At 44.3% G+C, this 57,671-nt stretch carries 35 protein-coding genes and 1 pseudogene (2 of these 36 only partly in view); 31 read left to right on the top strand and 5 right to left on the bottom strand.

Features of this window, described 5'->3' with window-relative positions; translation table 11 throughout:
• Together INP83_RS10810 and INP83_RS10815 are read left to right on the top strand one after the other, a co-directional pair.
• Positions 1-1,002, top strand: the 3' portion of a protein-coding gene (locus tag INP83_RS10810; protein WP_219127486.1) for an IS630 family transposase. Its footprint begins 462 nt before the window's first position; the window shows 1,002 of its 1,464 coding nt (coding positions 463-1,464); its start codon lies off the left edge, out of view; its stop codon occupies positions 1,000-1,002.
• A 55-nt stretch (positions 1,003-1,057) separates the two neighbouring features.
• Positions 1,058-1,291, top strand: coding sequence for a hypothetical protein (locus tag INP83_RS10815; RefSeq protein WP_219127488.1), 234 nt, complete (start codon positions 1,058-1,060; stop codon positions 1,289-1,291).
• A gap of 185 nt (positions 1,292-1,476) precedes the next feature.
• Here the strand turns inward: INP83_RS10815 and INP83_RS10820 are convergent, their stop codons facing one another.
• Positions 1,477-2,070, bottom strand: coding sequence for a hypothetical protein (locus INP83_RS10820; RefSeq protein WP_219127490.1), 594 nt, complete (start codon positions 2,068-2,070; stop codon positions 1,477-1,479).
• A gap of 95 nt (positions 2,071-2,165) precedes the next feature.
• Here INP83_RS10820 and INP83_RS10825 point away from each other — a divergent pair, with 95 nt between their 5' ends.
• Positions 2,166-2,516: a hypothetical protein gene (locus tag INP83_RS10825; protein WP_219127492.1), complete on the top strand. Its 351-nt coding sequence runs from the start codon at positions 2,166-2,168 to the stop codon at positions 2,514-2,516.
• Positions 2,517-2,699: 183 nt separating this feature from the next.
• On the opposite strand, the gene INP83_RS10830 is transcribed toward INP83_RS10825, so the two are convergent.
• Positions 2,700-3,296: a hypothetical protein gene (locus INP83_RS10830; protein WP_219127494.1), complete on the bottom strand. Its 597-nt coding sequence runs from the start codon at positions 3,294-3,296 to the stop codon at positions 2,700-2,702.
• 831 nt (positions 3,297-4,127) lie between these two features.
• Between INP83_RS10830 and INP83_RS10835 the strand changes: the two genes are divergently transcribed.
• Complete coding sequence (locus INP83_RS10835; protein ID WP_219127496.1) at positions 4,128-5,753, top strand: ATP-binding protein; 1,626 nt, start codon at positions 4,128-4,130, stop codon at positions 5,751-5,753.
• 11 nt (positions 5,754-5,764) lie between these two features.
• Entirely contained in the window at positions 5,765-6,421 is a 657-nt protein-coding gene (locus INP83_RS10840) for a response regulator (protein ID WP_219127498.1), read from the top strand.
• Between the two features lie 142 nt (positions 6,422-6,563).
• Here the strand turns inward: INP83_RS10840 and INP83_RS10845 are convergent, their stop codons facing one another.
• Positions 6,564-6,815, bottom strand: a complete 252-nt coding sequence (locus tag INP83_RS10845; RefSeq protein ID WP_219127500.1) for an RNA-binding protein — start codon at positions 6,813-6,815, stop codon at positions 6,564-6,566.
• 106 nt (positions 6,816-6,921) lie between these two features.
• Here INP83_RS10845 and INP83_RS10850 point away from each other — a divergent pair, with 106 nt between their 5' ends.
• The 7 genes from INP83_RS10850 (at position 6,922) to INP83_RS10880 (ending at position 17,229) form a co-directional block, all read left to right on the top strand.
• Positions 6,922-7,158, top strand: coding sequence for a hypothetical protein (locus INP83_RS10850; RefSeq protein WP_219127502.1), 237 nt, complete (start codon positions 6,922-6,924; stop codon positions 7,156-7,158).
• Positions 7,158-7,457, top strand: a complete 300-nt coding sequence (gene yidD, locus INP83_RS10855; RefSeq protein ID WP_219123906.1) for a membrane protein insertion efficiency factor YidD — start codon at positions 7,158-7,160, stop codon at positions 7,455-7,457. Before INP83_RS10850 ends, yidD begins: the two co-directional genes overlap by 1 nt.
• 566 nt (positions 7,458-8,023) lie before the next feature.
• Complete coding sequence (locus INP83_RS10860; RefSeq protein ID WP_219123908.1) at positions 8,024-9,004, top strand: hypothetical protein; 981 nt, start codon at positions 8,024-8,026, stop codon at positions 9,002-9,004.
• Positions 9,005-9,391: 387 nt separating this feature from the next.
• The gene (locus INP83_RS10865; RefSeq protein ID WP_219123909.1) at positions 9,392-10,867 is read left to right on the top strand and encodes a tubulin-like doman-containing protein; all 1,476 of its coding nucleotides are present in this window, start codon (positions 9,392-9,394) and stop codon (positions 10,865-10,867) included.
• A 201-nt stretch (positions 10,868-11,068) separates the two neighbouring features.
• Positions 11,069-14,509: a hypothetical protein gene (locus tag INP83_RS10870; protein WP_219123911.1), complete on the top strand. Its 3,441-nt coding sequence runs from the start codon at positions 11,069-11,071 to the stop codon at positions 14,507-14,509.
• Positions 14,510-15,745, top strand: a complete 1,236-nt coding sequence (locus INP83_RS10875; protein ID WP_219123912.1) for a hypothetical protein — start codon at positions 14,510-14,512, stop codon at positions 15,743-15,745.
• Entirely contained in the window at positions 15,745-17,229 is a 1,485-nt protein-coding gene (locus INP83_RS10880) for a hypothetical protein (RefSeq protein ID WP_219123914.1), read from the top strand. Before INP83_RS10875 ends, INP83_RS10880 begins: the two co-directional genes overlap by 1 nt.
• Positions 17,230-17,487: 258 nt before the next feature.
• On the opposite strand, the gene INP83_RS10885 is transcribed toward INP83_RS10880, so the two are convergent.
• Positions 17,488-17,922: a hypothetical protein gene (locus INP83_RS10885; RefSeq protein WP_219123916.1), complete on the bottom strand. Its 435-nt coding sequence runs from the start codon at positions 17,920-17,922 to the stop codon at positions 17,488-17,490.
• Between the two features lie 179 nt (positions 17,923-18,101).
• On the opposite strand from INP83_RS10885, the gene INP83_RS10890 reads away from it, so the two are divergent.
• The 10 genes and pseudogenes from INP83_RS10890 (at position 18,102) to INP83_RS10940 (ending at position 27,227) form a co-directional block, all read left to right on the top strand.
• Complete coding sequence (locus tag INP83_RS10890) at positions 18,102-18,377, top strand: DUF3892 domain-containing protein (RefSeq protein WP_219123917.1); 276 nt, start codon at positions 18,102-18,104, stop codon at positions 18,375-18,377.
• Between the two features lie 132 nt (positions 18,378-18,509).
• Positions 18,510-19,589: a type I restriction endonuclease gene (locus INP83_RS10895; protein WP_219123919.1), complete on the top strand. Its 1,080-nt coding sequence runs from the start codon at positions 18,510-18,512 to the stop codon at positions 19,587-19,589.
• 17 nt (positions 19,590-19,606) lie between these two features.
• Entirely contained in the window at positions 19,607-19,747 is a 141-nt protein-coding gene (locus INP83_RS10900; RefSeq protein ID WP_219127781.1) for a hypothetical protein, read from the top strand.
• 82 nt (positions 19,748-19,829) lie between these two features.
• Complete coding sequence (locus tag INP83_RS10905; protein WP_219123921.1) at positions 19,830-20,165, top strand: hypothetical protein; 336 nt, start codon at positions 19,830-19,832, stop codon at positions 20,163-20,165.
• Positions 20,128-21,345 (top strand): PfkB family carbohydrate kinase, encoded by a 1,218-nt coding sequence (locus INP83_RS10910; protein ID WP_219123923.1) that lies wholly within the window; start codon positions 20,128-20,130, stop codon positions 21,343-21,345. The genes INP83_RS10905 and INP83_RS10910 overlap by 38 nt, the downstream gene beginning before the upstream one ends.
• Entirely contained in the window at positions 21,339-22,484 is a 1,146-nt protein-coding gene (locus INP83_RS10915; RefSeq protein WP_219123924.1) for an adenylosuccinate synthetase, read from the top strand. Before INP83_RS10910 ends, INP83_RS10915 begins: the two co-directional genes overlap by 7 nt.
• A gap of 294 nt (positions 22,485-22,778) precedes the next feature.
• Positions 22,779-23,426: a hypothetical protein gene (locus tag INP83_RS10920; RefSeq protein ID WP_219123926.1), complete on the top strand. Its 648-nt coding sequence runs from the start codon at positions 22,779-22,781 to the stop codon at positions 23,424-23,426.
• 310 nt (positions 23,427-23,736) lie between these two features.
• Positions 23,737-24,522 (top strand): annotated as a pseudogene (locus tag INP83_RS21355) (thiopeptide-type bacteriocin biosynthesis protein).
• A gap of 123 nt (positions 24,523-24,645) precedes the next feature.
• Positions 24,646-26,088, top strand: a complete 1,443-nt coding sequence (locus INP83_RS10935) for a hypothetical protein (protein ID WP_219123931.1) — start codon at positions 24,646-24,648, stop codon at positions 26,086-26,088.
• 71 nt (positions 26,089-26,159) lie between these two features.
• Positions 26,160-27,227: a type IX secretion system membrane protein PorP/SprF gene (locus INP83_RS10940; RefSeq protein WP_219123932.1), complete on the top strand. Its 1,068-nt coding sequence runs from the start codon at positions 26,160-26,162 to the stop codon at positions 27,225-27,227.
• Positions 27,228-27,229: 2 nt separating this feature from the next.
• Here the strand turns inward: INP83_RS10940 and INP83_RS10945 are convergent, their stop codons facing one another.
• A complete protein-coding gene (locus INP83_RS10945) occupies positions 27,230-30,598 on the bottom strand; it encodes a PKD domain-containing protein (RefSeq protein WP_219123934.1) in 3,369 nt (1,122 codons plus the stop codon).
• Positions 30,599-31,015: 417 nt separating this feature from the next.
• Between INP83_RS10945 and INP83_RS10950 the strand changes: the two genes are divergently transcribed.
• From INP83_RS10950 to INP83_RS10990, 9 genes are all read left to right on the top strand, one after another.
• Positions 31,016-33,970 carry a hypothetical protein gene (locus INP83_RS10950; RefSeq protein WP_219123936.1) on the top strand — a complete coding sequence of 985 codons (2,955 nt, stop codon included), beginning with the start codon at positions 31,016-31,018 and terminating at the stop codon, positions 33,968-33,970.
• Between the two features lie 35 nt (positions 33,971-34,005).
• Positions 34,006-35,055, top strand: a complete 1,050-nt coding sequence (locus INP83_RS10955; RefSeq protein ID WP_219123938.1) for a DUF928 domain-containing protein — start codon at positions 34,006-34,008, stop codon at positions 35,053-35,055.
• The gene (locus INP83_RS10960; RefSeq protein ID WP_219123940.1) at positions 35,052-35,492 is read left to right on the top strand and encodes a hypothetical protein; all 441 of its coding nucleotides are present in this window, start codon (positions 35,052-35,054) and stop codon (positions 35,490-35,492) included. The genes INP83_RS10955 and INP83_RS10960 overlap by 4 nt, the downstream gene beginning before the upstream one ends.
• 1 nt (position 35,493) lies before the next feature.
• Positions 35,494-42,201, top strand: a complete 6,708-nt coding sequence (locus INP83_RS10965; RefSeq protein WP_219123941.1) for a hypothetical protein — start codon at positions 35,494-35,496, stop codon at positions 42,199-42,201.
• Complete coding sequence (locus INP83_RS10970; RefSeq protein ID WP_219123943.1) at positions 42,201-42,980, top strand: hypothetical protein; 780 nt, start codon at positions 42,201-42,203, stop codon at positions 42,978-42,980. Before INP83_RS10965 ends, INP83_RS10970 begins: the two co-directional genes overlap by 1 nt.
• Positions 42,981-42,995: 15 nt before the next feature.
• Positions 42,996-51,812: an RHS repeat-associated core domain-containing protein gene (locus tag INP83_RS10975; protein WP_219123944.1), complete on the top strand. Its 8,817-nt coding sequence runs from the start codon at positions 42,996-42,998 to the stop codon at positions 51,810-51,812.
• A gap of 5 nt (positions 51,813-51,817) precedes the next feature.
• Positions 51,818-52,411: an SMI1/KNR4 family protein gene (locus INP83_RS10980; protein WP_219123946.1), complete on the top strand. Its 594-nt coding sequence runs from the start codon at positions 51,818-51,820 to the stop codon at positions 52,409-52,411.
• Positions 52,412-52,767: 356 nt separating this feature from the next.
• Positions 52,768-57,432, top strand: coding sequence for an FG-GAP-like repeat-containing protein (locus INP83_RS10985; RefSeq protein WP_255563310.1), 4,665 nt, complete (start codon positions 52,768-52,770; stop codon positions 57,430-57,432).
• On the top strand, positions 57,432-57,671 hold the beginning of the coding sequence (locus INP83_RS10990) for a hypothetical protein (RefSeq protein ID WP_219123949.1). 273 nt of this gene lie beyond the right edge of the window; 240 of the gene's 513 nt are visible here — the first part of the coding sequence; the start codon lies at positions 57,432-57,434; its stop codon lies off the right edge, out of view. Before INP83_RS10985 ends, INP83_RS10990 begins: the two co-directional genes overlap by 1 nt.

The following is a 57,671-nucleotide window of genomic DNA, read 5'->3' on the forward strand; positions in this document are numbered from 1 at the left end:
TGCAATTTTCCTTCAGTCGCAAAATGGATCAATATTTACAAAACCAAAGGGCTGGACGGATTTAAAATTCCACATTATTATTGGCCGGCCAAGAGAGATAAAATAAATATAATCAAGGGTAAGCTCACAAAGCTTATTGGAGAACTTCCAAAAGCACACGGCATTAATCGGACGAGTTGGACTGGCACTCATCTATGGATTGCGTACAACAACCTCTATCCAGATACTCCCTGCAGTGTGGGTCAGATTCGAACATACATGAAGCAAATGGGCTATAAGCGAAGAATCTCAAAGCAAATGCTTACTTCTCAGGACCCTGATTATCGGGCAAAACTTGATAAGATACATGCTATTTTGAGAAAGCTAAAGACGAAAGAGAAATTCTTTTCAATCGATGAATACGGGCCTGTAGGAATAAAAATAAAAGGTGGTAAAACATGGCGACATAAATCTGACAGCCCAGCAGCCGTTCCCCAGATGCAGACGATTAAAGGATGTGTGATATGCACCGCTGCTTTGGAACTTTCTACTAATCAAATAACCTATTTTTTTTCAAGCCACAAGAACACTTTTGAGATGATAAAGCTTGTTGACGTGCTACGTGAAAAATATGCTGATCAAAGTAAACTTTATTTGTCTTGGGACGGAGCATCCTGGCATAGCTCAAAATTGCTGAAAAAACATGTTGAGGCCGTTAATAAAACGGGCAAACCTAAAATCTTCTTTGCTCCTTTGCCAAATACTACTCAATGGATGAATGTAATAGAAGCAGTTTTCGGTGGTTTGGCGCGGGCTGTTATTCACAATAGTGATTACAAAAGTGTCGACGAATGTAAAACAGCGATTGATCTTTACTTTAAAGACCGCAATGAGCACTTTAGACTTAATCCTAAAAAAGCGGGTGATAGAATTTGGGGCCTGGAGACAACCAAAGCAGTGTTCTCCGAAGCTCACGTTACCCGGCATAGCAGTCATATGCGGGGGTATAATGGAAAGGATTAAATAAAACATTATCGGGAGATACCGAGTTAAATATCAAACCCTTAAAATATCAATGATGAAAAAGATCTTTTCACTGGCTGTAGCTCTTATGCTGGGAGTTTCAAGCTTAACATTTGCCGGAACTTATCAAGACAGTACAAAACTGACTAAGAGCGGTAAACTTGACCGCCGTTATAATGCTAACAAGCATTTAAAGAAAGACGGCACCATGGATATGCGCTATAAGTCAAGCAAAAGCGCTGCTAAAAAGACAACAACGACAACGACAGTTACTAAGAAGAAACAATAACATTAACGCCCGGCAGTAGCCGGGCGTTTTAATTCATACGTGCGGAATGCTATGTATTGAGATTTTAGAAGAGGAACAAGTTCATTCAGACCAACTCCGGAAAGGCAGGAAACATTGTTAGGGGAAAAGATAAGGGGCGCCCAGCCTTTTCATAAGGCTGCTTTCTGCAAAAAGCGATAAGGCTGCTAACTGAGTTGCTGAAGTAAACTGCTTCTGACAATGTGCATGTCATCTGCCATCTTCTTGACAATGGCTTCGTAGTGGTCGCATAGGTCTTTTATCGCCTTTTCATATAGTTCATAGAGATCGCCTTTTGATTCGGCAAGCGCATGTTTAATGGCATCTGTCAGATCTAAAACCGTAAGATAAAGTTCTTTCGATTTCAAATTAGATGCTATAACCGCTTCCGTAGATAGCGAGACGTCAAAGTAAAGGCTGATCAGGTTGTATTTCCAGTTGTCCTTATCTAAATCATCCATGTAAGCTTTCATATTTTTCAACTCCTGATTGAGGAAGTCCAAACTCTTTTCGCTTCGGGCATTATGATAGTTCTTCCAGTATTCAATGTTCTTTTTGACGATGGCCATCTTTTCACCGTTGACAAAGTAGAAATTTTCCGCGATCTCGATCTTTTTGTCCCGGTATGTTTTTTTAAGCTCACTGTTGGACTTTCTTTTGTCCGAAAGATACGATAACATCCCTGTCATACCTTGCGTGAGCAATGCACCGATCAAACCTGAAAAGGCACTTACCTGAATCAATAAACTTTCATTTGCCATGACGACTTTCGATTGGTATCCAATATCAAATTTAAAAAAAAATTTGTAATTGCTAAAAATATTAGCATAAATTTGTAGTGCTTAATCTTACAAACATGAGTGACTACAAGGTGCAATTATCAGCAGAAGGAACTACCGTAGAGAACTTCAGCAGACCGTTTAAGATGAGGGTGAGAAAGGATGTGAAGTTAACGGAGGATTGCAGCACAGCCGTACTTGAAGCTTCTGTATATAAGGAAGATGGTACTTTTGTGCAAACCTGTAGTTACCTGTTTGAAGCACTGGACAATCAGGACAAGCCCGTTTCAGAAGTCAGCTTGGAAGAATTCAACAATGCTATTGACTTCTTCTTCACCTCATTGCTTGATACCGAACTTTACGTTAAACGTATACCTCGTGCATCCAGCCTCTGCAACCCGGCAATGAAAGCTTTTAAGTTTGATTGATACTATTATAGCTAAGAAGTGTAATTCGGGTAAGTGTTTATCATCTGCCAGGATAGCCAAATCACCGGTCAATGGCTGAGCATCCCGATAACGAGCGCTGTAAAATCAGTAAGCACCTAAGGCAGAGGTTAATCATGCAAATTTGCATCAGATGATAATCCGTTATTATTGAAAGCCCGCTTTTCAATGAGCAGTGAGGATGGCAGACTTGCTGTTGTCAGATACTGATGTATCTCCCGTCAGATATCTGCTCTGCATGTAGTGCGATAACGGTTTAAGTCTGCGGTTTGTCCATACAGGGTGCATGCCACTATCGGTGAAAAGTTCCAGGCGATGGTTTACTTTAAAATACCATAATTTCCCAACGGATGCCTTGGTTACCGTATCGGGCCGCAGAACTTTTTTAAACCGGGAAAGCTTTCGCTCGTCCATAGCGTATAACGTATGACCAGGCGTTTCGATATTGCAGGATGCCACTTGGTATTCACTGCCATTCCAGTACATACATTGTTGCCAGGAACGGTAGGTCAACCAAATACCTGCGGTGAGTACGACGAATGCTGCCGAGGCAATAAAAAACTCCTTTTTCTTGGCCTTTACAAAAAATAGGATTTTTTTGATGGCCGGCGTTTTGGCCGGCCCGATAATGCCCTCCTCATCTTCAACAACTAACCTTTCAGGGCCTAACATCCAAGAGAGAAGCTCGTAATGTTTGTCTTCCGGTTGAAATGCCTTTCCCCTCAACAAGTCTACTGTAGGACGGAATTTGTCCCGATCCATATCTAAGACGTCTACATCGAAGTTACCTGTACAGTTCCTTTTAAAAAATCCCTTTAGTACATGGTTACTTTCAGGTCGTATACCTGCGCAGAAAAGTTTTTCGCACTCATCCCGCAGGCCGGACGGTACCGGCTTGTTGAGATTCGCGGGAAGCTTTCCTACCGCTTTTCTTCTTTTGTATTCCGTTAACAGTTCGTTTCGCTCTCCGGCTGTCATGATGTAAAATTCGGTCCTTTAATCCGGAGGATTTTGCGGGAATCCGCAAATAGCTCACGATTTATAAGCGGAATACGGCGGAATCCGCTTGTAATGAGCTGTTTAATGACCATACCTTTGTTTCGAAATCAAAAGATCCACGTCGGCCGGCGGGGACTTGTGCACAAGATGATCTCAACAGGAACAAAACCTGTGGTGGCTGCGACACGGTTCGGGAAACGGTAAGCTGACACTGCAGGAAATGTTCCATTTCCCGAAAAAACTGCAGGGGACGTGCTCCCGCAGGGTTTGCGGCTGCTTGCCGGATAGTCCGGCAACAGGCTGCCATTGATTAACCTTTAATTTTTTCGAACATGATTGAATTGATCATCGCGCTTTGTTTAGCGCTTGGAACACCTGCGCCCGGATCTAACGGGGGCGTTACAACACAAGATACAGGGGGACAAACTGGACAGACCCCGCCACCACCACCGCCACCACCACATGGTTAAATAGATGCAGGGCAGAAGAGATTCTGCCCTGTTTGTTTTATAGCAAAGGATGTTTTAGCTTAGTAGGGTGAACCTGACCCAAAGATCGATAGCGCAAATTTTACTATGGCTTTTTGCAATAGCGATGTCTGGTTGCCGCGAAAAAAATGTCAAGGTTTCATCCGGCTCCGGCAATATCGCTTACACCAAAGCCTGGTCTTTTTATCAGCAGCACAAACAGGACAGTGCCTACCGTTATTACGCCAAGGCCGCTGCTGAAACGAAGGATAGCGCGCAATTAGGTGGCATATTCGTCAGCATGGCGATTATTCAAAGCGATCAGGGAGATTATTACGGAAGTGATGAAATGGCAATCCGCTCATTGCGCTATTTTCCTGCAAATGATACTTATCTGCCCTCAGTTTACAATGCTATTGCTATCAATAAATACAAGTTAAAGGACTTCGAAGGTGCTGCTGATTGGTACGAACGTGCAATGTCCATGAAAACTGATAGCATTAACCATCTCGTTTACGTCAATAACCTGGGGGTCGCTTATGCCGAGCTTAGCCGGTACTCCAAGGCTATTGCGTTATTCAAAAATTTACTGACCGATAAATTGCTGAGAGCGGATACTGAAAAATACGCACGATCACTGGACAATTACCATTGGGTCAGATGGAAGATCAATCCGGCGTATGATGCATTATCGGGATATTTTTCGGCATTGCGGTTGCGACAGAAGATAGGCGACGTTTGGGGGGTGAATGCCAGCTATGCACACATTGCAGATTTTTACGGCCGAACCAATCGTGATTCGGCTTTCAAATATGCGGATTTGATGTATTCGACCGCCCGGCAGTTGAAGAGCCCCGATGATCAACTTGAAGGCTTACAAAAGCTTGCCCGGTTTGGACCGGTAGCGGCGGCGGGGCGTTATTTCGAACGGTATGCCTTCCTGCAGGACAGTCTGCTTGCTGCCCGCAATGCAGCCGGTAGCCGGTTTGCTGTCATCCGGTATGAAACGGAAAAAGCCAAGGCAGATAATCTGACGCTGCAGAAAGACAATACGGATCAAAGGTATCGCTTGCTACGTCAGCAATTCCTTCTTTACTGTTTGTTGGTGGTTGTTGCAGTTGCTGCAGTGCTGGTGATCGGTTTCATCCGGCGTCGTCAAGCGCGGTTAAGGCGGGAAGCAGCGGAGCGTCTGCGTGCCCAGCAATTGAGAACGGCAAAAAGGGTACACGATGTACTGGCTAATGACCTTTACAGGATCATGTCTGACCTGGATAACGGTACAGCAGGCAGTACCTCCGCATTGGCTGACCGGCTTGAGATCGTTTACCAGCGTGCGCGTGACCTGAGTTATGAGGATGAACCGGTACCGCTTGAAAACTTCGAAGTGCACCTTTCGGTCATGCTGAATGCCTTTGGCACTGAGACCACAAAGGTACTGCCGGATGGCTGTACAGCGGATTTTTGGAAGGGTACAACTGACATCGTCAAACAGGAACTGTCGCTTGTCCTGCAGGAACTGATGGTTAATATGCGCAAACATAGCCGCGCCACGCTGGTAACGTTGGCTTTTCGGCGGGTAGCCAAGCAATGTGAGATCATCTATACCGATAATGGCGTTGGCATGCCCGGTTTTCGACCGGGCAATGGCATCACTCATACGGAAAACCGCATGTCTGCTATTGGCGGGACTATTAACTTTGTGACCGGCCGTGATAGTGGGTTGCAAGTGCATATATCCTTCCCGTCGGCTTAATCTTTGATCCTATGATAGAAAAAGTCCTTATCGCTGAAGATCATGAATCTGCGAATATTTCTGTACGCAAGACCATGGATGACCTTGGCCTGCGTTATGTACATGCTTATTATTGTGATGATGCGTTGAATATGATCCGTAGGGCTAAGGATGAGGCACCGTTCAGTTTGCTGATCACGGACCTTTCTTTTGAGGACGACGGTACGGCTCAGCAGCTGAAAAATGGGGAGCAGCTCATTCTGGCCGCAAGGGAGATCCAGCCGGGATTGAAGGTGCTTGTTTTTTCAGGGGAGCAGCGTCCGGCGGTGATCGGACGTTTGTTCAGTGAGTTACAGATCGATGGTTATGTGAGAAAGGCGCGTCACGATGCTGAGCATCTCCGTTCAGCTATCGCCATGATCGGTCAGCATCGGAGATATCTGCCGGATGGTTACCGTCAGTCGATACAGCAGGCAGCGGTAGCGTTGACAGATTACGAGCGCGCCATCATCAGGCAGCTGGCAGGGGGGATGTTACAAAAGCAATTGCCGGATTGGCTGATATCGCAGGGAATGGCCAACGCAAGCCTGCGCAGCGTTGAAAAAGCTTTAAACAGAGCGCGTGCCCTGCTGGAAGTTTCGAACAATGAACAATTGGTTGCCTACTGCAAGGATGCGGGTTTGATCTAAGGAAAACAAGACTTTACAATCTGGATTTTCTCGGTCTTTTTGGCTTTTCAATCTCCGCTTTAACGATCCTGGGGCTTATCCTAACCTCTTCCGCCTGTTCCACAGGCCGCGAATCACTTACCGGTAATTCATGCGTAGCTTTTTATTCAGCCGTTTCCGGGTTGATATTTACGGTCAATTCCCTGTCTTTGATTCTGAAACCATCAAGTTCTCCGGCTGCCCTTAACGCTCCTTCAGCCGTTGCCATTTCGACGAAAGCATAACCTTTACATTTTCCGGTCTTTTTATCACGCACGATCTTAATGGTATCAATATCGCCATGCGGTGCGACCAGGACAGCAAGTTCCATTTCAGAGATATCGAGCGGAAAGCCGCTGATAAAAAGTTTTCTCATTACCCCCGCAATTTACAAAAATTTAGGCTGTGCGGATTCCCGCATAATCAGCCCATCTGACTACGGTATCTTTGAAACATAGTTCACCTAAACCTTATCACAATTTATGGAATATAAAGTATTATCGTTCACAGCGACTCTTGATCAGAAAAAGGAAACAACGGCGGTAGTTGCCCAAAAGTTGGATGCGCTGATCAGCAGGCATGCCGTAGACAGATGGGAATATGTCAGGTTGGAAAGCGTTTCGACATTTGTCCAACCGGATACGGGCTGTTTTGGTATCGGCGCGAAGCCAGGTTATATGGCCAATTACCAGATGGTCGTTTTCGGCAAGAGATCGTAATGGCTCAACTGCTCATGTTAGCCATCCGGTTATACTGGGTTTTGGTACCGGCCAGTAAAAGAGGGCACTGCTTATTTAAGGTCACTTGCTCGCAAAATGTTTTCCAAGTGACCAAGAAAAAAGAGTTTTCAAAGGGTATAAGCGCTCTGCTTGAGCGTTACCATTCCCCTAGGTCTGGTTACCATTTATTTCAGGACGGTACCGACGAACGCAAAAAGATGATGTTGGCTAATGGGGGAATTATAGAAGCCGACCTGATAGCTGACAGGTTGCTCAAACATTTGAATCATACTAAATGAACTCAACCATTCTATTAACGATAGCGATTTTTTATCAATTCACAGCGCCCAAGATGGTATTCGTGTGTGTCAGTCCGGGCGCTAAACGCTACCATCTCAACGACAAGTGCCGGGGGCTAAGTAACTGTACTTACCGCATCGTCAAGGTAAAAGAGGAAACGGCTAAGGCTGATGGCAAAACGCTTTGTCATTGGGAGAAATGAGATATAAGAAATGAAAAGATATCATGCAATAAAACTACTCTTAACGCTTCTAATCATCGCTTCATTTTTTGCGAAGTGCAAATATGGGTCAGAAAGTGTTAATAATCTGTCGAAAGCTGACAGTGTCAACAACTGTAAATCAAAAAAGGGTAGGACCCCAAAAGGATGCCCAATTTTGCCGGAATTGCAGCGGATAAATTTTTATGTGGAGACTTCCGCAAGCATGGGCGGATATTACAACGGTGAGACCGAATTTAAAACCATCCTTTCCGATCTATCCGTTAAAATGGACAAGACTATCAAGCCGGTGAGCGTTTTTTTATTGCTGATTCAGTTACCAAATATAATAAATCAGTGGAGGATTTGGGAACAGACATCGCCACGACACATATTGCAAAAAGCAGAGGCTCAGAATTACATAAAATTTTTTCAAAAATTGTCGCGAAAGCAGATTCAGGAAATGTTTCAGTTTTTGTATCGGATTGCATTTTATCGTTTCCCGATAAGATGGTGAAAGCAAATCCCGAAATCAATCGGATTGAGGCACCTAATGCGCTTAAGAATAACATTTTCTCGACGTTTTCTGAATTAAGAAAGAAGGGGCAAGCGGTCAGCATTTACGCATTTCATTCCAAATTCTTCGGTACTTATTATAACTATCAAAATAATAAAAAAAAGTTGTCTGGTGCGGAAAGGCCCTTTTACGTCTGGGTCATCGGAAAGAAGAACTTTGTTGATCAATTCAATAAGCGTCTTGTCGAGATATCAACGTTCAAGCCCGAAAAATCGCTTCACTTCGGATTTGGACAGAACGTTGTAAAAGACTTCAAATTTTTAAGTCAGGTAGATCGAAAGGGCGACTGGAGCGTCAGCGATGTCAGTCACACTTTAACCGACGTCGAGATACCTAAAGATGATTCTTTACGGTTTTGTATAGCGCTTGAATTGGATAGCTTACCGTCATATGTCCAGGCGGAGGATTATCTTGAGAAGAAATTATTGTTGGAATCGCAGGGCTGTCAGGCCACTTTTAGGGTGGAACCCAAATCAGCGATAAACACCTCGAAGCTTTCGGGCAAAAGTCAACCTAAAATTTTTGAGACTGCTAGCCATCTCGTCCTCGTTTCAGTAAGCAAAATGGACCTTGATGAGGCAGATATCAAATTAACCTTGCCGGTCCAAAGCGATACTTGGTATATGGATTGGTCTGCTGATGAAGATAAAGACGTCCGGTCTATCGGCAACAAAACATTTGCATTCAAATATCTGGTCAACGGCGTAAAAGAAGCTTACGAAACCAGGAATAGTAAGTATATCGATCTTAAAATTCACCTTATCAAATAGTTAATATGAGTATGTTTGCTTTTATCTATGAATGGTTAAATGGGAGTAATCCTAATTATCCCGAATACCGAAGCGAGGTCTTCAGGTCCGTTGGATTACTCACAGTTCTGATTTCTATTTCAATAGTAATCTTATTCTATCTGGTGTTGGGCCGTTGGCGAATGATATGGTTCAATACACTTCATTGGTCTTTGACTATCCTTTTCGCCGGTATTATTGGCTTTATGTGCGCGCTCTTATCGGCCAGAAGCGCTATGGACCTTGTTGACGGATATATGATCAGGTTCGCGCTAATTAATGGAGCTTTTGCAGCTTTGCTATTTATTACTTCGTCGTTTTTAATAAAACCTTTCTCGGTTTTTTCCAGGAGAACACCATTTTAAAATTATGAGAATTTTCGTATTCGGCATTGGCGGCACCGGAGCCAGGGTGTTGCGCTCACTGGCCATGCTGCTAGCCAGCGGAGTTGAATTTAAAGATAAAAATATAGAAGTCATACCTGTGATCATCGACATGGATGCCCATAACGGAGATACAGCACGTACCAGAAATTTGTTTCGGAGTTATCACGCCATCCGTAAGACCTTTGTACAATCGTCACCCGATCTTGAGAAAAACAAATTCTTCCGTACAAAGATCAGGTCATTTAATAGGCTCGAGTCAGGCGTCGCAGATGATGTGGAACTGGACATGCAATTTGATTTCCAAAATAAAGACGATTCGTTTTCCAAGTTTATTCATTTTAATGGTCTGAGACGACTTGATCAGGATATTCTTGAACTATTATATAATGACGCCGTTGAGAGCCAGGATTTTCCTGAATTACATCTGAATTTAAGTTTGGGCTTCAAAGGAAATCCTAATATAGGAAGTGTTGTTTTCAATCAATTGGCCAATTCTCAACAATTCAAGAATCTGGAGAGCAACTTTAGTGGACAAGACCGGATATTTATTATCAGCTCCATATTTGGCGGGACAGGTTCGTCTGGATTTCCGACCTTGGTTAAACTTATTAGACAATCGAAGAATGCAAGCCTCGCGAAAGCCGTGTTAGGAGCCATTACAGTGATGCCCTATTTTGATGTAGAACCTAAAGAAGACAGTGCAATCAATTCTTCATTATTCACTACGAAAACAAAAGCGGCGTTATCTTATTATGCAGAGGACGAAGACATACTTTCCATCAATGCGCTGTATTACATTGCGGATAATGCTAAAGCGAGCCAACTCGAAAATGTTGAAGGCGGCCATGAACAGATCAACGATGCACACCTAGTTGAATTACTAGCAGCATCCGCAGTGGTCGATTTCATCGCAAAAGATGATCATGAGCTGGACGGATCAAAGTGCTTTGAATTTGGTTGCGAGCTTGATAACACACCATTTTCTATAAAAGACTTCTCCACTCGCACTAAAGAACTTATCATCGCGCCTCTACTTCAGTTTGCTTATGCAGCACAAATCGCTACGAAAATAATCCCACAGCTAAAGGACAATACCTTTTACAGGCCTAAGGAATTAGACCTTGAGGCGGAAATGGATATCCCTAATGATTACCGTAACTTACTGTCTTTTTTTAATCATTTTAAAAGCTGGACAGAGGAGGAAATGGCTAACCAAAATCATGGAAGACCTTTCCAAACTTTTTCATTTGCTGATGCAGAACATCTCAATAACCTGGTCGTAGGCAAAAAGGTATCCACGAACTTTTTCAACAATGGGTTAAGCACCAAAAAGGTTGCTGAATATCTGAACCGATTCGAAACCAAAGAGCCAAAGGAACTTGGAAAGCCGTTGAAATACATGAATATGTTGTACCAAACCGCGTTCGAGTGCACCAAAGCATTAGGACAATTACCATAATATTGATAGCGTATGCCACATATCTTCAGATTTCATTCAGGAACCATTACCGATATTCTTCATTGGAAGAGCTCGACCAGAATTCAGTCAGTCGACCTTAAAAACGTTGTTGACAGGACGGATGTAATAACGTCAGCCGCAGGATCGTCTATTCCGACGCCACTAGCCAGACTATTCCTTTTTAAAACCGCATTTGAACTGATGTCATCATCAGACTTGAGCGCAACCGCTGCTCAGAATGGTATCTATGCGGGACTTGTGTCTCAAACATTGGACCTGCTTGAACTATTATATACTTCTGGCGGCAACCCGGAACTTTTAAGTTTTGAGAAATGGATTTTTAATGCTAATGATAGCAACTTCTTCGGAAGAGATCACGCTGGTCATAAATTGCTGACATCTTCCTTTCGTCAGGCAGCGTCTCAAACTCCGTTTAATGGAGAAATGGAAATAACCCTAATTTATTATAAAGAAGGGGGGAAAGAAGTGCTTGTAGGTGGAACATCGCCGTTTACAATGGTCTTTACTTCGCCGAATCTCTTGCGCAAAATCCGGGAAAAGCGATTGAAAAATATTGACGGCCTTACCAGTAATCGCGCATTGTTTACAGGGCCGCCCATGCCATTGCATCAGCGAGATCCGGCATTCATTTGGTACATGGAAAATCTCGTCAGCCAACCTATCCGATTATCGGCCGAACCCTTTATCAATTATGTCCTGAACACACGCCGAAAATTTGAGCATCAAGAGCCTGAACGTTTCAGGTCGCAGGGAGTAGAACTGCAGGACATTCTTTTTGAAGGAGATATACCATTATTGGCAGCCGGTAAAGCAATACAACAAATCAGTGCCAAAGACTACCAGAACAAGATCCAATTATACAGTGATTTTTTGCTGGACCTGCCCGTGACAACTGCTTACCCCCCTGACTCGCTTCGTCCGCTTTTCCTAATAAGCAATATGGATCTGGATGGGCAGTACACATCACCATCCAATTATTGGTCAAACCGTACGGTAATCAGTGCTTTGGCTTATGGCCAATCGACCGCTGAAGGGCTATTAACGCGCACGCTTCCTGGTTTGAAAAACGTGAAATATCCTTTCATTTCGAAATTCGATATATTCGAAAAAAGCCTGATCCGGCTTCCTGGATACCTGTTAAATGAAAATAAATTTCTTACACTAATTGATAAGCAGGATTTTCTACTGCCTATTAAACCTCTTTTCTTTCAGTTCTTTCCATTAGATAAAATAACGGATTATGTGACCATTAGTCGTGTTCCCAATAGTCAGGGCACAACACCAGAAATCGTTGTCGAAGTAAGGATACCGATCAAAGGTCCGACGATGGGAAAGAGACAGGTTATTGTTAAGCAAACCTATAAATTGGAACCGCTAAGTTCAAGGAAAGACGACGAAGGAAAATATCCAATGACAGAATATCAGGGCATCTTAGGCATTTTCCCTTTTTTAAAAACAGAAGACCCTGTACTACGCTTTATCAATAATTATACGATCGCATCGTACGAGAAAACCAATCATCAAGACCAATTAAATGGTATCAGATTTCTCAAGAAAAATGGTCAGCCGATTTCAGGCGCACCTGCTTATATCCCGCGGTCCGATTACCAAGATTTAAACACTCGTACAGGATATTATCATGTAAAAGAGTCTTTTGACATTATACAACTTAATTTTCACCTCGAAAGCAACGCACTCGGCGGGTTGATCGTGCCAAAATTCAAACAAGTTATAAATGGTACTGATGAATATGTTTATGGAATCGACTTTGGAACGTCAAATACGCATATTGAATATTCTCGCGTTGAGAACAAGCAAGCCGTAGCCATTAAGCCTTTTGAAATCAATGAAGCGGAGCAAGGGAACATGGTAAGTGCTATGTTGAACAGACCAAGTCGTTTGCAGGAATTAGACGGAGCTATATCTTATGACGATTACACTTGGTTTGGCGTTGATGTGGATGCGGCTAAAGTGATAGCACTTAGAGAATTCGTACCATTCCAAATAGGCGGGCAAAGAGGAGCAAATACCAAATTTCCCTTTCGGACGGCTACCTTCGAGAACAAAAATTTTAAGGCTAACCAGGCACCTCAGCTATTTTCCGATGCTAATATTGGCTTCAATATTGACCGCGACATATTGGTTTATAATCAAGGATATCAAACTGATATCAAATGGCAGCTTGAAACTGATCTCACAAATCCTTTGAAGGAAAATAGAGTAAGGATATTTTTTAGGCAGTTGCTGTTGATGATAAGAAGTCATGCTTTACTTATACGGGAGCCTGAACCGCTATGTGACATGAATCAACTGAAAATTGCAATGTCCTATCCGACAAGTATGGATAATGACCTGAAGAAAGTTTTAATGCGCATATTCAGTGAGGAGATGAGCGCTGTCTTCAATCTTGACCGGCAGGCAAATACGCAAGCCGTTTTACCGGGCGATCAAGCGCACCGGTTAGTCGAGGTAACGGAATCTATTGCTCCTTATTATCAATTGTTGAAAGCAGACAGAAATATTCAGCACAATATTTATTGTAACGTTGATATTGGCGGTGGCACCTCCGACATCGTGTTGGTCAATAACGTGACCAAAGGCGGTGAAAGAGTTTTAAATTGCTATTGCAATTCAGTAAAATTCGCAGGCAAACAATTATGGGGAAGTGTATCGGATAGTTTTGACCCGTTGGACAATGGCTTTTTATTATTCTTCCTGGAGTTCCTCGAATCGCGCAACGTGAAGGATTATGAGAAGATCAAAGAGCTGATCCATGCTCGAAAGAATCGTACGGAAGACATTATCAGTTATTTGTTTACTGAAGAGTCTCTTGGCTTCAAACAGATATTTACCGAATGCAAAGCGCTAAAGGTCCCGCTTCTGTTGCACTACACAGCGCTGCTTCATTTTATTGCCAGTTGCTGCAAAGAAAAGGAAATCGAATTACCAAAAACGCTTAGTTTTTCGGGAAAAGGGAGCGAATTTATCCAGATAATTTTCGCATCAGACGAACACTTGTTAGGTTATACTAAGAAAGCACTTATGCTATTTTCGGGGCTGATCGCAGATCGCGATTTCAAAATCAAAAAAAGCACTGATCCTAAAGCGATAACTGCTCAGGGCTCTGTTATATACGGCGCAAATCCCCTTCGAAAACAAGTTGAGGACATCTTTGATGTGAACGCGTCACGTCAAGCATCTGACGAAATTGAGATCAATGCGGTAGCCGAGACCTATCTGGGGCTAACCGGGGATTTAAATCCGTCAAAGGAAAGGATATATGCTGATTTTCAGGAACCTGGGCAAGAATATCAAAGTGTAATGACCGGTTGCAAGGAATTTCTTAAAAGCTTTTTTGATAGTGATGACTTGATACGGGGATCGGAAAAATCACTGAACATCGTAGATATCAGAAGCTACCGTTCATTTTTCCTGGACGATAAAAATTCAAACAGCGAGATATATGGCGGTGTTTTAAGGAACAGTTATAAGTCTGCCATTGATCAAAAACCGATGAGAAACAAGGTGACGGACTCACCATTTTTCTTCCCTTTTAACACCTCGCTCATCGAGCTATCAAAAAAGATCGCAAACGAAGCTATAGCCGCTAAAAATATCTGAATGAGATTAGGATGGCTGTTGATCCTGTTGCCATACAAGGTGATGGCACAGGGCGATTATGATAAAATAAGATTTGATATCATTAAGGAAACGGTAAATTTTTTAGCTACGGATCCTAAAATTTCAACGCTCAAGGACTTCCATGTAAAGTGTTCAAAGCCCGATTACCAATGTCTGGAAGCAAATATTAATGATAAGAAATTACGAGGGGTACTTCAAAGGGTTCGAGGATGGGATAATAAAAAAGAGAACAATGGGCGAGAAGATATCTTAAGGTTGAAAGAGCGGATATGGAAAGATATAATTGATGCCCCCGGGAAGGAATACCGGAGAGCGCTTCCAGATTATGGCGCTTATGTTAAAAAAATTGATCAATTGCTTCGCGGCATCGCCATAACACCAGGTAGAGCAGCACAAAGCCCGGTTCCGCGTACAGAGTTAAAGACCAGACCGGCTACGCTGGGTGTTGTACCGGATAAGGTTGATGAACAAGAATTATCGGATTCACCCGGTCAAAAAAATACCGAGATGGTAAAAGAAAACGATAACACCACAAACAAAGAAGTAGATTTCATGGATGATAAGATGAGCCTTTTTGCAATAGTAACTTCATTAACAGCTATTTTGATTAGTTTCCTGGCTTTGTTTCGGAAAGCTCCTAAAGTTAAAGCTCCCGCTGTTCCGGCACCGCCTGTTCAGCTATATGCTGACGTTGCTGAAACCAGAAGATTACAGCAGGAATTTGTGAAGGTAAATCAACTGCTCGAACAAAATGATCAACTGTGTAAGCTTTTAGAAAAAAGACTTATAGAATTAGAAAGTCAGAATGTCACCTACGTTTTTGATGTCGCCAGGTCTAAACCTGAATTAGAAAACGTTGACACTCCCGTAATTTTATCGCAAGAGCCGCCGATCCAAAATTTGACGCGATATGCGAAATTCAGCGATCTTGATCAACGGGGCTTCAGCTCAGCCATGCTCAAAGAGAAACAAAACGGAGAGCAAACTTATGAGATTACAATTTATGGGGATGAAGCTACGTTCGTCGTCTCCGATGATACTGGCGCGCAGCGCTATGCCCTGCAGAATTATGAGTATCTAAGCGGTGCATGCATCTTTAATAATCAACCACAGGGTAGCAGTAGAATCGAAACACTGGTCCCGGGTAGATTAGTTCGTACGTCGGACGAGAATTGGGTTTTCGGTGATCGCGCGCACATCCAATTCAGCAGATGATGACCAGAGAGGAAAAAAGCCAATTTATAGAACATGTAAGCTTGGTGATCAGCCAAGAGCAGGCTAATGAAGACTATCCTTATTTTAAACGTTTTGCTACGGAATGCACCCGTTATGATCTTTCAGAGGAGGCTTTTAAATTACAGGTTCTTGCGCCAGCTTTCATGAACTACGACGGACCGCTTGAGCCAACCTCCGGTCCTCATTGCGTTTTGTTTGGGACCCGCTGTTACTCGCTCCGGAAAATGGGGGATCTTCTCTTTAATTTTCCAGCCAGGAGCGAGGAATATTTGTCTGATGCTGTGCTGTTCCGTGAAGATGTCAGAAAACTTGAAAACTCCGACACAACCATGGAGCTTGTAGCAGTTTTAAATTCTGAAAGTCAGGCTGAGCGAAGATACCTCCGGTTGATGTATCACCTAAATCCGGGCCTACCGTTCCGAATTGGTAATGAAACAGCGGGGACACTGAATCTACTTTTGCAAAAGGGGTTTGAAAATTATCAATTTTACGGTCGTATTGTCGCTCAATTCGTTAACGGAAATCTCCGGTTGTGGCTAGAAGAAACGGAACCGGAAATTGCATCGATAATTTCGGCCGATAGCAGTTATTCTGACTTTTTACGATTCTTATATCGGTTCGATTCTTCATTGCCCTTCTACATCGCGGGAGAGTCCTTCCCAAGCCCTCTTTCATTAGCTGCCCGCGTTGTTGCCGATCCTTCATTCTGGGATGTGCTTTACGAACAATTGCGAAACGGGCATCTGGCGATCTGGTTCAACGCTAAGGGGAGAAATGACCTTGACCAAAAATTTGAACTGTTGAAATCTCAGCTGACAGATGATAGCAGGTATGAGAAGAATGAAAAAAAGGCAACCGTGGTCCAGGCCTTGATCTGCGATATGAATAAACAGATCAAACCACCATCCGTCTTTTCAGACGTCCCTTCATTAGCTTTGACCAGTATTGAAGCATCCGCGCCGGTAGAACAAACGATTTCCTTCAAAATAGGTAATCCTGGTTATCTAAAGGTTTTTTTAATGATGGATAAGCAGATAGCTGGAGTTCAATTCAGCAGTGATGCATTTTTGTTGAACAGTTTCGAAGGTAAGACGAGTATCAATATAAGTTTAAAGATCGATCCTGCCTTCTTGGTCAAAGACCAGATATATGCGCTCTCGTTAACGGTAGAGACGATAAACGAACGATTCGAAATCCCGATTGAGATCAAAGCTGTGTTTCCCAAGCAAGCATTCACTGCAGGTGTAATTAAATTTGGTGTGTATGGGCTGCTCTTTTTCGCCTTGATCAGACTCGTCCTGATGGGACTCTTATCATCAGGCGAATGGATGCAGCGTTCTGCTGCACCCATGTCCGACTTACCAAGGGAGTATCCGGTTTTTATTGTTGCCCTCGGCTGCACGATCGCGGGTTTATATTTTCCATGGAAATATCTTGCTAAACAGAAAGATCATGACAAATAACTTGCGAATAGTGCTATTAGCTTTTGCACTTATCTTTATTTATAACTTTTGTGATTCATCCGTTTACGAGGTTGGCCTGCTAGGTTCAGTTGGAGTAATTGGATTCTGCTTTTGGATAATCCGAAAAAATCCCGTGCCGGTCAGCACGCCGTTTAGCACAACGATGAACGGCTTACAGCGAACATATTATGAAGCAGCGCTGAGCTCGGAGAAAAATAGGCGAAACGTTCAACTTGCGATTTTTTTGGTATTAACAGTCTACTGGATGAGGGAGCTTATTGGGAGGCTAGCTTTTTTCTTCTTCTCTTTTTTTGACAACGCTTTTCGGTTTGCTGACAACGTAACCCCCTTGTTGTCCTGGGCGGTTTTGGGGTTAATATCAGGCGCTTCTGCAGGAGCTGTATATTTTGCGAACCGATACCGGTTGTCCGCTACATTTAAGTGCTTGCCGGTCGCTTTTTTCATACTGGTCATCTCAATACTGGCGATTATCAACACACCGTTCGAGGCTCGACAATTCCAGGTTGCATCTCCAGAACGACTCGACACAGTAACCATACCTAAGGTGGTAGTTCCTAAAATAGTGGGAAAGAAGGCCGTACGAAAACGTAAGCTTTTGACTGCGACACATAAAAATGTGTTCGGAATTTCGGTTACCGACCAGGTTAACAATTCCGCACAAGATTCGGCCATCCAAATAGATACAGTAAACTCAAACTAGCTTGCTCTGCGATGGCTGTCAAGAAGATAAAATAGTTGAGGCCTTCATCTGCAGTTTCCAAACATTACGTCTTTTCGTTACCTGATTTGCGGAAACCCGTACGCTCAGTTGTGGATGCAACCCTGTAAATTTGTAAAAAACAATTAAGAACATGGCTTATAAAGTTACGCATATCCGTTTGTCTTCCGGGGGAACGACAACGGAACACATTACAAATGTAAAGAGTACAAGCGACGGTGGCAGTACCTATGAGGAAACAGTCGCCGAAGTTATCAAATACTTGAAAAATGGGAGCAGCTATTACGTTTCTGTTTCAGGCTCAAGAGCCGAGGTAACCTACGTTAAAAAACTAAATGGTACCGAATACATCAAAACAAAACCTGACAATACGGAAAAAGATAATTTATTGAGCTTGCCGCGCTTTTAAGGATTGAACTACTCCTCGAATATGCATTGAGGATAACTGTGGCAAATAACAAAGAAAGCCTCTTGCGGGAACCCGCACGGGGCTTTCTTTTTGACAGCTTAAATTTGTTTAAACAAACTTGAACCGATGACAATGGACTTTAAAGACGAGGTGATGCAGTTAGCTAGCCGGGTTGAAAAACTATTACCACAGATCAAAACTGAGGAAGCGACAAAAAATGCGCTGATCATGCCTTTTATAAAAATATTAGGCTACGATGTCTTCAATCCCTTTGAAGTTAACCCTGAATTTATCGCCGATATTGGCATTAAAAAGGGTGAAAAGGTTGACTACGCGATCATGAAAGAGGGCGAACCCGCTGTCTTGGTCGAGTGTAAGCACCACCTGGAAAAGCTGGATCCGCATAACTCTCAACTATTCCGGTATTTCCATACGACCAAAGCAAAGTTCGGCTTGTTAACCAATGGCCTGAATTATCGCTTTTATACAGATCTGGTCGAAACGAATAAGATGGACAGCTCGCCGTTCTTTGAGTTTAATATTACCGAAATCAAAGAGGCGGATATCATCGAACTGAAAAAGTTTCACAAGTCTTATTTCGATGTCGATAGTATAACGAACACAGCCAGCGAATTAAAATATCTTAATGAGTTGCGAAACCTGATCAGTAAAGAGCTGCTAGCACCTTCAGAAGCTTTCATCACTTTCTTCGCGAGGCAAGTCTATTCCGGACAAGTAACTGCAAAGGTGAAAGAGCAGTTCAGCCCGATAATCAAGCGGTCATTCAGCTCGCTGATCAGTGATTCGATCAACGAAAGGCTGAACTCCGCATTAAAGCAGGAAAAGCAGTTGGAAGTGGCAGAAACTATCAAGCAGGAAGATGTAATGGCCCCCCCAGAACCGGAATCGGGTATCATAACGACAGAGGAGGAACTGGAGGGTTTTTACATTGTTAAATCTCTTTTGCGCCAGCATGTGGATCCGAAGCGAGTAACGTATCGCGATGCGCTCTCTTATTTTGCAATTCTTCTTGACGATAATAACCGTAAGACCATATGTCGCTTATATTTTAACGGGACAAAGAAATATCTGGTCGTTTTAGATGAGGCTAAAAAAGAGATCAAATTTGAGGTTAAGTCGCTGAACGAGCTATTTCAGTATAGTGAACAGTTGCTGGAGGTGATCGGAAGATTGGAAAAAGGGAAGAGTTGAATCAAATAATCATAAATATGCTAAAAGCTATAAAACCAGGACCAAAACCAAGAAAAGAGGATGGTTCATTAGATGAAAGAAGACGGGTCACCCCTGAAAAGAAGCCGCAATATCCTCCTTTAAAGCCACACAAACATCGACCAAGTGAAAGTAAATAATATCAAATATACTTTTAATTGCTTCATCAATGGATACTGCTTTTGGTCAAGCAAGACAATCACGAAATGAAATATTAATATTATGAAAGGTGGCACACCTCCTCGCAAAGTAAAATCTTATGTAAGAACTGTCTCGGTTTTGCCAACAGGCAATGGATCGTCTAACTGCGACCTTTATTTTACTGCTGACTTGGTCAATATTGAGCAGGCACTTAGCAATGTGCCTGTCGGAAATTATTTAAGGCTATCAGCAACATCGGGTGGTAGGATCATTGCCTCAGACACTTCCGGTGCGCTTTGTGCTAGTTTAGATGCTATTGAAGTTCAGGAATTATTGATTTGTATGTCTCAGGGCAACCGTTACCGAGGACGTTTAAGACATGATAGAGCCAGTGTCGATGTTCAAAAGATCCGATAGAGAATTATCTATTCTCGGCGGTACGTATAAAGAAATTTGTCAGGATCCAAGCTACCGGTCTCTGATGGGATCAGGTTTTCGCGCTGCAGTAGCATTGTCCAATGGAGCTGCTAAAGTTCGATTCATAACCTGTTTGGCGGAAGATGAGATCGAAGAATTAACGAATACCTGTTCTTTATTGGACATAAGTTGCAGAATAATATTAACGACATCGACAATCTGTTTTTCCTATTTACACCCACTTAAGAAGCCCGAAATGTATCCGCTAGTAGATAAGTCGGAAATGTTCCGTCTTCCGATAATTGCTGCCGAAAGAGTTCTTTATTATGGAATGGCGGAAGCGGTCACGCCTGTTGAAGCAGAATGGTTAGTCTATGATCCCCAAAATCTTATACGTTTTGAAGACACCGGTTCAGTAGCAACGCATTTAGCATTGATAATGAACAAGAAGGAAGCGTCTTTCTTTAGTAGTCAAGACATCGATTGGCCGATTGAAAGTTTGGGTACTGAAATGCTACAAACATCCAAAGCCGAGGTAATTGTAATCAAAAATGGTGCAGCCGGTGCTTGGGTATTCGAGCGAAACAACGTGACTCATGTGCCGGTTTTTAAAACGACAAACGTTTGGCCGATTGGATCGGGTGACATTTTTTCAGCTGTGTTTGCATGGCAATGGATGCTCAACAATAAAACTCCAACAACCGCGGCTTTGCTTGCATCCAAATATACTGCCGGTTACTGTAATGATGTGGCACTGCCGTTACCTGCCAAACCTATAAATTTTCCGGCACTAAAGTTTAAAACCGACGATCGTAAGATTTATCTGGCCGGCCCCTTTTTTACTCACGGTGAAAGGTGGCTGATTCAGGAGCTTAAAGAAATATTAGAAGACTTTGGACATGATGTGTTTTCACCGTTACATGAAGTCGGTATTGAAGGTAGGCCGCAAGCTATTGCCAAAGCAGATATTGCAGGAATCAATTCTTGTAAAGCTATGCTTGCTGTGGTGTCAGGTCTTGACGCGGGAACATTATTTGAGATAGGATACGCCAGGGCTAAGGGTAAGAAGGTAGTAGTTTTTGCAGAAAATGTTAGTGACGAGGATTTGCTTATGTTAAGGGGCACAGGCTGTGAAATCACTGCCGATCTTTCAACTGCTATTTATACTGCAACATGGTGAAGATATTTATTGTCATCGGTCTCGGTTATGGTGACGAAGGTAAAGGTTTGGTGACCGATTTTCTTTGTGGTGAAAGTGAGCAACCCTTAGTAGTTCGTTTTAACGGAGGGCAACAAGCTGGTCACACGGTGACTTTGCCAAACGGGACCAGCCACGTTTTTGCTAATTTTGGCTCCGGTGCTCTGCGGGGAGTACCGACATTCTGGTCTGCCTGCTGCTGCTTTTCACCCTATCATTTCAATGAAGAATATAAGGAATTGCAATTACATAAACCTGTATTATACATTGATGAAAATTGTCCGGTAACGACGCACTATGACATTTTATTTAATCATGCACTGGAATCTTCAAGGGGAATTGATAGATATGGTAGTTGCGGCATGGGAGTTGGCGCCACCTTTGACCGTTCGGCAAATGTAAAGGATAGCTTGACGGTGGGTGATCTCTTTAGAGAAGAAATCTTGAAAAGAAAACTAACTGAAATCAGAGCTTATTACAAAGATAGATTTGAGAGAGAAACAATATTTGACTTCGACCTATTCCAACACGATGACCAAGACAGGATTTTCTTTTCAGAAGCGTCCAAAGTAGTTAAGTCAATAAACGTTACTACAGCGTCAAAGATCCTACTTGAACGCCGGTGGCAGACATTTATTTTCGAAGGCGCGCAAGGTATTTTACTCGACCAAACATTTGGTTGGTCGCCCTTCATCACCAAAAGCAATACCACCACTCAAAACGCAATGAGTTTGATCAAGTCCTATCTTGAAAAGTTTACCCCGCATTTGGAAATTTTTTACGTGACCAGAGCTTATGCAACGAGGCACGGGGGCGGTCGCTTTAGCCAGTCGGCTGAAACAATTGTCCTGAAAAATAATGCTTGTGAAACAAATTTAAGTAATCCATACCAAGGAAACTTTCGGACCGCGCCTTTAGATGCTGACCGTATACAATATGCATTAGATGCTGATGCGAAGTTTTCAGGAAATGTTGTTAAAAATTTGGTGATTACTTGTTTAGACCAGCTAACACCCACATTTCCGGTTGAAAAATTTTTAAAGAAGATTAACGCAAATTTTGATCGAATTTACGGCAGTTTTGGACCAACCGCTTTGACTTTAAAAACACTGTGTTCTTAGGGAAAAGGCCTTATGGCATCTTAACTGATAATGTCAACATTTAGTGTCCGAAGGTTTTTTAATTACAATTCATATTGCAGCGCGATGGCAAATAAACCAACTTTTTGTTTTTTCCAAGCACGAAGAAATAAGTCGGCGTGATGAAATGATATTTAACAGTGCTAAACACATAAATCAAAGTTCGATAAGCACAATTGTCAAAGGCTATTATTTGAGCAAAATTATAAAAGTGCTTAGTAGGGCTTGCGTGACATAGCGAAATTATATCCTTTTAAAATAATCTAAATCTTAAACATGAGAAAGACATTTCTGTACATGCCACTGCTATCATGCTATCTATATGCAGCGTGCAGCTCTAATAGCCAAAACAACCAATCAGCTACAGATAACCATCGAGACACTGTAACAGTAGAAAATTCAGATAGCGCTAAGCTTGTTGCTAAGTACGGTAGTTCGCTACACGTTGCTTATGGCAAAGCAAACTTTGGCATCTCGGAGAAAGAATTTAATAAGCTGTTCAAAAAATATGATACAGAAAAGGTTGGTGATGATTACTATTCCATAGATGGTATCTTTACCAAAAACGGAAATAAATTATATGCAGTAGAGCTTTATAGTTTGTACAAAACGGCGAATTATGTGGACGCAGATTTGCAAGCTAGCCTGGACAATATCGCTAGCGTTATCACCGCAAGATATGGTGAACCTGAATTCGATCAGGGTAAGCCTGAATTTTTTAGATTTAAGCCTGGGGAATTTCAAGTAGTTAAAGGATGGAATATTTTAAATAAAAGCATTAGAATTGGAATGCGTGAAAAATATAGTGGATCAGAATATCAGGTTGTGTGTCAAATTTATGATAAGTGTATAAACGAAGAAGAGGGCGAAAAATCCGAGCAGGAAAGCAATAAAAATAAATCAGCTGATGCTCATAAATTTTAACAGAAAAGTCGCTAATCCTGGCAGCATTACCCAATATTCTTCAAGAATCTAATTCAGCCCTTATCGTGTACCAAAATTGACTAAATCTCACTCTACTAATACACCGAGGGCGCGTTGTTTTTACACGAATATCATTCGGCACTCAATATTATTAATTTGCAGCGTATCGTTCGGTCAAAGGGCCGGAGGGTCCGCTGGCCGTCCAGTTCGTGGCATTTCTGGTCGGGGAGGAGTAGGTGTTTACACCGGTCAATGCGCCGCTGCATCCGGTCAAAGCCAAGACAAAACGGGGGTTTCTGCCTGGAAGCGAATGGTCGTTCATCAGGTTGGACTGCACACCGGAACGCTCGACAAAACTACTACAAAAATTATTGGTTCCAGTCATCAGGCGGTTCGGCCAAAGCATCGAAAAATGTTTTTTATCCGCTATGATGAAAGTGGACATCACCTGCGCATTAGCTTTCTTATCGCCGCATCTGATCAGTCCGCATTGATGAGTGCCTTGCAGAAACGCGCGGAAAGGCCGGCTATTTCCCGGTTGCTCAGATCGATCAGTATCGCTGCTTAAGAACGGGAACTGGAACGCTATGGTCCAGAACTGATCACCTTTGCGGAGACCATCTTTTACCGAAGTTCCACACGCTTGCTGCGCTACCGTGGTCATGTGCCGATGATCGACATCTTACAGACGGTGCGTATGATGGTGTTCGGATTTTTTACTGATCAAAAGTAAGCAACAGATTTTATCGCCCGTATGTCTGCAGCGTTCGAAAGGGAATTCACTGTGCACAAAAGTGTTAGGGTTCGCATGGATACAGCCTACCGGCAGTGCCACCGCGATCTGTGTGAACAAGGTGCCGGGGAATGGCAGCCTGCATCCGCGAGCGCTGCCGCGACCTACAAAAGGCTGAATAGTGATATCAGGGTATTGCGGGACCTTTCTACGCAACAGGATATGCAAGGGCGTAATACGCTGCTCGCCGGCCTGGTCCATATGCACTTGAACCGGTGTTTCTGCAAAGCACAGCGGAAACAGGAGCTGATGGTTTATTATTTTCTGTGGAAATCTTACCACCACAGGGTGCAAGAAAAATGAGTTGCTGCTTTTGTAACTACTTCACTGTAAAGACATTGTTAATTTAATTTTTTCTGCAATTCAAAAATTAAATTGTAAACTTCTTATTTTAGAGTTGTGATTTCAACCGGTCACACTTATCACATGAAAAAGATCACGATCCTCTTAAGCGGGTTTATAACCTGCTTATCCTTTAGCGCACGCGCGCAGGTCAAACCTCAGCAGATCACCTCCGATATCGCTTTTTCCCGCGCAAAGATCAAATCCGTCCGTGCTAACAACGGGCCGTCCGGAAAAACCGTCACGAATGAGGCCTTCACTAAATTATTAGATTCGTTGCTGTACAATTTGAGCGGAACAGCAGTAAAGAACGGTAAGGCCGTATCAACGGCGGTTATCGTTGACGATAAAAGCGCCACGCTCAACTATACCTTTTTAGACCTGCCGGCTTGGACGATACAAGCGACAGGATCAGCCCAATCAAAAAATAGCTTTGCGGACATTTTCTCAGGTGGGAAGTTCGGAAATACTTATTCCTATGGCTTTAATATCCTGTATTATCCGGCTGTCAATTCAGGGAGACCGTTCAGGGCATCCAAAAATGATGTTACCATCAAAACCGAGAAAGTAATGAATGATTATGAAAAAGCAACAAAATTACTTGCCGGCCGGGATATCGACCGGTTGATCGAGTTATATAAAAAATATGGCCGGTACTTTTTAGGGAATGCCCCGATCGATAGTCCGCTTACCGTCGACGCCGCAGAGATTTACTATAAGGAAAAGGATGAATTTGATAAACTCATTAAAAAATATGCAGCATACCTCCCAAAAAGTTTCAGTAGTATGACGGCAGGGTTACAGGATAAACATTTTGAAGAAAACATTGTCGCTGAAGCATCGCAAGTGTATCTGCACCGGTTGTACAAGGAAGAGGTCGACAGTCTGAATGCCATTCAGATGAAGGCCGGCTTTTCACATATGACATTAAGTTATCTGACCTTCGGCGTACGGTACAACAACGGCAGATTCCCCATATTTGACGGGACTGCATCAGATGATCTGTACACGCGCAAATACACGGATAATTATCCCAGTCTTTCAGCCGGCTATAACTTGATTAAGCTTCGGCCCGAATTTAACATATTTATATTGCCAACCGCAAAGATACAGTATAACCGGGAATTCAATGACGACGACCTGGTGTTTCTCGATATTCCCCAGGGACAGCAGATCATTGGCGGCACGTCATCTGTCGAATACAAACAGACCTCTTATTACCGAACCATCCCCGATAAAAAGACACATGTCAACATTGATGTGCCGTTCAGTGTATTCTTTCCGAGGTCTCCCATTCTTTTCGGATTCGAGATCGCAGCAAAGACAGATGTGGCACCTGAATTGAAAAACCTGGGCGGCCGTATCGGCGTTTACCTGGTCCTATCCGCCGGCAAGCAAAACCTGACGATCGAACCGCTTATCAACCTCAATAAACTCGAGCAGAAGGATAAATCATTTTTTTCAGACCAGGTATCTTTTGGGGTTAATCTTTCGGTTACCCTTCCAGAACTTGCATGGCAAAAATAGGGGGATCTTTGTCGAATGTCTAATTTGTTGCAGCTATCCATTTAAGACTACCACTGATTGTTTATATTTGTTTGAAATTAACTGATGGATACGGCAAGCAAGAATTTAGCGCGACTGTGAGGGTGTCTCGTCTTATTTATCTTATTATGACCCTTTTGTCGGCTATGTCGGCGCTGGCGCAGCAACGGCCGCAATACACGCAGTACGTGATGAATAATTTTTTGCTGAACCCGGCGACTGCCGGGGTGGAAAATTATACCGATGTTAAACTTGGATACCGTAGCCAATGGAGTGGTATAGAAGGAGCGCCTGTCAGTTCTTACCTGACCGTGAATGCGCCGCTCGGGACGGAATTTACACAGGGAGATGCCGCCGGTGCTGAGCCAATGGGTGGTGAAAGCCCTTACAGCCGGATGTATACTGCTGAATACCGTGCTGCAGCGCCTCATCACGGTTTAGGGTTTTCGGTCATCACCGATAAAGCGGCCCGCCTTGAACAGACAGATATCGCCGTCGCATACGCTTACCACCTCGGTATTACGCCCTCGCTTAATCTGGCAGTAGGGGTTTCCGCAGGTGCGGGACACCTGCACCTGCAAACGTCAGAACTGAACTTTGAAAATCCGGACGATCCAATACTCCGGACCCTGGAGAATAACAAATGGCGACCCAATGCGGGGGTAGGCATATGGGCATATTCCGGCAATTATTTCGTAGGTGTATCTGCACAGCAACTGGTATCAAAAGCACCCTTTATTTCCAGTCAAGCGAATGGGCTGCGTTTGAGCCGGGCAGTTCCCCATTATTTTGCGACGGCAGGAATACGTTGTTACGTCAGTGATGACGTGTCTTTATTACCTTCTGCCTTGCTGAAATTCGTAGATCCTGCACCAGCATCGTTTGACCTCAACCTTAAAATATCTTTCCGAGACCGTTTTTGGTTCGGCGGAAGTTATCGTCATAACGATGCGATGGGTATCCTGGCAGGTATCAATGTTAATTCGCTGATCAACGTCGGCTACTCTTACGATGCCAATACATCGGCCTTGCGGAACGTTAGCAACGGATCCCATGAACTTGTCCTCTCGATATTGCTGAACAACCGATACCGGGTGACCTGTCCGAGGCATAACTGGTGAGATCACCTGATCAGGGTGATCGAACCACTGCGTTTCTTTCTGCCGTCAGCAGTAATGATCACGTAATAATAAGCTCCAGCCGGCAATTCTTTTCCATTGTACTTACCGTCCCACGGCTGGTACTTTCCTCTTGACTGATAGAGCATTGTTCCGTACCGGTTATAAATACTTACCTGCGCACCTTTCCAGTTGTCTATATTGCCGATGGTGAACAGGTCGTTGATGCCGTCATTATTCGGTGTAAAACTGTTATGGATCTCCAGTTCGGGTGCGACGTTAACCGTAATCTGCCGCTGCTGCGTGCAAAACCCGTTGGATACCGTTACGGTATAGACCGTTGTTACCGGCGGACTTGCCAGCGGGAACGCTGTCGCTGGGTCATTCAGGCCGGTGGCTGGCGTCCAGCTGTAAGTTTTTGGTTCACCCTTGTAGGTTGGACGAATGGCAACAGGGTTCAGGCTATAGGTATAAGTGGTTTCACCGGCGATGTCGACATCGGGACGGACATCGAGTTCAATGGTCTTGTAAGCCTCGCATCCACCGGCAGAAAGGAAGCGAAAGGTAAGCGTATGATGTCCAGGGCCGGCAAGCTGCGGATCGAAAAAACCCGTTGCGCTCAACCCCGCCCCGCTATAGCTCGCCGTTCCCGGAACGGCATTACTAACGCTGCCGGTCAACTGCACCGGTTGATCGCTGATGCATATTGCTGCCGGTCCGCTAAAGCTGAGCTCCGGCTTAGCGAGCAGTGTGTATTGTGCCGTTTTTTCATCATTGCAGGTGTTACCGGACCAGGCAACAAGCCTGATCATAACCGGGCGGGATGCAATGCCCACGGGTTGAGTATAACGGTAGTTGATCTCTTGTCCGTTCAACGGGGTCTGTATACTGATTTTTTCGTCAGGAGCATTTGCTGCATCAAAATATACGTCGATCCGTGTGATATTGCCACCATTGGCGAACGATCGGTTCCGGATGACCACTTGTTCACCTGCACAGATCGGGTTACTTAACAGTTCAAAATCTGCCTTTGGTGGTCCGCTTACATTTATCGTCTGATTTGAAGAACTTTCACAACCGTTGCTGTTCCGAACGGTTAGTTTGACGGTATAACTGCCGGCAGCGGCATACTGGTGGCTTGGCGACGAAAGTGCAGACCTGTTATTTACCGCCGAAGCGGACTGATCGCCAAAATCCCAATCATAAGACAAACTGCCTTGACCGATCATTGCATTAGCCGAAAACTGCGCCGGTGAGCCGGCACAACTTTGCAGGACGGTGAAGCCGGACTCCGGAGACTTTACAATAGTCTGCAAAACGGTCGTCTGTGCAGTACTGCAGCCGGAGGCATCCACCATGCTCAGCCTGACCGTATAAATATCTGCTTCTGTGTAATAATGTTCTGCGCTGGCCATGTAGGTCGTCACGATCGTTTGGTCGCCGAAATCCCATACCCACTTGACCGGGCTGAATCCGGGTAAGGGCTTGGCACCGAAGTTCACCGGCTTGCCGGGGCAAGCTGGTCCGGAAGCCGTGAGCTCAGGTTGGTAGATCTTTACCGATATTTTCTTGATCGATTCTGCCTGACAACCCGCATCAGAAAGCACGGTCAGCTTAACAGTATATTCTCCGGAAGAACCATACAGGTGGCTGACCTGCCGGCCGGTCGCGGAATTGCCGCTACTGTTGATGTCGCCAAAGTCCCATTGATAGGTTTTTAACTTCTGCCCAGAGACAATTTCCGGCGCGCTGAAACTGACGTTACCCGAACAATCTGCACCGCCTGTGATGATCTCCGGAATAGGTTTAGGTAAGGTCTTAAAGGTATACTCAGCTTGCTCTTCACCGTTATTGCAACCGCCCACCAGGACATGATAGGCGGCGGTTACCTTAACCTCATACGACCCTGCTTGCGCCATCGAAGCAGGTTTCGGCAGGGTATAATAATAGGTTTTACGGATGCCGTCATCGGTGGTCTTAAAGGGTGGGTTTTGTTGTACAATGGGTGCAGTACCGTTGATCTGCCAGCTGATCTTTTCCGACACAAATGGAAGCGCTAACCGCAGGGAAAAGTCCTCATCTGAACAGGCGCTGTCAATGAGGGCCTGGTCACTCGTCCTGATGCCCGTTACTGCGATACTGGAAGCCAGGTTGGTGCCTGCGGAGTAGGAGTAAGACTCAACAAATCCAAATCCGTACGCGATACCATTGAAGCCGCCTGAAGCCTGCAGGTGAAAGGTCTGCACCGGGCTGCCGGTCAGGTCGATCTGATTGTATGCATAGCCGGGTATGTCAGACGCGGGTATAAAAGGCTTGGGTGGTAACTGGCCATTGATCCGGAAACTGGATGCATCCTCCGATCTGATGAGGATGTTCACATACTGTTCCTTGATATGTTCTTTCGACGAAGAATAAATGGTAATGTCACGGATGTTATAGCTGATGGGATTAAGGATCACCATATCCGGGTCGCTATATTTGGTGTCATAGGGACCTAGAAACGTTGCACATTCCTGCGAGATCGCAAATTGTGCAACGGCCACCGGTTGGCTAGCTTCAATCAAGGTGGGCACAGCTATCGGTAGCGGGCTGCTGTAAAACTTTCCTGCTTCCAGCGTAGCTACGACATTTCCGTTAAACTTGACGACCGTGCCATTCTCCTTCGCGACCACACGGATATATTGTCCCCTCGTCCTGACCAGGGACTGCGGATTGTTCTTGCTTTCCATGCTGAACGGGATAAAACCATATTTGGTACCCCAACTCTGGACCGGGTAATTCTGTTGAAAAAGGGGGTCACGGGAGGGCGATATGCAAGTTGTAGCAGCAATAAGCGTGTTATTGCTCCCTGAAAACAAAGCGAAGCGTTTACAACCGGAAGTCGCAGCATCAACACTCACACGGATGCCCGTCATGTCCTGGTCAAAAGCTAGCTGGTAGACGTCACCGGCGCTTTTTAATAAAACGCCCCCAGGTACGATATCGTCACCATTCCTGGTGATCCGGACACGGGTGTCCGGTTCGATCGCTACCACATCGATCAGGTTCCGGCCTTCCATATCCTTTTGCGGATAATTCATGGAGTAATAGTCCTGGCCAAGCGCTTCCTTGGGAAGAACTAGCGTTGCTGCTGACCTGTTGCCTGCAAAAATATGTGCGTACACAACGATCTTGGCGGCATTTTCATCGGCCTGAATGTGAATGGCGTGATTAAGCGCCATGACCTCACCGCCTTGCTGGTTCTCTATATAAACACCATCACGCGGGACCTGGATCTCGGTGACCTGGTTGGCCTGTACCGTAAAGCGCTGGGAAAAGGTATTGGCGGTCACTATACCGCTTGAATTATGATCACTGGTGATGAAGATGCTCATTTTAGCCAACAAGACATTGTAGTTGTCATCGATGTCCGGAACGTGGGTCGGAAAAGGTACCCAGAATTCATGACCAGCGTTGGAGGAAACTTGTGCGTATGCAGGCCTTACGCTTAAAACCAATAATGCGACTAGGATTGCTGCAAAAAAAGATCTGATGATAAGGCGGTAATAGACGTACAACACAAAATCTGGGATAACGTTATGTTAGCAAAAATAGTATAAAAATATTTTGTAAAAAATTTGTTGCAAATATTTTTATCGTTTATTTTCGTGGAAGTTATTTAAAATAACGGTATCGCTAAAATATTAATCCTGATTGATGTTTCGCATTTCGTCGCGAGCATTTTTCGCAGGGGTTAAATGGTGAAGCTTTTTAAATGACACCCTGATTAATAATATTGGTTACAATTTTACATGCCTAAACCTTTATCATGCGCGATGATTATCGTGCTTATGTGCTGGACGGCCCAAACGATGGCCCAAACACCTGCGACGCCAAAAGCATCCCCGGTTAAAATTGTGCACGCTGACAGTGTGCGGCAGGTTCTGCAGGACTCTGTCTCGCGGCTGGCAAAGAAGAAGGTAGCAGCCATTGCATCCCAGGCCGGTCAACCACTCAGATCCGCAACTGAAAAACTTTCATCAGGCAAAACCCGGTTTTTTGATGCTCCCGGTCAGGCTGGCAAAGCCTACAGGAAACTCCGGGACAGCATTGCTAACCTAAATAAATTGCGCAGATCTCTCGGACTGACCACTCCTGAATTTTCGGGAGTAAAAAGTTCGCTTGCAGCTGAAAAAGCCAGGAACCTGGCCTTTAAAAAAGCAGGCAGCGTTTCCAAACCTTTCGTTGCAAAGTTCAAACAGCTACTTAATCCCGACATCGGTCTTAAATTAACGATACAGGATGCTGTGCGCTATCAACCGGTTCCTGCCCTCGGCACATTGGGACAGTCCAAATTCGTAAACGTATTCGGTTTCGATGGTATGCTGAATGCCTTTGGTGTGCCTGTCAAACTTGCATTCTCGACAGACCGGGCAGCATCGATGCCTAACGGCGGGGCCTACAACGATCTTTTTAAATTTGACTTCGATCCGCAGGCTCTTAAAGCTTCACTAAAAAGCGACCTGCAACAATATGCAGATGTCAAAAATCAGTTTCTGGGTGGCAAAGATATCGGTGCGTTTGCAAAAAGTAAGCTGAATGAAAAGCTTTATGACCAAACCACCGGTTTTAAATCGGCCTTGGGAAATAAAAAACTCGCTGATTTCCTGAATCAACCCGGAAATATCGAAGACCTGATGCTTATGGACCGCTCCCAGATGCTCAAAACGCTGAAAGAGCAGGCTGGAATGCCGGATGCTGCTGGACGGCTGCGAAATGCCTTGGCTGAACTTCAGGATCCGACACAGCTTAAAAACCAATTGCTGGCGCAGAAAAATGAGATCGGGATCATCCGGAACAACAGCGTTATTCAGGACTTTTTTAACCATCCCGGCCATTATGACCAGATCCGGTTCATGACCAAAGAGCAGATCGCCGAGAAATTGACCGGTATGAGGCTTCGGGATAGCCTGCAGCGTACGGGTGAACTCGGGAACTCTGCTACGGATAGCCTCCTTAAAGTTAAACTGGCCGGAGATTCGACTACCATGCGTTTGGCACAGGAGATATTTCTCAGCGCACGTACCAGCGGAAAAGTGGACCTCAACCGCCAGTTATCCCAAATGGACCAAATGCTCACACAGCGCCTGAGCACTTTTCAGGCTCTCGCAGCAGGGGCAGCAACGGGCGTTCAGGATAAAAATCTGAAGGGTTTCAACTCGATAATAGAAGTGGAAAAGGTCGCAGCTTCCCTAACAGCGGTCAAAAGTGAAATGCAAAGCAAGGGCCTTGACGTGGATAAAATGATCCAAATGCAGCGTTTCCTGAAAGAAGGAGATTACCGGCACGGCGTCTCGGAACTCGGCGGGCGGTTAATGGGACGGTCTTCGGGAGGGCCGCTTCAACAGTTGTTCGGTAATCTTGATGCCCTTAAACTGGGTGCTTTCAGTAACCATGTTCCCGGTGCCACTAACGATCAGGACCTTTTCCTGAAAGGGGGCTCAGTGACGTTGCGTCCGGGGCGGATCCCGGTCACCTTCGGATACGGAAGCGTCAGTGATATCAGTTCGGTTAAGGATGCTGCTTTCCAGGGTTCGGTTTTCAATGAGCCCAGAAATGTTACTTATATCAGCACGGAATTGCGCCGCTCCGGTTACAGCAATTTGAAGATATCATTCGTCAGTTCAGTGAGCCGGCAGATCAGAAATCAAAATTATTCCATGCCTGCAATATCCAACAATAATGTTGCGCTGACCATCTCAAAAGGTCTTAACATCGGCCGGCTGGGCTTGCTGGACTTCGAGGCATCCAAATCGTCGACGTTATACGCCAATAAATACCAATCACCGGCTTTAACGGCACTGGATGCCAAAAATGGCGCAAGACCGGATTTTGCGGGTGATCTCTACAATTCGCTGGCCTTTGGATTTACGCACCGCCTGGATATGCCGGCCGTCGGTGCCTCAGATAATATCTATTTCAAATATTCGGGAGTAGGGTACCAGAATCCAGGAAATAATGGGTTTGGCGGAGCGCGCATGAAATTTGGTGGCAGCCTGCGTAAGGCGCTCTACCGGAATAAAATGGTACTCAATCTGCGCACCGACTTTAGTAACATGCCGATCAGTTATACTTCTGACGATCGCTGGAAGACCTTCAATGTTCAGCTTGATAGCCGTTTTACAGTAAACAGATCATTCAGTTTTAACTTGCGGTATGCGAATAACGGCACGGATAAGCGCATAGAGGGACTCAGTAGCCGGGTATATAGCTTCCAAAAATTCCAGTTCGACGGTAATGCGAACTACAAAATTGGCCGCAACTATTCCTTTAGTCACTTCAGTGTGGGTACACAGGCGGTGAGCACACCGGCTGCCGGTAATGTTGCAGGTGACGGCTCTCGCTTATTGCTGTTCAACTATGTACAGACAATGATGATGAAAAGGAATGTGTTGTCCTTCAACCTTCTTTACAACCGCGAGCTGACCCCAAATCACCTGATCGGCAATATGCTGAATACCGACTTGAACTATCAGTACAAGTTGTTTCGTAAACTGGTCCTGACCTCGGGGGCAACATTCTTCGATAACAGCGGCATTGCCCGTCAAGCCGGTCTTAAACAGGGTATCCAGTTGATGTCAGCCGGCCATTTTGATATCGGTTCTTACCTGGATGTCCGTAAGAATTTGGTTAAACCGCTTTACGCTGAACTATATCCGTCGTGCCGGGCGGAATTCAACGTGAGGTATCATCTTAACGCTTTATAATGAAAAAGGGATTTTGTTTTGCGCTGTTTTTTCTGATGACCCTGTTATGCAGGGCCGATGTGATCTTTCAATTCGTTCCGGAGGTGTACGGCAGGAACGTAAGCGGTCTTTTTAACTGTAAGATCGCCGGTGCCCAAAACAGCTTCCGGGCCAGCCTGACCATTACGGTTACCGAGCGGAGCGCCGGGGTGATCTGTATCATCAATACGCCGGAATTTACCGTGTACCCCGGAGCGGGGTCAATACCGGTAGCCGCCGCTTCCGGCGCACGTATTCAATTTTCATCCAGTCAGGTTGGCAAGATTACCGCTGCCTCACGTGCTTTTCCCCAGGGGGATTATGATTACTGCTTTTCATTACAGGTATCAGGATCGGACAACCCCCCGGTAGAACAGTGTTTCGAATACGTGCTGGCACCGTTCGCGGAAATGAATTTGCTGGATCCCTATAACAAGGACCAGATCTGTGACAAGAGACCGTTGTTAACCTGGCAACCGCTGATACCAGCTGTGCCGGGTGCGACTTACCAGTTGGTGCTCACGGAGATCAGGTCCGGGCAGAATGCGACAGATGCCCTGAATTATAATTTGCCGCTGATCAACCAGCCGGGCATCTTGTCACCTGTATTGCCTTTCCCTCCCATTGCACAGGAATTGGAAAATAAAAAGCGCTACGCTTGGCAGGTGACCGCTTACAAGGATATGACCATTCTGAACCGCTCGGAAATCTGGGAATTCACGATCGATTGCAAGGACAGCGTGAAGAAAGCGGATACAAGCGCGAGTTATAGAGATATAAGCGATATGGCCGGCGGAAATTACTATATCGCTGATGGTAGGTTAAATTTCTCATTTATCAACGCTTATAGCGCCGGCCCACTGCAATATAAGATAAGCAGCATGGCGCGACCAGACAAAAAACTGAAACATCTCCCGAAACTATCAGCGATTTCAGGGATCAATAAGGTCAGCATCGATCTTGTTGAGGCGGGCGGTTTCGTGGATGATGAATATTACACTTTAAAGGTTTGGCTGCCTGATGGTGTAATCAGGACAATGAGATTTTTATATAAGGAACCTAAATGAAGATAACAAAGCTTGCTTTTTACATCCCTGTCTTGATACTGATTTGCGGCTGCAGCGGACGCTCAGCTGGCTTCCGGTCTGTCGGCGACGAAGATATTACTTTTCAGGCAATGCCCGCGGAAAGAAATGTGGCAGGAGCCGCGGCGGGAAGCTTTTTATTCAGAGTTACACCATCCGCCACAAAGTTCGAAGCTCTATCTGTTGCTTTAAAGGATTCGCTGACACTTTCTATGGACAGTGCTTTTAAAGCAGTTATTCATCACAGAGAGAGCCCGCCGGTGTTTTTACAGTCAGTTCCAAGCGGGGTCAAAGGAACTTTTGAATTTATGGCGGATTTCGATATGAAAGGCATTAAGGAATCGGATACAATAGAACTTATTTACAGAGACAAGTATATCAATAGAAAATTATACCGTGTAAAAACGGTCATTCAATAACATGACGCAGAATAAGCTACTTACATTTTCTTTCAAAAATCGCCGTCTCATCGCCCGCGTGTTGCTAACGGTCTGGTTAATTAACCTTGGTTTGCCAGCCACTGTGTACGGTTTGACCACCGGACCTGCACAGCCGGAAACCCTTGCATTTCAGCCGGCAGGTGTATCAGACATGGTTGATCTTAAATCAGGCGATTTTAAGTACAATGTTCCGTTAATGGACATAGATGGTTATCCAATTAATCTATCATATCAGTCGGGTAACGGCATGGAAGATGAAGCGAGTTGGGTAGGCTTTGGCTGGACGCTGAATACGGGAGCGATTAACCGACAACTAAGGGGGGTACCGGATGACATGGACGGCGATCAGGTGACCGTTGAACATTACACAAAGCCTTCAGTAACAGTTGGTGCACGGTTAACCTCAAAAGCAGAACTTTTCGGCTTGGCCTCCATCAGCGGCAGCGCTAATCTTAGTTTTGGCGTTTACACGAATAATTATACCGGGTTTGGCGCTGAGTTTACACCGAATGCAGGCATTTCAGCGTCTAAGTTCACCGGGGGGCTGATGACCGCTTCATTAGGTATAGGCCTTACCTCGGACTCTCAAAAAGGTGTAGACGTATCTCCTAAAGCCTCCCTTGATTTTAGTGACAACATAACGGACAAAATGCTGAATGTACAGGGTCTAGGCGCAAGTTTAGGTTACAACACCCGCTCTGGAATGAAATCCCTTTCACTCGGCGCAAGTTTTGCACCTGGTACGGTTCAAAAGCTGGGTGGAGGCTTGGGAACTAATTTTTCCTACAATACAGATCCCATAAATCCAAAGATAAGTTACCCTTACGAGAGCTCAAGTAATTCATTTAGTATTGATGCCGGTGCTGCGATCTTCGGCGCTTTTGCCGGCTATGGTATAACGGGCTACAAAACAACCAGAAGTGTCAGTACTCAAGTTTTTAAACGGCCTAGTTATGGTTTATTATATGCAGAAGACGGTAAGCGTGATCCGGATGCGGTCATGGACTTCATACGCGAAAATGATAATCCAATCATTCCCGAAACACCCAACCTTGCGGTTCCCATACATACACCGGACATGTTTTCTTACTCCGGACAATCAGGAACTGGCCAATTCAGACTATTTCGTGGTGGATCAGGGGTGTTTTTTGATAATCTGACAGATGATCGTAACAAATCATCTTCCGATGGTCTGGATATAGGTGGTAGCTTGAATGATATTCACCTAGGCGTTACTTTGTTCAAACAGGACGTTCATAATTTTACCCGCAAGTGGACGAAAGCAAATAGTTATCTGGCGAACGGGGATTTTCAGGATAAGAGCCTCAATAACTTCAATAAAGAACATGCCTATTTTAAGGAAGTGGGAGAGATGACAACGCAGGATGCCAACCTCGCCTCTGCGATGAAAAACACTTTGCCAGTCATGGTTCAGTTAGATGCCTCAAACCGGGCTATGCCTAATTTTGTAGGTGCCTCGGCACAAAAGATTGAAAAGCAATCACGTCAACCTAAAAAAACGCTGATCACTTACCTTACTGCCGACGAAGCTACTCATGGTGGGCTGGATTCTGTGATTTATAATTATCAAATGCTTGATAAGGACAATCTTCCATCCGTATTGCCTTCCAGTCCAACGTTAAAAAAAGCCTATCCACGAGTTGACCCGTTGAAGGATAACAACAAACCGATCCCTGATCAGGGCGACTATCCAAATGTTTATAATGACAATATTTATCCTGTCAGGAAACCAAGGCATATTTCTGAAATAACGGTGACAGACCCGTCTGGTAAACGGATGGTTTATGGCTTACCAGTGTATAATGTAGCACACACAGAACTTTCTCTCGCGCTGGGCAGGACCTACGGTAAAATCGCCGGTACCAACAAAACCTCTTACCCGGGTAGAGGTCTAGGTATTGACGAGTATTATCATAGAGAGAATAAAGCACCTTATGCTTCATCGTTTTTACTAACCGCTATTTTGTCGCCGGACTACGTGGACAAAACAGGCAATGGCATTACTAATGACGATCAGGGTACAGCGGTAAAGTTCAATTATTCAAAAACAGCATACAATTACAACTGGCGAGCCCCATTCGATAATGTCAACGTCAATCGCGGCTTACTGGCTGATCCTGATGATGATAAAGGGAGTGTCGTTTTTGGAGAAAAAGAGTTATGGTATATTAATTCCATTGAGACTAAAACTAAGATAGTTTACTTCATCACCGAAGATCGGTCGGATGGTGTTGGCGCTTTCAGTGAGGAATCAGGCGGACCAAACGCAAGTCAGCGTCAGCGAAGACTGTCAGAAATAAGGCTATACTCCAAAGCTGATATGTCCAGGCCGATAAAAACGGTAAAATTCGATTACGATTACTCATTGTTTGGCGCTGTCCCCAATTATATAGCTAAGTCAGGTCAGTCCGCTACAGGTGGCAAGCTCACTCTTAAAAAGGTATGGTTTGAATACCGAAATATCGATCGTGGCAAATACCATTATTATCAATTCAATTACAATCCCGGCAACACCTATAAAGATATGTCGACAGACAGATGGGGGATGTTCAAAGACGCAGCAACAGAGAATCTTACCTCAGCTTTAAGTAACGAGGAATTCCCGTATGCGAACCAAAAAAATCGCACCACTGCCAACAACAATGCCGGTATGTGGCAATTAAATAACATTAAATTACCCACCGGCGGCGACATTACGGTAAATTATGAGGCTGATGATTATACCTATGTACAGAACCGCAAAGCAATGGCGATGTATGCCGTCAATGGCTTATATAAAGGGACGGGTGCTTCGGTTATTCAACTTAATCCACAGACGGAAGGAGCATTGTACGATATGCAAGCGCTTGGTATAGACCTGCCATCCGGCAAAATGCCACCTGTGGGACAAGCTGATCTCCTAGGTTGGTTTAAAAGGAATATGCTCAATGGTTCGGATTATCTGTATACGAAATTATACGTGCGGATGAAAACCGGCAATGACAGTCAATCTCCGGAAGACAGAGCATATGATTATGTCCCGTGTTATGCAAAGGTCGCATCCGTCGCACGTCCGGCTTCTGGAAACTACCTACTCGTTTACCTGGAAAATTACAATGCAGAAGGACTGAATACCAACACGATCATGCATGCGGCATTGCAGCGTTTAAAGAATGAATATCCACGGTTCGCCTACCCGGGATTCTCCAGAAAAGAAGATGGGACAAATGCAACTGGCTTGATGGCTGTTTTAAATGCTGTTATTACTTCTATAGGGAATCTGGGCGAATTATTTCAGAATTTTTATGATACGGCGAAGGGAAAGTATGCGACCCAGGTCGATCTGACAAAAAGCTTTTTAAGACTTGCTAAGTATGATGGCTACATAAATGCAGACAATCAGGAGGTAATAGCCAAAACTGGTGGCGGGGCGAGGGTTAAAAGCATTTATATAACTGACAACTGGCAGCCCAATGTAGCGTCCGGAAGTAACTCTGAAGTAGGTGTTTATGGTCAGGCATACACTTATACCACGACCGAAAACGGCAAGGTAATCAGCAGTGGTGTGGCTAGCTATGAGCCTGGGATCGGATCCGATGAGAATCCTTTTAAGATGGCCATCCCCGTTATTCAGAAAATCAAGGGTGGAATAGACAACTATTTTGATCTGGAAGAACCTTTTGGTGAATCTGTATTTCCTGCGCCTGGCGTAACCTATTCGAAAGTGACTATACGGGATCTTGTCAAAACAGGTACAAATACTTTCGCACCGGATCCCGACGTCAAGACGGGTTATGTCGTAAATGAATTTTACACGACGAAAGATTTTCCTGTCAGGACAAGCGTTTTGCCAATAGATCCCCGGCGATACACACCGAAAAGTTACTTTAGTTTTATTAAAACGGTCAGTGATGACGAGATGACCATGTCACAGGGCTACAGTATCGAATTAAATGACATGGACGGTAAGGCGAGAGCCGTACGGGTATACAATCAGGGCGGCGCACAGATCAGCGCCACTGAATATTATTATCGGTCAACTGATGTAGGTGGGGGAAGTTATAAGTTGAATAATAATGCGTCCATCGTAAACCCGGATGGTTCCGTAGTCAATGCGGTTCTCGGACAGGATATTGAGCTTTACGGAGATTTCAGAGAACAGGAATCAATCAATAGCGGTACCGCGGTGAACGTAGGTTCAGAAACGATTATATTTTTTGTCTATCCATCTTTCCTTCCGCACTTTCCGGTCAAATTGAATGATGATTACCGGCTCTTCAGGTCAGCTTGTATGCTCAAGGTTGTACAGAGCTATGGTATCTTGGATAAGGTGGTCAAGATTCAAAATGGATCGGCGATCGCAACCGAAAATGTCGCATTTGACGGCGAGACAGGTGATGTCATTATCAGTAAAACACAAAATGAATTTAAGCAGCCGGTTTATACGCTGAATATACCAGCATATTGGGGATACAAGGGTATGTCCGGCGGCTACCGGTCGACAGGGATAGTACTGCAGGATCTCACAACTAACGCAAGTGGCGTATTGACGAGTTACTCGAGCAGTTTCTCGCCGGGCGATGAAGTGATCGATCTTGATGTGGATAAACAGGCAAATTCCCATTTTTTCGGACAACATTATTGGATTGTTGAACAGGTACGAAGCGGGCTGCCCACGACACGTTATCTGATGGATAGATGGGGCGGTATTCAAAAAAGTTTCAGTTCTAAGCTCGTCAAAATTGTACGTTCAGGTAATCGAAATATGACAGATGCCGACATTACACAGATCGTCAGCCTTAACAACCCTGTTGGTGCAAATAATCGATTGCTGATGACCGCCGACAACGATATTTCCACAGTTCTCAAGGCAATAAACGCTTCCGCTACAACTTATGACGAAACCTGGGCTACAGAGATCCCGGATATACATGCTTCAAGAAGCGATGATGATGCTGATTTTGGGGTGTACCAGGGGCTTCGCCCGCCTATTTCAAGGCCGTTCATCATGCACACCAACGATGGAACTTTTGCAGCTAACGAAGGCGGCTATATCCGTAGTGGGCTAGATATGGCAAGTATAAGCGATAATCCCGCCAACCCGCTTTACACCAATAATAGTGGTGGCATGTTAGGAATTATTGCAGATTTCTATGTTCCTGAGACCAAGGATTATTATGTTGCTTATCGCTCGGAAATTAACCTGAAGTTCAGCACCGCACTTAATTGTTCCAGAACAAATTGGGAGATATCTAATAGGGGTACCACTGGTAAGACCGATGTTTACGTATACAAAAAACAGTTCGTTAAAGGTTGGAATAGAATTCACATTGAACTTAGCTCTTCAGAGACTGTCGGTGCTGACGGTGCGACTGGAGCGATAGAGATTTATAATAATACCTTTAATGAACTTCGGAATACCTATCCGCTGACAACTATATTCTCAACTCGGGAACTATTAAGCGGGGGCGGTCCCGGCAGGTTGGTCTATACCAAGACAGGAAGCGATCAGAAGCTTCATTATGCCGTGCGCTATAATGATTACCTTAGAACCCCATATGATCTGTGTTCGATCCCGAAAACAGCGATAAATCCTTATGTGTTAGGTTATGCTGGCAACTGGAAACCCTTTAAAACTAAGGTATTTCAACGAAACCGCGTTTATGCAAATTTAACAGAACCCTTAACAACGGCGGTCAGGGTCAAAACGACTGGTTACATCGGAAACTTTTTTAGCAACTGGTATTACAATGCTAACGCTGGTATACAGCGCTGGATGGAGACTTCAGCGACCAATCGCTGGACCTCGGCAAGTACTGTCACGATATATGATAGATACGGCCAGCAATTGGAAAATCAGGACGCACTTGGGCGCTTCAGTGCCGCCAAATTTGACTTTAATGGAGAGCTGCCTGCCGCCGTCGCCTCGAATGCCCGTAATCGCGAGCTTTATGCTAATTCTTTCGAGGATGGTAAGTTTACATTTGGCTTGCCCGTTTACTACGATCCCACAACTCCAGCAAAAGAATTTACAAGTAATGGTAACTACCCAAGTCTCGGATCAATCATAACCGGAGATGTGGCTCATTCGGGCAACTACAGCATTGCGCTTCCGGTTTCCGGTATAACCCTTGCGACGAGCCGCTATTCGGGCAAGGAGCAGAAGTCATTCCCGTACTTTGATTTCAACACCAATAACGAGTACATCAAACATCCGCAGGCGGTTTATCCTGAAGGCTTTAGGCCTTCCCCGGGCACGTACATCCTCAATCTTTGGGTGAAAGATAATAAGCCTTTCGATCGATCGGTAGTTCCCGTAACCGTTAAGCTAAACGCAACGCCGTTAGCAGACCTGACAGTCAAGGCTGTGGTAGACGGCTGGAAACTACTGGAAGGAACGCTGGATATCGCAAGTACACCGTCATCCGATTTTAATATTACAATAACTCCGGTTGGCGGTGGTGTATATGTGGATGACCTACGAATGCATCCTAAAGATGCACAGATGAAAACCTATGCGTATGATGATAAAACCCTGCGATTAATGGCCGAGCTCGACGAAAATGATTTTGCTACATTTTACGAGTATGATAATCAGGGATTATTGGTTCGGATCAAGAGGGAAACAGAAAAAGGAGTCGTGACTATCAAGGAAACCAGGTCATCGTATTTGAAAAAGAGTCTATAATGAAAACAACCACATACCTCAAGTTAAGCGCGTGTATTGCGTTAGTAGCTGCATTGTCTGCAACAGCCTTGTCTATGCGTCAGAAGCAAAATCATTCACCGATCGTGATGAAAACCCCATCTGTGTTTCCCCAAATTCCCTACAGGGCCGCAGATACCGCAGAGATCCGCAAACTGGACAGTGTATTGTTAACGCTTCCGCTGGACGCACCCGCCATGACAATAGAGGGCACTGCAGATCTGCATGATCCGTCAAACAGCTCAAACGATCAGAAAGATACACGCTTTGTGTTCGCGAAAGAAGGCCATAAATATTTCTACCGTTTTGGAAGTGAGGAGTCCATTAATTCAGATAAAATTTTTGTGGGTATCAACTATCAGACAAAAGCAGTCTTCACCGGCCTATCAAAGGAATTGATTAGGATAAACTTGGTTGATCGTGGCCAATTGCAGTCAATGCTCAGGGAGGGAGGGTTTTATCTTAACATCAACAGGGAAGGTGCAAGGGAAATATTCACATTGTCAAGCGATACAAATCCTTTTTGTCGGATTTATCAGCTAACATTTGACAAAACCAGCAAGAGCATCAAAAGCGTGTTTAATTCTATACCGGATGAGAAATTTGCTGCTGACCGGAGCAAGGACCGTACAGTCCGCATAAATTTTTCAACTATCACTACTGTTGCTGTATTAACAAAATATCCGCAAACGAAAGAAGTTTTAGACGAGCAGGGGAAACTGAGAGGGCGATTTGCAGGATTTAAACTTGTTAAATTATAATATCGACCCAAAGTTATGCGAAAAACTTTACGCTTTTTATTTTTAGTTATATCATTGTTTCAGGGCGTTTCAGCATTTGCTTCTATTGACAATGACCGTGCGGTCACTGATAAAAATCGGTCATTGTATAATTACGGAAATTTCGAGGTACGGAATGATAAGTTTGGAAATGCTGCTTTTGACTACACCAAGTTTCAGGTGGTAAGTAAACAGGCGTTTTTAACGCTGCGGGTGAGCGATATCCCGGCAGCTATGTTAAGTGCTGCAAGTGGTTCAACTCTTACCTTTCAGGTTGACGTGAGTATTACGCCCTACAACGACCTTACCAATACTGAAACTGCCGGAACACCTGTGTCAACTACTTTGACTGTCAACTACAACAAGGACAAAGGTACGACGTTCAAAGGTATCGACACTTATGAACTTCCTGGGGGAGCCTACAGAATTAAAGTGCTTGTCACTGATGTTCGGTGTCCAGAGGTGGCAGCGAGCGTTCCTAAAGCCAATATCCAAGGACTTCAGCTGGAAGCAAACCTGGTTATTAATAGAAAGTATATACTTCAGCCGGATGGTATCGTAAACGTCGGTGCTTTTACTGTGATCAGCACTTTGGCTCCTGCTGCCAAGCAACTGACCATAGCGTGTCAGGCCATCGGTGCAGAAGACTACGATATAGAGTTAGCTACCGTTGATAACGGAAGCGAGTTCTCAGGGACAATCGCTAATCTGCTTGCCAATAGCCAGTCTATTACCGATGCTCAGTTGGATCTTCTTTTCCGCAATAATGCAACAAGAGTTGCTGCGACGCCGCTCGATAAAGATCATACATTTTCGCTGATCTTTGATAATGATTACGTTGTTGTTCGGACGCGAACCGTTAATTACGATGTAGCAGGTAATCGGATAACCGGAAACTGGAAATACAAATGCAATAAGGACGGTGCGCAAGCCGAATCATATGCAATTTTCGCTAATGTATGGAATGACGACCAGAAAAACTGGCAATATGCAGCTGCTTTCGCTGAAAACGGTAAAAGCAAGGAAACCATCACCTACTTCGACGGATCATTGCGAAACCGTCAAACAGTCAGCATCGTTAATACGGAAACCGGCAAAGCTCCGGTTGTACAAGAAGATGTTTATGATCAGTACGGTCGCAAAGCCGTAAGTGTTATGCCTGCACCGGTAATGGATGTTGATCCCAATAAACCGACATTGCATTATTTCGAAAACTTTAACTTGAACAATGATGCGACCCCAAAACCATATAGTATAAAAGATGTTGCCGGTGCGGCTGGCGACTGCGAGGTGCTGCCTAAAAAAATGAGCAACACATCCGGCGCGGCAAAGTATTTTTCGTCCAACAATCCATTTGTAAGCACAAAATTTAAAAACAATGCGACAATACCGGATGCTGTGGGATATCCTTTCTCGGTTACGCAGTATACTAAAGATAATACTGGCAGGATAAAACTTCAGGGTGGAGTAGGACAAACCTTTCAACCCGGATTAAACGGAAGCGGCGCACTGAGCTATACGACAAAATATTTTTACGGCAAACCGGAACAATGGGAATTGGATCAGATGTTCGGTAATGACGTAGGCTACGCTGAACACTACACCAAGAACATGGTCATTGACCCGAACGGCCAGATCACTTTGACTTACCAAAATGCCAGTGGAAAGACAATTGCAACCGCTTTGACGGGCTCAGCTCCCACAAGTCTTGATCCGCTGCCTTCAAAGGATGACAACATAAAAAAGAGCAGTACCCGAATTCTGAATCCTTCCCAGTTCAGTTTCAGCGGAACAGATCTTAAAATTACCGCTACTACCACCTATCTCGCGGCTTTGCCGGATAATAACGTTACGCTCGAAGTAAACATACAGCAACTGAAGGAACTGCATCCTAACAATGGCTTGTGTAGCAATTGTTACTACCGCTTAAAACTGAATATCATTGATGACTGCGGTAACATTGTACCCACGAATGGCGCGGCGCTAACGGAAATAGGGTCCAAGGTTCCCGACTGTCTTTATACCGACGCAACGCCAATCAAAAGCTTTTCAGGGATCAGCTTTAGTCATCCAGGGGAGTATACGATCAGTATAGAGTTTGCGCTTGACAAAGACGTTATAGAAAATTTCACGGATAATTTTGTCACTTCCGCGACCGGATCAGGCTACTTGCAAAAAAAATATGCCTATATCAGGCAAAAATTCCTGGCGGGGATTAACCTAGCAGGTAGTTATAAGGATTGCACTACTTGCCAACTTTTTGAGCAGCAAGGGAAAACGGTGTTCATCAGCCGTCTTCAGGCCCGTTTTTCCGCATTTGGAATAGACGTTACGACTGCATCACCCGACAAAACAGATTTTGATGCATGGTCAGATAACCTATATACAAGTCTCAAGACCCAATGTAATGCGCTTCGTGCAGGTTGTACCTTCTCACCATGTAGCTCAGCTGAAATGATGATGCTAAGTGATGTCAGCCCTGGCGGACAGTACGCTAAATTTAAAAATACATCTCCGTTGGAGGTAAGCTTAAACGTATTAAGTAATCACATCGCTGATGTTTTCGGACCGTCAAAGCTGCCTTCCAGGGCGTTGACAGAAGATGAATATATCACCAGCCCGGATGGTACACAAATGAGCGTATACAGCAGTAAGTTTACGTTGGATCTTATGATCTCTTATTGGAACCCTAATTGGGCAAGCCGTTTTTTGGTCTACCATCCGGAATATTGCAAGCTTCAATTTTGTCAGGAGAATAGCGCTTCAAAAGAATGGGACGAGAAAGTGACAAATTTTGTGACCCGGACAGACAGCATTAAGCTGATCAATAGTGGGACAAATATCGCTTATTCAGAAAATACCCCAGCATTATTGCTTTCGTTAGACCCATTTTTCGCCTCATCAAAGGGACAGCCATATTATAATGACATGAATCAGGATCTGCTACTGTATACATCGCGGGTCTTAAAGATAACAGGTAGTAACGTTCCAAATGCGGTGAATTTGTCGAAATATGTCCGAGCATTATTATCCTGCAAAACAGTCAATGCCAATGGAAAAGAAGTTATCGACTGGACTTGTACACCAAGTTGTATTGCGCCGCAAAAAGAATGGCAAATGTACAGGGACTTGTACCTTGAGCTTAAAAATCAATACTATGAAAAAGCAATGGCTGCAACAACCTGTCCGGCAGCTAGTACCTGTCAGGTAGGCAGCGTTGTCGATGCGTCTGTCGCTGGGATGACATCCACCTGCGCGCTTCCTGGAAGCTTCAGCTTTAGCTGGGACAGCACACAACCGCCGTGTGAAAACGCCAGAACCATCAGAATAACTTATCAGGGATCAAATATTCGATCCAGTACAATTTTAAAATTGAGATATCCTGATGATATAAGCTATTATCGAGTGAGATTAAATCCCAAAGATGACTTCTTATTTCCATGGCCCGTTCAACGGGAGGTAACATTTACGGCTGGTCAGCGCTATGCCTATATATGCGTACCCTCGGGAACTGATATCAATGCTATGGCTGTTCAATCAGTGACATGTTCAACCCCATCATCTCCGGTACCAGGTCAAAAATATGTAAAGATCAGGCATGAGATCACCAAAACACGTGAAACCATTATGATCTGGCACGATTGGGCGTTTGGGATCGGATGGCATGTTTACCCGGATTACGATCGTATAGACGATAAAATTACTGCTACTGTCGTTGATATCAACGGCAATGCGGTTTCATCCGCTCAGCAACCAGATCAGCTCACTATTTATTTCAAATATCGAAAAAACTACGATGACGAAAATAGCCTTAAAAGGCGTTATGGAGACCCGAGTATTGTATATGACCGTCCATTGACAATAGCTGCCCAACAGTCCTCCGGTTCAATGATCGTTCCAATCGAGCGACATTACCGTACTGATTATACTGACAAGGTTATTGTACAGGAGAATGATAACTACTCGCAAAATTTGATCACGCTTCCTGCGGGGTATGCTTTATTTACGTTTGACGGTACAACAATCCCAGAGACAATAGTTACAACGACGAACACCACGGGAGGCGCAACCCCGGCTTGTGACCCGCTACTGGCCAATAAGGTGCCCCGGTTCCCCGTTTCAGTCAAAAACGGTTCGGCAGTTCAATTGACCGACGCCGACATGACAGCCTTGGCTAACGAAAACCAGAATAAATTAAATGAGTCGATCGCAATTAACTGTGCAGCAAACGTTGATCTGCTCATGACGAAAATCCAGCCGTTTATACCGTCAGATAAGATTACAGAAATGCGGACAAAGCTCATTGACGTCTGCACCGCAGGTGGTGATATCAATCACGTTGCAGGTGCGAGTGTTTTGGCTTATAACGCGAGCCCGTCTTACAACACATCACCTAAATCTTTGTCTGTTACTGGGCACAGCAGCTTTGGCAGCGTAATTAAACAGGTGGCGGTCATTTCAACTTTTACCAATGATCTAAATCCATGGTTGGTTGGAAGCCCCGTTCCGTATGATATGCCTCAGCAGGCGACCGCTAAGACCATTAACAGCACTGATCCAGCGATCTGTACAAGATTAACTTCGTTTAAAAACTCCTATACCGCAACACTATCCGGAGGTCAGACCTATTCGGATGCTGGCTTTTACGCTTACTTAGTGAACAGGTTCGGGTCAGGTATGTCGATAAGCCAGGATCAGTTGGTTAGTATTATTTCATCGTGTGCCAATTGCAATGAGTTAATGCCGAAAGCAGTCTTTTTGCCGCCTTTCCTCGATCCATCCGGGACCGGTTACATCACTAAATCGCAGTATGCTGCAGCCCTTTCTGATCTTAACGCGCAGTTTAATAACAGCATATCCAGCAGCTCATCAAATTACGAGACCATATTGACCAATTTCATGAATATGAAGTTTGGTTTTTCTCAGACCTTCAAGTCGTATAAAGACTTTAACGATAATCCTTCAGGTACGGCATTACTTGTAAATGCCCCAAGGTTTAAAGAGGTAGAGATAGACCCTTTTGCAAGAGCTATAGCGTTGGTTGACAATGCGCTTGCAAGCGGTTCACTTGATTACGATCGTTATATTAATGATGCTAAAGACGTTTTTCGTGCTAAGTATATAGCGACTTGTTCTGCGGCTCAAGCCTATATGAATATTAATACGCAAACGCCCCAGTATCATTATACCCTGTTCTATTACGATCAAGCGGATAACCTTGTGCGTACCATCCCACCGGAAGGCGTTCGATTGATTACTGATAACGCGTTACTTCAAAAGGTTCAGGATGCGCGTAATCAACCCGTTGTCACCGCTTGCACAACCGGCTATAATGGCCCTGCCACGAATAGTACACCTGCCCAAATCTTTGGCGCGCTGGAAACTAATTTTAATGCCAAGCAGGGCGGAACTATCGAATTATGGCTGTACAATGCCGGTAACAACCCAAGCAGGGTGATACAGGCAACTCCGAATGGTACATATCAGTTCCAATTGATACAAAACGGCGCATTGTTAAGCGTGGAAATATTATCATCACCGTACAACGGCTCCTTCCAGAAAAATAATAGAGCGGTGTTAAATTTGTCGGGTATCACCAAACTTCAGGATTGGAATCATATCACCATTTACAGTTCAGATTTTGTATCGGTATCGCCACAAGTTTTGATAAACGGGATAATGGCACCGCGTGCAACTTTCCAGGGTAGCTGGTCGGTAAGTGGCGGAGATCTCAGCTCACTAAAATTCTTTCGCCTGTATAGTGGTCGCAAAATGCCTGTCAATGAGTTGCAGCTCAACGCGCTGAGTAATTGTTTCACGGCATTATATAGTGATCACCAGTGGTTCCGCTATAATCTTCCGTCTGTAGGGGGAGAGACCACAACCGGAACGGGCACTGTCGAATTTAAGGATCCCGGAATTTATCCTGAACACCGGATGGCAACCAGCTACCTTTATAATTCCACCGGTCAGATTGTCAAACAATATTCACCAGATGGTGGTACAAACAGATACTGGTATGATTTATTGAGCAGGCTGATACTTTCCCAAAATGATAAACAGAGGCCCAACAACAACTTCAGCTATACACAATATGAAGCTTCGCTAGGGCGAATCACCGAAGTTGGTCAAAAGAAGTACACGGGCACAGCTCTTACAGAGCCGGACTTTGTTGAAGATAGTGATAGGGTCGCAATTTTTGGAATAACAGATAATACGCAAATAATCAGCACGATTTATGATGCCAAGCCTATTACAGGAAACGGTCTGACTGGCGGATTGACCCAAGAAAATCTTCGTAAGCGCGTTTCTGCAACTTATTACCGTGAATCTGCGGCTGCGGCTATTACACAGGCTACTTACTACTCTTACGACGTTACTGGTAATGTAAAAACGTTATGGCAGCAAATCGATGGGCTTACAGCCACAACAGCGCCAAAACGATTAGATTATGAATTTGACCTGATTAGTGGCAAAGTGAATTTCCTTCGATACCAAGATGGTTATCCTGATCAATTCTACTATAAATATGATTATGATGCCGAGAACCGTATTACCGAGGCCTGGAGCGGTACAAGAGCGATTGGGGATCAATTCAGTGGCAGCAGACTGGTCAATGGCAATGCAAAACTGGATGCCAAATATTATTATTATTTGCACGGCCCACTGGCACGAACGGTCCTTGGAGATAAGTTTGGTCCGGTTCAAGGTTTGGATTACACATATACCTTACAGGGTTGGCTGAAAGGAATAAATAGCACAAATCTAGGGGCAGATAAGGATCCGTCGAAAGACGGTTCAACAGGGGCGACGGATGGTACTACGCTGAAGACTAAAGATGCTTATGGTTTCGCGTTGCATTATTTTGGTGCTGCTGATTATGCACCTGTAGGTGGAACTAATCCTTTTGCTGAAGCTTCAGGAGCGCCAGGGTTTAAGCCATTATATAATGGAAATATCGCCGCAAATAGCATAAACATCAGCTTTCCGAATGCCACAGCAATTCAAGGACCGCTGTTAAATATTTATGGTTACGATCAATTGGATCGATTGTTGAGGCAGAATGTTTTTCAAGGCCTTAACTTATCTTCAAATGTTTGGACACCAGTATCCCTATCAGCATTTAACGAGTCTGTAACTTACGATGCAAATGGGAATATTAAAACCTATGATCGCTATAATGAGAGCGGAGTTAAAATGGACGGTCTTACCTATAAATATGAAAAGGACATTGCGGGTAATCTTCTAGTCAACAAATTAAATAGCATCAAGGATGTTATTTCCTCGAGTCTTTCTTCTGTAGATATCGATAATCAGGCCGACAATAACTATAAGTACGATGAGATCGGTAATTTAATTGCCGATGGTACTTTAACATACGATTGGAACGTTTTTGGAAAGCTAAGTAAAGTGATCAGTTCCGGAATGATCTACAATTACAACGCGCTGCAACAAAGAGTAGCTAAAATAACCTCTGGCTTAAAGTCTTATTATGTAAGGGATGCGCAAGGTAATGCATTAGCAATTTATGAGAAGTCCGGGAATAATCCCATTAGTTGGAAAGAACAGTACTTATTTGGATCTGAACGTTTAGGTATTTGGCTTCCGGGAATTGATAATATTGATGCCGCATCAGGTCAAGCGAATACAAAATGGCAGATTTTTGGGTTAAAGCGTTACGAGTTAAACAATCATTTGGGAAATTTACTTGTTACGATTTCTGATCGACAGGTTCAGGATCCCACAGGTTCTACAGATGTTATGACACCTGACGTCATTAATGCGCAAGATTATTATCCGTTTGGTATGCTGCAACCCGGTCGGCAATATGCGTTAAATAATCCCTACCGTTATGGCTTTAACGGCAAAGAGAACGATAATGACGTTGGTAAGCCAAACGCGGTCGAGCAAGACTATGGAAAAAGAATTTATGATGTTAGGATTGGTAGATTCTTAAGTGTCGATCCGATTACTAGACAATATCCAGAATTAACCCCTTACCAATTTTCAAGCGATAGTCCCATACAAAATATTGATCTAGACGGCCTTGAAGGTGTCCCAGCAAAAAGGCAATCAAATGGAACGTTCTCTGTTGCAAAATCATCCACATATGTTCAGCCCTATAAACCAGTCATAATCGTGAAGCCAGCGAAAGTTATCCAAGAAGAAACGTGGCTATTGGCGGACATCTATGGACATGGACATATAGATAAAAAATCAATTGTTATAGAAAAAGTTCGTGCTATAAAGCAGGAATATCGAGATGCAATCAGTGATAACGTTAGAGGAGGTATTTTCGGCGCAACGGCCTATTTAATAGGTGGTGACAAATGGAGTTATGTTGGTGCGATAGGTGATGGTGTAGCAATGGGGGCATCAGAGATGAAAATCCCTGCGTTTCGTGGCCCAAGTATACCACTTGAAACTGAACCTTTTTCAATCCGTTTACCAATAAATAATGGATCATGGTCAGGAGTAGCTGGATACAGTAAGTGGAACTCAGTTCTTCCAGAGGTGAATGCCATCACGAAAGGAGAAGGTATTCCTTTTGTTAATGGTCGTCCGGTATTTGATAAATGGGCGGTTGCAACGTTCGACGTACCTGGCCTAGACGGCACTAAGGCCGATTTCGGAAAAATATATCAAAAAATGACGGAACTTGGCTTCAAAAATAAGACCCAAGCAGAGCTGTGGCTTAAAAGTAATAAATTGACTCCTCATCACGATTTTGGAAATCGAATCCAAATAGTTCCGAGTGACTTGAATAACAAAGTTCCTCATGCTGGTGGGGCATCTGACTTAAGAAACAAATAATAGCTATGAAAAAAGAGTTGATAAACAAACTGAAAAAAATTGGTGGATTAAGCCGTAGTGAATCATGTATTGAAAGTGTTAATGAAATAAAGCTATCCTTAACTGAACTCGAAAATTTATTTCGTTGCCAGATACCTCAGTCTTATAAAGACTTTTACTACCATTTTGGGGCTGGAAATTTCAATAACCGTGTAACAGTTAAATGCTTAGATTCAGGTGTCATAATGCTGCCAGGGCAACGACTTAATGTTGGCAGCTTTTATTGTGTTTCTGGTTTGAAAGATTTTTCGATCCTGTCTGTTCTGAGTACTTATGAGGAACAGTTGTCGCCGGGCTTAATGCCTATTTGTGATGGTGAACTAGGCGATGTTATCTGTTTGAGTTTGCGCGACGGAGAAATTGGTCATTTATACTATTTTCATCACGAAAGTCCTCCGGGAGCTGATTTATATCTTATATCAAGAAATTTCGACGATTTTATCATGAGTTTAGATGAAGCTCAAGTTGATTATGATCAAAAGGAAATCGATAGCATCAAAATGGATTTAACGCCAGAGTTTATTGAGCTTCTGAAAAAATCAGGTTTTGGGCCTAAATAACGTTACAGATAATTTGAATGCTTGCTAATGTTTCAAATTCCAAATATTTATAAATCATTATTCCAATAAAAGGAGACAAGTAAATAATAATAATAGGCGAGAGTGTAAATCTTTAGAGGCAATTAATTCGGATTAATTAGGAAAATATTGATTGTATACCACTTGTTATTGCCAAAAAATAATCTCTGTTTATAATCAATACTAGATTACAACTTAAACGTACGTCATAAACTTAACTTAAGTACGCTCAAATGTATATGAATCAATACGGCGTTAGAATAACAATGTCGCAGTTACCAAAACCTGAAATCGCACAAATCATTTGCTTGCTTTTTTCCTTATTTGTTCCCGTAATAATGTTTGCACAAGCTCCGACCGTGACCAGCATCTCTGGTTATCGAACAGTAGTTGGTGCATCCGTCACTGTGAATGGAACCAATTTCAACACAACTCCGTCTAATAACGCAGTGTTTTTTGGAAGCACTCGGGCAACGGTGAGTGCTGCCACAAGTACGTCATTAACTGTTTCTGTCCCATATGGATCTACAGCTCAAGCACTAACTGTTACTAACACCGCAACAAAATTGACTGGTTATTCTCCAGGCGCATTTGTGCAAAGTTTTTCTCCGGTATCAAGTGTTGGTTCATATACATTCGATCCTGCAGTTTCGTTTGATACAGGGGAAAATCCTTACGCTGTGGCCTTAGCGGATTTGGATGGGGACGGAAAGCCTGATTTGTTAACAGCAAATGCCACTGGTAATACGCTCACTGTGCTCCGAAATCGAGGGTCGATTGGCGCTATAGGGTCATCAACATTTGATGATAAACTCGCATTCTCAACAGGGCCAGGTGCATCTGCTGTAAGAACTGCTGATCTTGACGGTGACGGAAAATTGGACGTTGTTATCGGTTATCAGAATGGCAATCAGATCTCGATCTTTATCAATACTTCATCCGCTGGCACCATCTCTTTTGGCACAAGAATCGATTTGACAGCCGGTAGCGCCCCTGCAGCTGTCGATATAGCAGATATTGATAATGATGGTAAGCCTGATATCGTAACTGCTAATGCTAAGGCCAATACGATCAGTATCATTCGGAATACAACCGCAGTAGGAGTCGTATCCTTCGCTAGTCAAGTTAGTTTAAACGTAGGGAACCTGCCGAATGCGGTTGATGTTGCAGACCTTAATGGTGATAATAAGCCAGAGATCATTGTATCAAATTTTGAATCTAAAACACTTTCAATACTCCGCAATATAGCTGTTGCCGGAACTATAGGCGCAGGTAGCTTTGCACCAAAAATAGACATCTCTGTTGCTGGATCCCCAACCGCTGTTGCGGTTATTGATCTTGATGGAGATGCCAGCATGACTCCCGAAATCATTACCACTTATTACACTCCAACAAAAAATGTAGTCGCCGTTTCTAGGAATACGATTACAAGTGTGGGTTTCGCTTTTACAGCAAGTTCGTTTGCTGCACCTGTTGAATTTACAACTGGTTCTGAACCAATGGGAATTGCGTTGGGGGACATTGACGGAGATCAAAAAACCGATCTTATAACTACAAATTACAACGCGAAATCTGTTTCCGTCCTTAGAAATACGTCGACTAGCGGAAGCATAACAACATCCTCGTTTGCTGCAAAAGTCGACTTTCCTACAGGCGAGATTCCTGTAGCTGCTTCGGTAGCTGACCTTGACGCAGATAAGTTCCCTGACATAGTAACCGCTTGTTACGGTGATAACAGCATCGTTATACTTCACACAGTTAATTCAGCCGGATTGTTAGGCCCAGCCGCAACTGAATCTACCGCATCGATCAGCGCTGGCAGTTTCATTAATACAGATATCTACGACCCAGAGTGGGCGCTGGATGCTCCGATCGGCTATACGATTGCAACACACGACGGTACGACGATAAACGCTGCTGGTAACGCTCCCGCAAACGCAGGCCGGTTCGTTTATTTTTCAACCATGGGATCTGTTACTCCGCTGGTTTATATACCCGGCACTTTGCAATTTACGGCAAAGGGTACCGGAACAATAGAAATTCAGTTGCTGACCACCTGGAATATGCAGATCTATGCAAGAAAGACCTTTACTTTAACTTCTTCTTTCCAGGACTATTCCTGGACATTGCCGAACATGTACCCCCAGAACGAATACGTTTTCGCGGTCATGGTTAATGGGGGGAACTCTTCTGTGCAAGCAACGGCCCAGTTCAAGAAAAACATGACGCTCGCATTGCAGCAGGGGGGCATGTCAGGTACGTTCAGACGTTACCGGGCTGACCAAAGCTCACTCATAGGGAATGTTGAATCCAACTATGCCGGCTACAGTGATCAGTTCGCAATAGACCGGAAGAAGTATCTGCAGCACTCCGCCTATTCGCGGATGCGTTTCACTACCGACGCTACAAAATTTGTGGTCGAATATGTGAGAGACTCTTATGACAAACAGGTTGTCAATCTTTTCCCTTATTCCAGCGGTATCTTAAATACAGATTTCAATGCCAGTGGCAACATTGTTACCGGTAATCATACGATTGCTGATGGAACTAAAGTGGTGGCTGGCAAGACCTACACGATAGCTGGGCTCAAAACGACCAGTCCTACCTATGTTTGGTTCAATGCGGCAGGGACGCCACTAGGTGGTCCGCAGGCATTGACCAATGTGTCGCCCGGAACAACCCAAAATCCGCTTTATCAGCTTACAGCGCCCGCCGGGGCGGTAAAACTGGCTTTGTTGGTTCAACGGATCGTAGATATGTCCAACTACCTCAGCCCTTCAAATGATACTTACCAGGTCTATTCCGAATGCAGCATCAGAGAAGGGACGGTGGCGGCACTAACTGCATCCGGTCCGATAGCCTTTACACCGTTTACGGGCAATGTACCAACCAAGATCTCTGGTATCGCGGTCTTTGTAAACGGCAAACTTTATAACTATTATCAGATCGAGGGAACGGATCTGGCTAAACGCGTCAGTTATCTAACTGACAACCTGCCGCCCGGTACGAAGACCGTTGAGATCATGATGAACGGACAAGGCACTTACACGGTTAACAATGTGCTGATCGACCCGCGTATCAAGCGTTCGGGAACCTATTTGCGGGCTGTTTATTTTCCGGCAAGCAACACAAGTGTTTTTCCGGCTGCTACACAAGCTGCTAACAGTATCCTGTTTATTCATGACTCTATCCTCTCCGGGTTTAATATATCAGAGAATGCTCAGAATAACGTATGGATGATGAAGATCAAAAATGATCCGGCTTATGGTTTTACCGGCGATATATTTTCTGAGGGATATTCCGGCCGTATCTTGTATACAGATATCGACACAGATCCCAAGGCGGATGCTTTTGCTGCTAAGTTGATTTCTTACGGAGTAAAAAATTTTTGGTTCCAGATTGGTGTCAACGACTACGGTTTTGTAACGCCGCTTCATCGCTTTTATAAGCAATATAACCGCTTGGTTGAAAAAATGAAAGCGCTGAAGACGGATGTGAAGATCTATGTTCAGGCCATTGGGCCGGTTATTTATGCTGATGCTAACGCGGAAACCTATGCTGACAATGGATTAGCTTCAACAGGTCCGCAGGCGAAAGATTTCATAGATGTGCAACACGCGATCGCCACAGCACCGACGCATAGCTATTGCGAGTATGTGGATTTTGAGAATCTTTTTCCGCCGAGCATAGAGAACCTGGGCGATGGGATCCACCCATCTGACGCCGGAAATGCTCTATATGCAGCTGGTATCAAAAATAAAAGTACGCTTTTAGGTACGGCACTGCCGGCAACGCCACTTGCGTTTGCGAGAACAGCCATTCGACAATTCGTGCAGAGTATTGAAACGGTCTCAGTGATCACCGCTCAGGGGGGGAAACCGCCGTATACATTCACTTGCCTGAGCAATAATGTGCCAGCCGGTCTTTTTTTCAATCCTGACGGCGTTATCACCGGTATACCTACTGTCAACGGAACATTTACGCTGAATGTGCAAGTTAAGGATGCCAACAATACTACCGTGGTAAAAAACTTTGATCTGACAGTAAAGCCAATTCCGTCTGTGAGAGTTGCCCCCGCGGTTATTTACAATGCCCAAACAGGTGTTGCTTACAACACCAAATTGATGGGCGCCGGTGGTTATGGCAAGTACACGATCACCAAGTCGGGCACATTCCCGCCGGGTATCGACTACGATATCGCTACAAATACTCTATCAGGCACCTGCAATACTGCCGGAACTTACAATTTCAGGCTGACTGCAGTAGATCATTGGGGATTCACTGGATATACGGATTACAGCTTCGTCGTTGGAACAGGTACGCCACCGCCGTTAAAGGACAACATGTATGTTACCGCAAGCGTGAGTCCTGACGGGAATCTTATGGTAGTGCCCCACCTTCATGACAGCTACACGACTGATATTTATGGATACTACGAGGTGTACTACCGTCCACCTTCAGGCGCTGACATCTTATTAGGGAAAAAGAATGCTATAGTGGCGCGGGGACAAATAGACGGTGCCCCGGTTAATTATGGCCCGGTACCTTCAAATGGTGCATTCAAAGCAAGACTGGACGGTTTCAGTATCGCTCCTGCAAGTTCCGATAACAAAACCTTTACGTGGGACGCGCTCACACTTATAGATCTGACCTATGGTACTTATACTGGCCCGTTACAGCCGGTCACTGATAATTATGTGGTCAACGCTTCGGTGAACGCAAATGGGGACGCCATTATCAGGGGGGATCTTAGCCGAGCTTACAGTGGGGATATCTACGCTTATGTCGATGTATATGTTGTAAAAAACGGGGTAGAGAATTGGCTAACGGGATTTAATTTGATTACGACCGCTGGCAATGCGCAATCGGCCTCCATCAATGCCGGACACATTAATTTCACAAAACCATATACGATCAAGGTTCATAATTACGGTCTTGACCCATCTGCATTGGATGGGCGAACGTTTAATTACACTGTTGACACCTTAACGCCTTTTAATTAATGAAAATGCATAAAATTTATATATTGAAGTTGCTTTTCGTTTTGATTATCTCTTCAACTTGGTCTGATGTTTTTGCCCAGGCAGATACCAGTTACTTTAAGCGTACGCCGCTTACAAAGATCATCAGCAAGCAGGAGGGACTAGCACAGCAAACCTCGGAATTAATTGTCCAGGCGCTTAGGATAAATGATATTCATCGGTTGAAATTAACGGTTCAATCCGGACGAAGCGGGGATTTT

This window comes from Mucilaginibacter sp. 21P, assembly GCF_019331605.1.
GTDB lineage: Bacteria > Bacteroidota > Bacteroidia > Sphingobacteriales > Sphingobacteriaceae > Mucilaginibacter > Mucilaginibacter achroorhodeus.

Excerpts from the sequence above, each read along its gene's own strand:
- INP83_RS10935 (WP_219123931.1), top strand. The coding sequence starts at position 24,646 with ATGAAAAAGATCACGATCCTCTTAAGCGGGTTTATAACCTGCTTATCC.
- INP83_RS10815 (WP_219127488.1), top strand. The coding sequence starts at position 1,058 with ATGAAAAAGATCTTTTCACTGGCTGTAGCTCTTATGCTGGGAGTTTCA.
- INP83_RS10910 (WP_219123923.1), top strand. The coding sequence starts at position 20,128 with ATGATAGAGCCAGTGTCGATGTTCAAAAGATCCGATAGAGAATTATCT.
- INP83_RS10955 (WP_219123938.1), top strand. The coding sequence starts at position 34,006 with ATGACCCTGTTATGCAGGGCCGATGTGATCTTTCAATTCGTTCCGGAG.
- INP83_RS10840 (WP_219127498.1), top strand. The coding sequence starts at position 5,765 with ATGATAGAAAAAGTCCTTATCGCTGAAGATCATGAATCTGCGAATATT.
- INP83_RS10985 (WP_255563310.1), top strand. The coding sequence starts at position 52,768 with ATGTTTGCACAAGCTCCGACCGTGACCAGCATCTCTGGTTATCGAACA.
- INP83_RS10980 (WP_219123946.1), top strand. The coding sequence starts at position 51,818 with ATGAAAAAAGAGTTGATAAACAAACTGAAAAAAATTGGTGGATTAAGC.
- INP83_RS10845 (WP_219127500.1), bottom strand. The coding sequence starts at position 6,815 with ATGAGAAAACTTTTTATCAGCGGCTTTCCGCTCGATATCTCTGAAATG.
- INP83_RS10895 (WP_219123919.1), top strand. The coding sequence starts at position 18,510 with ATGGACTTTAAAGACGAGGTGATGCAGTTAGCTAGCCGGGTTGAAAAA.
- INP83_RS10945 (WP_219123934.1), bottom strand. The coding sequence starts at position 30,598 with ATGAGCATCTTCATCACCAGTGATCATAATTCAAGCGGTATAGTGACC.
- INP83_RS10960 (WP_219123940.1), top strand. The coding sequence starts at position 35,052 with ATGAAGATAACAAAGCTTGCTTTTTACATCCCTGTCTTGATACTGATT.
- INP83_RS10900 (WP_219127781.1), top strand. The coding sequence starts at position 19,607 with ATGCTAAAAGCTATAAAACCAGGACCAAAACCAAGAAAAGAGGATGGT.
- INP83_RS10865 (WP_219123909.1), top strand. The coding sequence starts at position 9,392 with ATGAGAATTTTCGTATTCGGCATTGGCGGCACCGGAGCCAGGGTGTTG.
- INP83_RS10885 (WP_219123916.1), bottom strand. The coding sequence starts at position 17,922 with ATGGCCGAATCTTGTGCGGAATTGTTAACCTGGTCGGTAACCGAAATT.
- INP83_RS10820 (WP_219127490.1), bottom strand. The coding sequence starts at position 2,070 with ATGGCAAATGAAAGTTTATTGATTCAGGTAAGTGCCTTTTCAGGTTTG.
- INP83_RS10915 (WP_219123924.1), top strand. The coding sequence starts at position 21,339 with ATGGTGAAGATATTTATTGTCATCGGTCTCGGTTATGGTGACGAAGGT.
- INP83_RS10920 (WP_219123926.1), top strand. The coding sequence starts at position 22,779 with ATGAGAAAGACATTTCTGTACATGCCACTGCTATCATGCTATCTATAT.
- INP83_RS10830 (WP_219127494.1), bottom strand. The coding sequence starts at position 3,296 with ATGGATCGGGACAAATTCCGTCCTACAGTAGACTTGTTGAGGGGAAAG.
- yidD (WP_219123906.1), top strand. The coding sequence starts at position 7,158 with ATGGCTCAACTGCTCATGTTAGCCATCCGGTTATACTGGGTTTTGGTA.
- INP83_RS10850 (WP_219127502.1), top strand. The coding sequence starts at position 6,922 with ATGGAATATAAAGTATTATCGTTCACAGCGACTCTTGATCAGAAAAAG.
- INP83_RS10825 (WP_219127492.1), top strand. The coding sequence starts at position 2,166 with ATGAGTGACTACAAGGTGCAATTATCAGCAGAAGGAACTACCGTAGAG.
- INP83_RS10965 (WP_219123941.1), top strand. The coding sequence starts at position 35,494 with ATGACGCAGAATAAGCTACTTACATTTTCTTTCAAAAATCGCCGTCTC.
- INP83_RS10970 (WP_219123943.1), top strand. The coding sequence starts at position 42,201 with ATGAAAACAACCACATACCTCAAGTTAAGCGCGTGTATTGCGTTAGTA.
- INP83_RS10905 (WP_219123921.1), top strand. The coding sequence starts at position 19,830 with ATGAAAGGTGGCACACCTCCTCGCAAAGTAAAATCTTATGTAAGAACT.
- INP83_RS10875 (WP_219123912.1), top strand. The coding sequence starts at position 14,510 with ATGAGATTAGGATGGCTGTTGATCCTGTTGCCATACAAGGTGATGGCA.
- INP83_RS10890 (WP_219123917.1), top strand. The coding sequence starts at position 18,102 with ATGGCTTATAAAGTTACGCATATCCGTTTGTCTTCCGGGGGAACGACA.
- INP83_RS10950 (WP_219123936.1), top strand. The coding sequence starts at position 31,016 with ATGCCTAAACCTTTATCATGCGCGATGATTATCGTGCTTATGTGCTGG.
- INP83_RS10870 (WP_219123911.1), top strand. The coding sequence starts at position 11,069 with ATGTCATCATCAGACTTGAGCGCAACCGCTGCTCAGAATGGTATCTAT.
- INP83_RS10880 (WP_219123914.1), top strand. The coding sequence starts at position 15,745 with ATGACCAGAGAGGAAAAAAGCCAATTTATAGAACATGTAAGCTTGGTG.
- INP83_RS10835 (WP_219127496.1), top strand. The coding sequence starts at position 4,128 with ATGTCTGGTTGCCGCGAAAAAAATGTCAAGGTTTCATCCGGCTCCGGC.
- INP83_RS10975 (WP_219123944.1), top strand. The coding sequence starts at position 42,996 with ATGCGAAAAACTTTACGCTTTTTATTTTTAGTTATATCATTGTTTCAG.